The following is a 57671-nucleotide window of genomic DNA, read 5'->3' on the forward strand; positions in this document are numbered from 1 at the left end:
TTTTGAGCAACGGACGGAGTCGTTGGCGACATGAGCGAAGCGAATTTTTTATTAGTAAGTTATTTATATACAAAGACTTATAAATTCAGCTATAATAAATTAAATACTATTAAAATTGGGGGATTTTAAGATGGGGAAAGTCAAATTTATAAAGCCAGAAGAACGATATATTCGTTCATATTGGGAAAGTTTTGATAAAATAGCAAAAGAGAGAAAATACTTAGCTATGAACGAGGCATTTCCATTTGAAGGAACAGTTGAGTTTATAAAAGATGCTATAGATAAAGACTATCCACACTTATTTATAATTGATTTAGAAAATGATAGGTGTGTGGGTTGGTGTGATGCATCCCCTAAAAACAGTACCATTGGGTATTTAGGAATGGGTATACTTCCTGAGTATAGAGGTATAGGTCTTGGGAGTAGTGTTTTAAAGCAAGTTATTGAGTTATCAAAAGTATATGGATATAAAAAGATTGAACTTGATGTATTAAAAAGCAATTGCAGAGCTATTCATGTGTATAAATCTTTAGGATTTATACAAATAAATGTGGTAACAGGTGGATTTGTATGGAAAGAAAATCTTGTAAAAGAGGATGTTTTTCAAATGGAGCTTAAACTTACTTAACAAAGCTCATTCAACTCATAGCATTAACTTAGATGAGGATTATCAAGCAAGTAGAAATAATAAAGACTTAATTATATATGTAAAAGTAAATTCTATATAAATATATACAATAGGGGTAGAGAGAAAAAATGAGCATAAAGAGAAAAATATTAACTGTTATTATGGTGATATTAGCGATAATGGCTATAGTACTAGAAAATCAAGTAGTAAGTAGTATATCATTAGTTGGATTTACAATTTTAATTTTATCAATGAAAGTAAGTGATAATATTTTAAGAAGAAAGCTTATAAAGAGAATAGACAAAGAAAACATAGAATGTATTAAAGTAAAAGAAAATAATAAATTGGTTATTCCAATTATGGTAGTTTTGCTATTTAATATGTATAGTATGATTAAATCAAGGTATGCAGGTTTTAAGCATGGAAATAATTACACTATTACAAAACTATTAACATATACAAATAGTTTTGAGTGGGATGAAAAGGTGATTCTTTTAATGATTTCTGTAATTAGTATATTTTTTATTATTAATATAATACAAGTACTAGTAAATCCATGTATAGTATCTAAGGATAAAGTGATTTTCTATGATGGAACAGTATTTGATATTGATAAAATAGAAGAAATAGAATATAACAATCCGGTTCTTATAAAGAATAAAAAAATAATTAAAGTTTCAAAAGGTTTTATAGATAGAAAGATAATAATTGATATAGAAAACCTTGATAAAGTTAAAAAATTATTAGATGCTGAAAGTTAATTTGGAATATCAAAAATTAATAAGGTAGGGGCATTTGCTTCTACCTTATTATGCTAAACTAGCATGGGTACTTCAACAAACACTTGATATGCTATCATTAAGTTAATAATGCATTTTGATAAAAAGGAGTATAAGAGGATTATGAAAAGTATACTAGAAAATGGATATATTATTAAACCTATAACGAATGATAATCATAAGGAGATCAGACAACTATATGATTTATGTTCTGCTTATCACATGCTGGCTAGTGGCAGAAATGCAACTGATAACGATATCGATAATATCTTTAAGTACAATGAAAAAAAGACTTTAGAGGATTCTTTAACATTAGGAGTATACGATAATAGTGAAGTTCTAATTGGGATAGTAGATATATTTAAGGACTACCCAGATACTGGAACTTGGATGATAGGTTTACTTTTATTTTCGCCAAGCGAGAGAAATAAAAAATTAGGTAGAGCTGTTCATGAAGAAATAAAGAGATATGCATTAAGTGAAGGTGCTAGAGAATTGAGAATAGGAGTACTAGAAGATAATATTAATGGACGAAGATTCTGGGATTCACTAGAATACCAGTATGTAAAAACAACAGTCATGTATATTGAAAATAAAAATCATAACGTAGATATATTAAGTCTATTAATTATGGAGCAATAATATTATTGCTCTTTTTTTATGTTAAAAACATATATTTTAGAAATGAATTAAGCATAAATAATCTGATACAATTAAACTAGATTTTAACTAGGAGAGGAATTAGGTTGGTTAAATTTTTTAATTCTAAAGATTTAGATATATATACAGTAAAGAATTTTTATTGTAACTATGCAACTTGGAAAGTACCAAGTAAATATGAGTATTGGCAAAAAAATAGTAAAAAATCTTCGAGTATCATAACTTGCTGAGATAAAAATAATTTGATAGGAATGGCTAGATCTTTAAGTTATGAAATAAGATGGGCTACTATAATCGATGTATTTGTGCCTCCTGAATATAGAGGTAAAGGTATAGGGAGTAAGATAATTGAAAGCTTATTAGAGTAATCAGAGATGCAGGTAAGGACTATATATTTGGCGACACCTGATAAAGAAGATTTTTATAATAAGTTGGGGTTTAAAACAGTTAATAAACATTGTTGTTATATGATTAAAGTTCAAAAGGATACTGAAGATAATTATATACTACCTGTTAACTAGAAATACTTAAGTTTACAATATAACTAAGTTTTAAATAAGATAATTTATAAAATAATTTAAATTAAAACTTAGTTAAAATAAAGCTTACAATTAGTAATTAATTAGAAATCAAGTTGTAAGAATTATGCTTACAAGAAATATATACAATAGGATAAAAGGTGGAGCAAATAATGGTAGAAGAAAAATCGTTTGGAGAAAAAATACAGGGGATAGAGTAGGCGCGTATGGAGTAATTTTAAATGAAGATAATAAAGTTGCAGTTGTAAAAACTAAGAAAGGTTACTTCTTAATAGGAGGTAGAGTAGAGAATGATGAAACTCATGAAGAGTGTATTAAGAGGGAGTGCTCAGAAGAAGTTGGTATGGATGTAGTCGTAAAAAATTTTATTTGCAAAAGTGGAAAGTATGATTATATTGATAGTATAGGATACTTTTATGGAATAGGATATTTTTACTTTGCTGAATTTATAGATATAACATCAGAGCCTATAGAAAAAGATCATGAGTTGTTATGGGTAGATATACAAGATTGTTGCAAATATATACATTTAGAACATCAAAAGTGGGCAGTTCATCAGGCGCTCAATATACTGAATAATAAATATAAAAATTAAATGTAAAATTTATGTAAGCATATTAATTTAAAGTAATCTAATAAAAAGAGTTCATATATCATATGAGCTTTTTTGTAAAAAATGCAAAGAGATAGGTTGTATAAAAGTTAGTAAGTAAATTGCTTACATGAACCAAGGTTAAAAGAACTCAACAGATGATGAGTTCTTTTTTATGTTTAAGAAAATTTATATTTAAAATTATGATAAAATGTTAAATGTGTAGTTATTCCCTATACTACGGAAAGGAAAAATTAAAAATGATATACATAAGCACTTTTGAATTCGTTAATGAAGATAAGGAATATAGATTTATATTAAATGAAAAAAGAACTTGTTATGACTCGTTTTATCCATTTAAAATACTATCAAAAAATCAATTTGAAAGAATTGATTTTGAACCAATTACTATATTATATGGGGGCAATGGCTCTGGGAAATCAACAGCTTTAAATGTAATTGCAGAAAAAGCAAAGTTGGATAGAGATTCTATTTATAATAAGTCTAATTTTTATACTGATTATGTAGATATGTGCTATATGTATCTTTCAAATGAAATACCTCAAAACAGTAAGATTATAACTAGTGATGATGTATTTGATTATATGCTAAATATCAGAAATATAAATGAATGTATTGATGAAAAGAGATCTGATTTATTCGAAGAATATATAGATACTAAATTTTCAAGCTTTAGGATGACATCTTTAGATGACTATGATGAAATGAAAAGAATAAGTAGGGCTAAGAAAAAAACTCAATCTAAATTTATAAGAGATAACTTAAGAGACAACATTAGAGAATATTCAAACGGAGAAAGTGCATTTAAATATTTTCTAGAAAAGATAGGAGAAAATGGTCTATACATACTGGATGAGCCTGAAAATAGTCTTTCTCCACAAAGACAAATAGAATTGTCTAAATTTATAGAAGATGCATCAAGATTTTTTGGATGCCAATTTATAATATCAACGCACTCTCCATTTATGCTAGCGATGAAAGGTGCTAAAATCTATGACCTTGATGAAGATCCAGTAAGAGTTAAAAAATGGACTGAATTAGAAAATGTACGTAACTATTATGATTTTTTTAAAGAACATGAAAAAGAATTTTAGTATGTAAGTTAAAAAATATTAGTACTAGACTCTAACTTAGAAGGGATATATGTACTATAATAATTAATATGCATTATTAAGTTAATGTATAAATAGCATAAATAGGAGGCAAGTTGTAAATGACAGTAAATTCTATAGAAACAGAAATACTAGAAGTTAAAGATTTGAACTCGAATTACGAAAATATAAAAAAAGGAGCAGAATACCTAAAGAAAGGTGAAGTTGTTGCAATTCCTACAGAAACAGTTTATGGATTAGCGGCAGATGCTTTTAATGAAAATGCAATTAAAAAGGTATTTCAAGTAAAAGGTAGACCACAAGATAATCCATTATTAGTACATATATATAAATTAGAACAAGTTTATGATATATGCAAAGATATACCAGAAGAAGCGAAAAGAGTATTTGATGCTTTTTGGCCAGGGTCAGTAACATTAATTTTTAATAAAAAAGAGTGTATTTCAGATACAGTTACAGCAGGTATGGATACTGTGGCAGTTAGATTTCCTAAAAGTGAAATAGCTAGAGCTGTAATTAAAGAAAGTGGAACTCTATTAGTTGCTCCATCTGCAAATTTATCAGGGAAGCCATCAACTACAAGTGCAAAGCATTGCATTAACGACTTAAGTGGAAAAATTCCTTGTATTTTAGATGGAGGGTCATGTTCAATTGGTTTAGAATCAACAATAATAGACATGTCAACTCCAGATCCTGTACTCTTAAGACCAGGAGCTATAAGTATAGATGAGATATGTAATGTAATTCCTAATCTTATATATAAAAAGGATTTATTAAGTGTTGAAGAAAGTGAAGTACCAAAAGCTCCAGGAATGAAGTATAGACACTATGCACCAGATGTACCTGTAACATTGGTTGAAGGAGAGTATGCAAATACTTCTAAGTGGATTAAAGAAAATGCAAATAAGGATGATGCTATACTTTGTTTTGAAGAGTTTTTAGATGAATTCAGCAACTATAATTACATATATAGTTTAGGAAGTTTCAATACATTAAATACTGCAGCACAAAAAATATTTGATTTACTTAGAGAATGTGACAAGTTGGATATTGGCCATATTTACATACAAGCTCCTACTAACCATGGATTAGGAAATTCTATAATCAATCGATTAGAAAAAGCTAGTGCAGGAAATATTATTTATATATAAATAACATGATAGGTAGTTATAAGTGCAGGAAAAGTATATATATTTAATTGATAAAAAAATAACTATTTATTCAGATTACTATTGATTATAATATAAATTTTTTTAGGATTTGGAAATGAATTTTGAAAATCCTAAATGAATTGAGTTAAAACTAAGTTAAAAATTAGTTTTAAGGAAGTTAATTTATAGAATTAACAAATATAAAAATCAGTTTTTTAAAATTAAAATATATAGTTAAATTAAAATATGTAGTAAAATCAAGCTTTATATCCAAATACAACTATTAACAAACTTGTAAGCATTATGCTTACAATCAATAACATAAAAAAGAACTCAGAGAAAAATGGGTTCTTTTTTATAAGTAATATATAATCAAAATACATTTATATAAATAATATATTAGATAATGAAATCTAATATACTTTAATAGGAATCAAAACTATAATTAAATTAAAATACTTTTAAGTAGGGGAATGATGATGTATAAAAAATTACTAATAGGTTTTTTAATATTGTTACTAACGTTGATTTTAGCTTACACACAAATTAATAGAGATAGTAGTGATAACAAAGTTGAAGTTAGAGGGTTAACGTTAAAAGTTTCTTTGGTTACAGTAGCTTATGACGTTTATAGATCAAACTTTAAAAATACTGATGAATTTAATGAAGATCTATACAAAAATTGTGGAGAGTATGGGGTGGATTATTATAAATGGTTAAAAGAAACATATTCAACTATGGATCCTGAGATGAAACGCAGATTAATTAGAATATATGATAATTATGGTGATTGGACATATGTATCAGAAACAATATCTTTAGATGATGATGCTCGAGTTGAAGAAGTAGTAGAAAAAATTAATAATCAATCTAACTTAGAATTAAGTCAAAGGAGAAAGGAAGATATAGATATATTCTATAACTATTTTTATAAAGAGTACTTAAAAGAATTTATAGAAAGTAATAATTCTAAAATAGAATTAAACAGAAAAAAGGTTAGTACATACCTTGAAAAAGAAAATATAGATATATTTAAATTTATGGAAGATGAAAGTGGAATAAAATTTAATAAGGATTATACTGCACTATTTTATTATGATTTACCACCAATAGGAGCAATGGGATTTGAAAATGGAAATTATAAGATATCGACTATTCAACCATCCACAAATAAATATAACTTATTTGGAGCACCATTCCATGAATATTCACATGAGCTATTTAGAAACTTTACGGGAACGAAGGAGTTTATAAAAATTTCGAATGAATTAAAGAAAGATAAAGCTTTATTAGATAGCTATAATAGTTTTGGTAAAGACGCTTATGATTGGGTAGGATGGTGTGAAGAAAACTTAGTTGAGGGCTTTGCAAAATACCTAGAGCATAAGTATTATAACCGTAAAAAAACGAATACTACTTATGTATATGATTTGAAATTTTATAATTATTTAATAGACAATAAATTTAATCCAAAAGATACTAATTTAAAAGATATTAGCATAAAGTTTTACGAAGATATTTTAAGTGAAAATTCAAATTAAAAAATTTATACTAATTTTGTGATTAAGCATATATTACATAGTTTAAAATTGAATTAAATAAAGTTAAATAATAGATGAAACTTAGTTATAATTTAGTTTTATAAAATAAGAAAATAAATTTTTAGTTAGTTTTTATAATGTTTTAACTAAAAATATGTATAGATAAATTTAGAATTAAGTAAAAACAACGCTTACAGAGAGTAATAAAGATGTAAGCAACATGCTTACAGTTAATAACAAAAAAGGGGATTCTTAAAATGAGTTCTCCTTTTTAATATTATTCATAAGATTAATTAACTTCAAATTAATCTTATGAATAATATTTTTGAAAACTAATTACATTTATAGAATAATTATTATTTCAGATTTGAAGTATCCTTTAAATCTAGTTTTAAGGGATACTTCAATGAATAAGATAGCTATTGAACTTTATTTAAAAATCTAATATCTAACCATTGTCTAATCTTATTATATTCATTTTATATTTCAATTTTACTTTATATTTTATTTATATTAAAATAAAAACATAAATAAAACACCCCAAATAGTTGAATTAAATTTTGTATACTTTAAAGATTCATATTTATTATGGGTATTTTATTTACCCCCAAAACCAAAACTAAATATTTTGCGATAACAGAAAAAAAGACTTTTAAGTGAATACTTAAAGTCTTTTTTTTCTATGTATAAATTTATAATAACATTACAGTTTAAAATTTTTATAAAAATCAATATAAGACTCTAATATATAGTTTAGAAATTCTTGTTGATTTATACCCTTACCAGATAATTCGCTAGCTATAGATTCAAATTCACTAAGGATAGTTTCGTCAATTCTTAAACTTTTAACTTTATAATTTCTTTTCTCTTGCTTAAACTTATAAATATCGTTTACTATATCTTCTAAACTAGATACCTCATTGTTAGAAGGCTTATTTTTATTTCCTTCTATAAATTCTTTTAGTATATCTATGTTTTTAAGTAGGTAACTGAGGTTGTCTGAGTCAGATGAATTTAAAATAAGTCCATTATGATTAGCAGTTCTAGTTGATATAGTTTTGTTTATACTATTGAGATCGTTGTTTGAAAAGTTCGATTTGTTAATTTCTGATATCGTTTTGTTTTCGGATGTAAGCTGATTACTTACTGTAAGCTTACTGTAAGGTCGTCCGGTATCGATTTTGTTGTTTAAGACGTATTGATTAATTTCTTTATTAAAAACATATCCTTGTTTTAGAGCTCTTCCAGCAACTGTACTCCTTGCTATCCCAATGTTTTTGCATAATATGGTCAATGAGATTCCTTCGGTCAGGTTTGTATTCAAATAATCTATTTGATTGTCTATACCTAATTTATTAAATTCGTCCTTATTCAAACTGATCCCCCCTAATAAAAAATACATAAATCTTACAATGAGCTTACAAACATATTTTTATCTATTACTTGTTGTAATTACTTAAAAACATGCCTGTAAGATATATGTAATATAACTATAATATAATTGTAAGCGATATATAAGAATAAAGCTTACAAAAATTTATAAAAATGTTCGACAATAAAAAACATATCTAACTTACTTTTGAATTAACCTTATTCCACATATAGCGACTGATTATAGGTGGGACTTGTAGGTTAATTTTATTTTTTTCTATTTTTCCATCATACTTATATGTTCCTGTGTAAATAGGATTTGAAAGAATATAAGCTACTCTTTGTTTCGTAAAATTATATTTACGCCCAATTCTTTCATATGAAACACCTTTACTTCTAAGCTTGAATATTTCTTTTACTATTATTGCTTCATCCTGTTTGACTAGCAACATATCATTTTCAACCAATTTATACCCAAGTGGTACTCTGCCACCAGGGAATAGATTTTTCTTTCCTTTAGCAACTCTACCAGAGTGAGTTCTTTCAGATATTAGCTTTCGCTCAAACTCAGAGAAACTACCGATCATTTGAAGAAACAGCAATCCTTGAGCGGTGTTAGTGTTAAATTGCTCGGTAAGTGATATAAATCCTACCCCTATTTCTTGAAGGTAGTCAACCATGATCATTAGATTTTTAAGACTCCTATGAATTCTATCTGCTTTGTAGACTATAATTGTATCTACACTATTTTCTTTATCTGATACAAATTCAATCATTTTATTATAGGACGGTCTATCTGAGTCTTTTGCGGACCATCCTTCATCAACATACGTATTTACTAATTCTATATTATTTAATTTACAATAAAGCTCTATCTTTTCACGCTGCATTTCTATAGATGTGTTGTCAATTTGTGATGCGGTAGATATCCTAAGATATCCTACTACTTTTTTCATAGTTTAACGATTAAGCTCCTAAAATTATTGATTTTTAACCGACCTCTTAAATTCCCTTCTAAGGCTTTTGAAAAATGTTTTTGATATTTTACATCGCACAAATTTTGACGGTTTCTATATGAATAATCGCTATTAAAAGATTCTCTTTTTAAAGATAGATAATTTTTAAAATCAAATAATTTGAAAATACCTCTATTTTTATATTCTAGTAAAAATAATTCATCACTTACAAGCATGATATCTTCTGTTTTATTTGAATAATATAATAATCTAGGATTCATAATACTATATAAGGAATTTTTAGTATCCTTAGAGTTAAATATCATATCTATTAAGTTTTTACTCATTTTAATAAATCTCCTCCCTATTTGTGATAATAATTTAAATTAAGGCTATAAAAGTGCAGTCAAAAAAATTGAGATTTATTTGACTTTTATTTCTAATAATATCGTAAAAATTGTTGGAAAACAATGGATAGATAAGAATTTACATATGAAATTTTTAAAAATACTTATAATTACATGTGATAATTTATGTTGCAAATTAAAAAAAATTAAAAATTAGTATGTTTTAGCAAACTAAATACATTTTAATGATTAAAATTAAATTATTTAAGTAGATTTTAAAAAGTATATATTTTTAAGTGAAAAACTTTGTTTATATATAGTAAATGATTAAATTAAAACAGTAATAAAACTATAAATTAACTAAGTTAATTTATAGTTTTATTACTGTTTTAATTTTGTTTCAAAATAGTTTAATTTATGATATTATATAAGTAGAACTTATAAAAATCTTGGAGGAAAACTAATGCAAACTAAGTTAATAACTTATTTTAATATAAAAGGCGGTATTTACAAGACTTCTATGTCTATAATAACTGCTTATGAATTAGCAAAAGATAAAAATACAAATATACTATTATGGGACTTAGATTTACAAGAAAACTTAACTCAATATGTATATAAAGTTAACCATGAAGACAAAACAACTATAGATATAGTTGATGGATTAAGTGCAGAAGAAGTGATAGTTAAATGTCCAAATCCAAATTACCCTAATATAGACATAATACCTTCTGATATAGGACTAGCTATGTTAGATGAAAAAATAAGCTTACAACCGGCTAGAGAAAAAGTTCTTGCAAGATGGTATATGCAAAATATTGATGTACTTGAAAAGTATGATTACATAATTTGTGACTTGTCACCTAGTTACAATTTAACAGCTAAGAACATACTTTATTTAGCCGACTCTATAATAGTGCCTATAATGGATAAAAATATATCTTCTTTAAGAGGGGCAGCATTATTTAAAGAACTATGGACTAGAGATAAGTACTATTTAGAAAAAGATGATAATGATATAAAAGCTACTGTATTAGTTGGATATGAAAAGCAGAGAACACAAGTATCTGATTTATTCGATCAGTATCTTCAAAAGTTTGAAGAATTAAAAAATATGATGCTAAATTCATTTATAAGAAGAAATACTTTCGTTGAAAAAGCATTACTAAGCAAATTAAGTATAAGTGATTATTTAAAGAAAAATGGACAAACTCATTTCAGTAAAGAAGAAGTTGAAAATATGATAAAAGAATTAAAAGAAAAGGATGTGCTGTAGATGCCTAAAATAGATATTAACTTATTAAATGAAGAAGTTCCTACAACTAGAAAATCAACTATTGTTAATGAGGTAAATGAAACAAAATCTTCACTATCTATATATGATATAGTTAAAAAAGAAAAGAAAAAATCTAAAGAACAAGTTGGAGTTACTTTAGATAAAGATATAGTAGACAAGTTAAAAACAGTAGTTATAGATTCTAATATAACTATGTCTAAATTATTTGAAAATCTACTTACTCCATTACTTGAAGATGTTGAAATAAGCAAGAAAAACGTAGATACATACAATAATAAAAACAAATTAAAAGGTAGAAGAAAATCAGAATAGTTTTTTAATAAAATTAAAGCGACTGTGATTAATAAATAATTTCAGTCGCTTTTGATTTATAGTCAATATGGTATACAAAAATACATAATTATATATTTTTATACCATACTGAATCGATAATTTGTTCTAGTCCAATAACAATCTACATTTGATACGCAAGTTTCAAATAATCTTACATCAGGTCTATTTTTTATTTGCTTAACCTCATATCCTGCAACAATAGGGTCTTGTAATGATGTCCACGTATCATACCAAGGTGGTGTATATCCAGTTGTATATTGTGGGGTATTTCCATCGATATATATATTAGTATTTCCAATTGCATTATCAATTTGATTAACAAGAGTAGTTGTAAGACCTATAAATCCTTTTCTTTTACTATTCGTAAATGTATTATTACAAGCACTTATAAATGCAAAATTGCTTAAGCCAGGACTATTTTGCAGGTTTGGTAACAACACTGGAGAAGTGTTATCTGCATTTAAAGTATTGTTATTGACATACAGTTGTAATCCACTTCCATTTAATTCATCAAATAAAATTAATTCTCTAAATGACGATGGATATATAGTACTTGGGTCTGTTGTTGGAGTAGGGGGTGGAACTAGTGGCTCGGGTTGAGATGTGTTACTTATTAAAAGAGCTCCAGTAAGAGTACCACCACCAAGATTAGATACTCTTATAAAGCCTTGTCGTCTATCTCCTCCTATTCCATAAATAGTATTGCTATCTGTAATACAAGTACCTGATATATTATGCAAAAATAAGCAATACCTTGTATTAGTAGAATTTCTATTGTAATTAAATGTACATTTTGTAACTTGGAACTCACCTGTTTTTAGCTCTATTGCATTTTTTAAATAATCAAATATACAATTATTTATATAAATTGAATTAAATGATACACCGCTTGAGTATATAAGTGATGGGTAGTTAAGAGGCACAGGTGTTAATCCAGGTGATTCAATAAATGATATACTATCAATCACTACATTACTACTTCCTATTACTATTATAGGCTCATATGGAGCTGGAGGACTATATGTTATTATTGAAGTTGGAGCTCCATTTGAATCTACTGATCCTTGTAAATATAAAGGATATGAAATTGTTATATTATCATTGAGAATATAATTACCTGCTGCAAGCTTTATAGCTGGCTTTTGTGCAGAAATTGCATTTTCTAATTCTAAGACAGTGCTTACAATAGTAAATGTTCCTGGCGTAGGTAAATTTCTTGGAGTTGGGGTTGGAGGAGTTTTATTTTTCAAATATACATATCCAGTTGAAAAATCAACATAGTAGGTTTCTCCTGGATTACAAGATGCAGGAGCTCCAGCGCCTCCTAACACTCCAGGACCTGGAGGCCCTTCTGGACCTATATTTCCTTGGGGGCCTTGAGTCCCCTGTGGACCTATATCACCTTGAGGACCTGGAGGTCCTTTTAACTTATTAATAAGGTTACAAAAAAGCCAGTAATCATTATAATCGCAGTTACAATAATAATCATCTCCATTAGATGTACAATTATTGCTCATGTTTAAACACTCCTTTCTAAGTTCAAACAGCGTTTACTGTGTTATATATATATTTTATGAGTATGAGTTGAATTAAGTTACACTTAGTCAAAATAAGTTATGTTTTGAGAGAAGATTTTTTCAAAAAAAGTATGTTTTTGATAGATAATATGATTTTGAAACGAAATAATATATGAGAATAGAATTTCAAGTTACGATATCGGAGGAAAATGAATGAAAATTACAGAAGAAAATTTTATTCTAAAGCTTAAGCAAAAAGATGAACGGGCATTAGAATATGTAATTGATAATTATGGGTGGGTTATAAAATCCATAGTGAAAAAAAGTATGTATAACTTAGAATCATATCACGATGAGTGTTTAAACGATATTTTGATAGGTGTATGGAATAATATAGATAGATTTGACAAAAACAAATGTTCTTTTAAAAATTGGGTTGTGAAATTACAATAGATTTAAATAAATAAAATAATTACAATTTACAATCAGTTAGATCAAAACATATAGAATTTAATTTCATTGTATGAAACTGATGAAGATGCGAAAAAAGATAGGTCGCTTGCAATATCAATGGATTAAAAATAAACTAGGAAGTAACAAAAAGAAAAGCTATAAGGCATATTAATAATGCTTTATAGTTTTTCTTTTTATGCTAAAGCAAACTTTTTAGAAATAATAAATTATATCTAATTTAAGGAATATCTATTTCTATTTTTTCATCTTCAAAATACTTAGTCTCTGTATTAGGGATAAAAAGACCAGGGGTTATTATGATTTTCTTTTCTGTACCTTTAAGGTTAAAGTGGTAATACATATCATTTTTGCTACAACTTCCACTATTACCACCTAATAAGCTATTGCCACGTTCATCTTCTATAGAAAAATCTGTGGCATATTGTAAACGCGTTATCTCAGACTGATCTCCTTCTAATTGTGTTTTAATATTAACTGAAATAGGAGATATTTTTATTTCATCAATTTTCAACTTAACTTTGTCGTTTATATTTATATATTTATTAACATTAAAAACCTTTAAATCACTAGATATAGTAGAAGTATTTATAAGCGTATTAAACTCCCAGTTCCCAAAAGTTTTAAATAGTAGTCTTCCTTTTTCAGTTTTTGATTCGCCTATATCAAAATCTTTAAATTGAATTTTTAAGTTGTAATCTTTATCTTTTTCTAAACTATCAAGTAAATCAATATCTGTATCTCCAATACCATCTCCATCAGTATCTTTACTATTTAAATTAATAGTATATAAAAATTCTTTTTTATTTTCATTTTTAACATCTCTTGGGATTATTCCTCCACCTTGACCAGGGAAAGAAATATCTCCTATGGTTATTATAGGTATATCAGGCATGAAATCTTTTTTATTAACTCCATGTTTTTTAAAATCAAAATTAGTATAATCCATACTTAAACTTATAATTAATTGTCCATCATCTAACATTACATCTCCTAAATTAAGAACTAATCCGTTATCGGTTATTGATTGATCTCCTTCAAATTTATACTTATCAAACTCACTATAATCTCTATCTAAGAAGGACTCAATACGACCTGCTAAAAGATTTATATATGCCCATGTAGTTTCATTCGTTAGAGCTACTGTTCCAAGTATAAGAACTGCTGAGACACTTGCTGCAAGTAGTTTTTTAGTTGTTTGCTTTCTTGATTTTAACTTAGATTTCATTATATTTTTCATTTTAGTATTATCAGTTTTTACTTCATTATATTTATCAAATTGAATTTTTTCGTTGTTTAATACTTTATATTTATCTATCAATTTATTTTCCTCCTTCATTTAATAAAGATTTTCTTATTTTGGCCTTTCCCCTAGATAATTTGCTATGTACACTTGAAATAGCTAACTTTTTATCATTTGCTATATCTATTACACTTTCATCATTTAGGTAATATCGTCTAAATATTTCTTTATCTTCTTCGGATAAGAATTTTAATGTTTCATTTAATTCCTCTTGAATTTCAATTTTTAGTAAATTTTTATCTATGTAATAGTTTTGTTCGTCTAAATCTGAAATTTCTATTTTATTTAAATACTTTCTTTTGTAATCAATTGCTTTATATTTAGCTATTGCACATATCCAGTTTTTAAAAGTATTTTTATCTTGGTCAAAGCCTTCTACATTATCCCAAATAGCTAATAAAGTATCACTAACACACTCTTCTTCATAATTAATAAGAGATCCTAGATGGTATCTAATTACAGAAGTAATAAGAGCATTATACTGATCTATTAGAATTTCCATTCCTTTTTGATTTTTCTTTTTTATATATTTAATCATTAACTTGTCTTTCAAGTTGTTTCCTCCTCACTATAAAAGCTTTTACATTACTTAATTCGTAAACTAACACAAAAAACTTGCATATTTAAATATCTTTTTATTAATCTTTCTTGTTAATAAGGTAATTAACAAGGAATAAGTACGCATTGTAATGAAATTTTTGTTTTTAATTTCTTTATAGATATATGATTAATTATTTTATTAATTAGCTAAATAACAAGATATAATAGAAAGTATAGTCACAGTAAAAAAGCCTCTAGATTAAACCAAATAGTTAAATCTAGAGACTTTAATTACATTATTTATTTTTAAGTTCAACTGGTATTACTTTAAATCAATATCAAAGTCCGACCCAACTTTCTTCCACTTATTATTAGAAGAATCTGATGCATATAAAGAAAGATTTAATTTACTAGAATCTTTTTTTATACTTTTATAGGAATTATCAAGTTTAAAAATTCCTTTTCCATTATTACTATAGTCACAATAAAACTCAACTTTATTTCCAAGATTATCATTTCCAGCAAGTTTCATAAGATACTCTGTTCCATCAGTAGGTAAACTAAATTCAATTTTTGTGCCTAAGCTATTACTAATATATTTACTTAGCTTAATTGTTTTTCCATCTTCTAATTTAAACTTTTTATTTAAATTTACAGTCAATGTATCCTTAACTAAAGCATCAGCATTAGTATTAAAGTTAAAACTCCAGTCACCCTTTATTGTCTCAGAACCTGTATCGTCTAGCATTTGTATACCTGGATATTCAACTCTAACATTAACCTCTCCACTTAATTCTTTATCTAAAAAGTAAGTAGTGACTTTATTCATAGTGGAGTCATTGAGCATTTCAGAGTTACCATTAGAATCTGAGTTTATACGAGTTCCATTTATAAATACTGACTCTAACATCTCTGGATATCCATTAAATCCACCATTATCAGATTTTACAGTAGAAGATATCGTTAGCTCGTTTTTGTCCAGAATAACTTTATTTAGAGTTATTGTATAACCATTATTTTTTATAGGCTTATTTATCGCTTTTTTATACTCATTTAAATCAGAGTCTAATCCAAAGTTACTAGCTATACTACCAAATATATCTTTCACTTGAGATGAACCCTCATCATTAAAAATCAATAATCCTCCGATAAGAACTAAAGATAGTGAAGATGTAATTACAATAATTTTAATTCTTTTTTTTGTTTTATTCACAATTTCCACCCCTAATTTATATATACAACTACATAGATATTACAAATGTTTAAAAAGTTTCACTTTTTATTATATTTAAGATTAACTAGTGTTTTAAGCTATTGTAGTTTTGTTTATCTACATCATCGAAAAACTTATTATTATCCACTATTTCGTTAATCAGTTCTATATTTAAACTTTTAGCAATACAATTTTTTTCCCCTGATTTTTCTGAAACTATATTATGTAGCTTTATAATATCCTCATCAATTAATCCATAGTTAACTTTATCTACCAAGTATCCTATGTCTGTATACGTATCTATATCCCCTTTCATATAAATCTCATTTTCACATAGAGTAACGCCTAAATTCCTAGCGTATTTAGTTGGAGAAATTACTTTAACATCTTTTCTATTAGTTTTAACAAAAGAATGTGTGAGTTCATGAATATATTCATAAACTTCTAGATTATTATTTTTACTTGTTATATATGTTGCATTTTTTAAGACTGGTATGCTATTTTCATGTTCTTTAGAAAACAAAATAGTCACTATGCTAAATAGTAGTATAACTATTATAAATACCACTCCTATCCCACAATAAGGTAATAAATTTTTCATAGATACTCCTTTTTTAATACTATATCAATCTTATAATTCACCACTTTTACTTAGAATAATTTATACTATATCTTATTTACTTAGTTCTGAATGTAAATTAAATTGCTCAGTTAAACTTTTATTAGATATTTTATCCGTAGAGAGTTCTTCACATACTTCATTTGACATTCCTAGATTTACTGAGCTAAATATCTTTGAATTTTTTAACATTAGCAAGATTCTCATGCCACTGCCATTTACAACTATTTCAGATGATATCTTATCTTGATTATCATTTGACTCATCGTTATTGTCTGAATCTTCATTTCCTTTACCTGCAATATTTTTATTGTAATTATAATCTTTAGATTTTGATTTATCTGCCTTTTGCTCATCATTTTCAAATTTGAATATTTCTGATTCTTTAGCATATATATTTTTGTATTGTGTCGTATTTACATTTTGTACTTTCATTATATTTCTCCCTTTATTCAAATTAATTACATTATTTTCCATATTAATTCTAGCATAGATTTAACTAATTAATTATATAAAGTTTAAGTTTTATTTTTTTCGACTTAATTCGTCATTTTGATTTAACTTCTGACTAAAATTTAAGACAAATAATTACAACGCTATGAATTTTATTGGGACATCTTAATTTTAATGGTAATATTTAACAGTAAATAAGTATAATAAAGTTCAGTGGATTTATAAGAGAGAATTTTAGTGCATATGTATATAGAATAATGGTATTAATTTTATAAATAGATTAACCAGATTAGATTATAAAATTTATTAAATCTAAGATAAAAAAGAATTAAATTTTAGGAGGAGTTAAAATGTGTAATGATATTAGAGTTACAAAACAAGAAGTAAGGAACTTCTTATTAATTAATTTTGGATTGATTATTTTTATATCCATATTTATATTTATTAGCTTTTCTAAACCAAATAGTGATGATTTCCTATATAACTTTGCTATAACATTCATGTATATTCCAGCCTTTTCAGTGATGGTGGTGCTTAAAAAAAGTTCTAATTATGAATTTAATAATGTTGTAAACAAGTTTTTTAACTTTTTTATAATAGCAACAATATTAAGAATTATTTTTTCTATAGTCGAACCTTTTTTAATAAAGAATGTGATTATTTCTTCTTTAATAGATCCAATTTTATCTTTGTATATTTTATATAGTGTATTTGTAAATTCTTCTGACTTTGAAATTTTCAATTTATCACTAAATAAAAACTTTAAAAAGGTATTGTTCTGTATAGGCATATATTTAGTTATATTTACAGTTGGATGTAGTCCTGACCTTATACATATGCACTTTAGTGTAGCGGATTTTATTGATGCATTACTACAAATTTCAGTTGGGATTGTTATGAATATAATATTGGGCATTAGCTTGTTTTTTGGAGAAGAGTTTGGGTGGAGATATTTCCTACAACCTAGACTTCAAAAGATATACGGGAAAAGATTAGGAGTGATAATACTAGGACCTATATGGGGTATTTGGCACTTACCTCTTTGTATGACTCTTTACAGCCCTCAAACTCCGGTTTATTGCATTATAAGTCATGTATTATTCTGTACAACACTTGGAGTATTTTTAGGGTATGCTTATATGAAAACAGAAAATCTGTGGACTCCAATGCTAATTCATTTAATCGGAAACTTAATTGCACTTTCAAATGGCGGTGGGCTAGATACTATAATTACATTAAACGACCTTTTAATAGCTATTTTATTTGAGTCTGTACTATATTTACCATTTTTATTTGCAAAAGTATATAGACCTAACAAAGATGGCATAGGGGTATCTATTGATAATTAGAAAATTACAAAAAGGGTTGTATAAAATATATACACCCCTTTTTTAAGGCCTTAAAATAATAAAACTAATGAATAAATCTTTCTTATTCAACACTATTATTACTTTAATAAGCTAATTTTAATAATTTTCTGCTCTAACTTCAAAAAATCTTTGAGAGTACACAGTACATATAAATAATTCTGAAAATTCTCCTTCATCTATATAAAATTATAACATTTGATAATTTAGCTTTTATTTAATCGTAAAATGCTAATAATATGTTATATAATAATTCGCATTTATAATAATTTGAGAGGTGAATAATATACATATGATTATTTTTATAAATATACTTTTAGTATTTTTTCTTGTCTTTTTAAATGGTTTTTTCGTTGCTACAGAATTTGCTATGGTAAAAGTTAGAAAATCTAGGATAGAAACATTAATAATTCAAGGTAATAAACGTGCTAAGCGTACTTTAATAGTTGTTAAAGATTTAAACTCATACTTATCAGCTTGTCAGCTTGGAATAACTTTAGCATCTTTAGGATTAGGATGGGTAGGAGAGCCTGCTATTTTACGTTTGTTAATGCCCATATTTAATCTATTTAATTTGCCTTCAAGTATAGAACATTCAATTGCATTTATTATTGCATTTTCAATTATAACTGGATGTCATATTGTATTTGGAGAATTGGTTCCTAAATCACTAGCAATTATAAGTCCGGAAAAAATAGCTTTAAGTACAGCTTTTCCACTTATACTTTTTTACAAATTAACATATCCTGTTATGTGGATATTCAATCATAGTACAAATTGGATATTAAAGGTATTTGGACTTTCTCAAGTTGATGAAAATGAATCAGTTCATACTGATGAGGAAATAAAACTATTAGTTGAAGAAAGTTATAATCATGGCTTAGTTGATAAAACTGAATTAACTCTTGTAGATAATATATTCGATTTTTCTGATAAAACAGTAAAAGATATAATGGTACCACGTACTGATATTACAAATATTTTCATAGAAGATTCTTTTGATGATATAGTAGCCTATACGTTAGAAGAACAGCTTACTAGATATCCTGTATGTAAAGAAAATAAAGATAATGTAATTGGATTTATCCATATCAAGGATTTATACAAACAAAAAATTGAGGGCAATAATCAAGATATAAGACATATCATTAGAGAAATTAAACTTGTCCCAGAATCTATGCTAATAAGTGAACTTCTTAAAATATTTAAAAAAGAAAAAGTACAAGTGGCTTTAGTTATTGATGAGTATGGCGGAACTGCTGGATTAGTAACGATAGAAGATATTTTAGAAGAAATTGTGGGCGAAATTCAAGATGAGTTTGACGAGGAAGAAGATGCTATTATTAAGTGTGAAGATAATAGCTATATAGTAGACGGAAAGGTTCTAATTGAAGATATAACTCAGTTTTTATATATAGATATTGAAGATGAGCATATTGATACTATTGGAGGTTGGGCATATACTCATCTGGATTCCTACCCTAAAGATAATGATAAATTTACTTATAAAAACTATGAATTTACTATATTAAAATGCAATAGAAAAAGAATAAACAAATTGTTAATTAAAAATTTATCTGATAAATAATTAAGAACCCTTTAGCTATTAATGAACGTAGTTAAGGGGTATTTATATATTTTGCAACTTTTTAATTTAATTAGAATATTAATATTATATATAAATATTGATAAAAGTTAATTCATAGATTATAATGTACTTTAAATAAAAAATTACTAAATGCTATTTAATAAATTTCTATTTTAAACTTTATTTACAAAATAGGATTATTAGCAATATCTTCAGGAATATATTAATTAGTTTTTAAAAATGTTTCTGATGGTTTTTTATTTATTATTTTAAGGAGGAAGAAATGAATAATTTAGATTCAGACCCCGGGGCCTTTATGCCTCAAATAATTTTAATAGTATTACTTACTGCTATTAACGCGTTTTTCGCATCAGCAGAAATGGCTATAGTTTCTGTAAATAAATCAAAAATCAAACAATTAAGTGCAAGCGGAAACAAGAAAGCTCAATTGCTTGAAAGGCTTATGGAAGACCCAAGCAATTTCTTATCAACTATTCAAATTGGAATAACTTTAGCTGGATTTTTCTCAAGTGCATCTGCTGCTACAGGAATATCTACGCACCTTTCAAAGATATTAGCTCCACTTAGTATACCTTATTCTAATGAATTATGTATGTTTTTAGTAACAATAATACTTTCATATTTTACATTAGTATTTGGAGAATTAGTACCTAAAAGAATTGCTTTGAAAAAAGCGGAGAAGATATCTTTATTTTCAGTAAAATCAATTTACATTATATCTAAAATTGCAAAACCATTTATAAAACTTTTATCATTTTCAGCTAGTCTGGTTTTAAAAATAACAAGAAATAATGATATGGATATTGAAGAAAGAATTTCTGAAGAAGAAATTAGAACTTTAATATCACAATCTCAAGAAGATGGATGTATTGAAAATGAAGAAAAACAGATGATATATAGCATATTTGAATTTAATGATAAGACTGCTAAGGAAATTATGACATCTAGACATGATATGTTTGCGGTAAACATAGACGATGATTTGGATGAAATACTAGAAGGAGTAATAACATCAGGATACTCTAGAATACCTGTATATGAAGATAATAAGGATAATATACTCGGGATATTATATGTAAAAGACTTATTAGTAAAAGCTAAGAAGGTTGGATTTAAAAATATAAATTTAAAAACAATGCTTCATGACCCATATTTTGTTTCAAAGTCTATTAGAACAAATGAATTATTTAAACTTCTAAAGGATAAAAAGGTCCACTTAGCGTTATTAATTGATGAATATGGTGGAATAGAAGGTCTAGTAACTATGGAAGATTTAATTGAAGAAATTATGGGAGATATTGAGGATGAATACGATAAAACTAAATCTACTATAACACAAATTGATGATAGTAATTTTATTGTAAAAGGATATTTGACAATAAGTGAATTTAACAATAAATTTGATATAGATATAGAGCAAGGTGATTACGACACTTTAAATGGATACATACTTACATTGTTAGGTGATTTCCCAGAAGAAGGTCGAGAAATTGAATTAGACAATTTTACATTTTTAATTGAGAATGTAAATAAAAGAAGAATTGAAGATATAAAAGTAAGTATAAAAAACAGATGTGCTCAAATATCATAATAAATTTTTATACACTTAAATCTAAACAAAAATGAGTAAATCCTTTAAGATAGGGATTTACTCATTTTTTATATTATACAGCACTTAAACTAAAGTTATGAGTTAATAAGTGTTTTGCAAATTCATCTAGTTTGCTTATTGTTTGTTTTATATCATTTTCTGTTGTTTCATGATTAATAGCACACATTCTTAAAACAACTTTACCATTTAAAACTGTTGTAAATATTCCTGCATAGTTTTCTTGAAGTGCTAAATGTGAAATATTATTATTAAGTGCATCTATATCTTGTTCAGACATTCCAGATGGAGCATATCTAAAATTGATAATTGCTAATTTAGGATCAGATATTATTTCCCAATTCTCAAATCCTAATAATGCATTCTTAATATATTCTGCAAGATGAATACCGTATTCAATTCTTCTGCTCATTTCACTAGTTCCTAGAGTTTGTAATGTAAACCAAAGTTTAAGACCCCTAGTCGGTCTTGTTAATTCAATACCTATGTTTCCATAGTTTATTTCATCGTCATTTATATCTAAGTCTCTTAAATACTCTGGATTTTCACTAAAACTTCTTGCTAAATCATTTTTATCTTTTACAAGAACCATTGCACAACTATATGTTTGGAATAACCATTTATGAGCATCCCAACTTAAACTATCAGCATTTTCTATTCCTTTTAATAAATGATTGTAGTTTTCAGATAATAATATTGATGCTCCATAAGCTCCATCAACATGCATCCATAAACTATATTTTGAACATATATCAGATATTTCTGGTATTGGATCAATGCTTCCAGTATTTGTAGTACCTGCACTCGCTATAACAACAAATGGATGTAGACCATTTGTTATATCATTTCTTATTGCTTTTTCTAATTCATCTATTTTCATTCTGTAATTAGAATCTGAAGGTATTTTTCTGATATTTTTAGGAGATATTCCTGATATTTTAAGTGCCTTTTTTATTGAACTATGAGTTTGGTCAGATACATACGCCGTTCCCACATGTAATTTATCAAATGAAAGTTTATTATCTCTTGCAGCTACCATTGCTGTAAGATTTGCCATAGATCCTCCTGAAACAAATAGTCCGCTCGATTGTTCTGTGTTATATCCAGCTTTTTCAGATAACCACTTAATTAATGTTTTTTCAATGAAACTAGCAGCTGATGTTGTCATCCAGCATCCAGCATGCAAGTTGTAAGCACTGGACATTACATCTCCAATCCAAGAGTTCAAATCTGCTGGCCCAGGTATAAATCCAAAAAATCTTGGATGGTTTACCCTTGCTCCATACTCATAAACCTCTTTCATCATTTCTTCCATAACTTCTTGTACCTGTCTCCCCTGACTAGGTATATTTATGTTTCTAAGTTTATTTATTTGATTAGAATCAGCTACTTTTACTACTTCATTAGATTCTAACGATTCAAGTCCTTTAAAGTATTGATCAATAAAATAATTTAAAGAATCTTTAAGTTCTAAATTGTTCATGTTGCTTTACCCCCATTTCTACGCAATTGTCCTTATCTTTTTTAAGCCACGTTCATGATATCATCAAAATATATATTAATCAAACTACGGTTTCTGTATTATAATTAAATTTCGCGCTTGCAAATCGTAAAATTTAAGCTTATATAACCAAAATTTGGAATAAATCAATTAAAATTAAATTTAGCAATTGCATAAACAGTTCAAAAGATTAAGAAAATAATAAAAAAATAGTTAAAAAATAAAGTAACTGTATGTTTATTTCGATAAATAATTTAATTTACTTTAGATTATTTGAACTTACATATATGTGCTAAAAGGATATATAATTTGAAATAAGTACATTTTTTAAGGGAGGGTTATATGAATAGAATAGAAAAGGAAAAAAAGACGGTACAGTTAATGATATATATATACTGTAAGAAGAAGCATAAATGTACAAATGAATTATGTGAAGAATGTAATGAAATTTTAAACTATGCTCATAAAAGGTTAGATGCATGTAAGTTTGGTGATGAAAAAAGTTTTTGTAGCAAATGTCATGTACACTGTTATAAAAATGATATGCAAGTTAAAATTAAAGAAGTTATGAAATTCTCAGGTCCAAGACTTATCATATATAGTCCTGTGCAATTTATAAAGCATATTTTTGAATAGCTTAATTAATTTGAATATAAATTCAAAAGTGTAACATATGTTACAGTGCATTTGCTATATTTTAGGTATAATTTTTATTGTTCTAATCAGAAAAATGTAAGAACAAATAAAACTTAATTTACAATCTGTATAATTATAAAACATTAACTTTAAACAATTTTAATATATAAATATATAGATTTTAGTAAGGGGACACCTATGGATAAAATTAAAAAGAACCGTGAATTTTTTAAAGCTGACTTCGAAGTATTAAAACAAGTAAAAACCGATAAACAAAAAGGTATTTTACCCTTACCTTTTCAAAAAGAATATGATAAAAATTCTGAATTGATAGATTTACCATCTATAAATAAAAGTATTTTAGTCAAATCTAATGTATTAGACTGTATACAAGATAGAAGAAGTATTCGTAAATATAGTAATGAAAAAATAACTTTATATGAGCTTTCATATCTACTTTGGGCTACTCAAGGCATCCAAAGTGTAAAAAATAATTTCACTGCATTAAGAACAGTGCCTTCTGCCGGATGTACTCATCCTTTTGAGACATACTTAATAATCAATAATGTTAATGATTTAAATCCTGGAATTTATAGATACTTACCATTAGAACATAAGCTTTTGTTTGTAAAAAAATTAAATAATATAATTAATGAAATAAATAAGGCTACTCCAAATCAACCTTTTGTACAAGACTTTGTATCTAAAAGTGCTGTTGTTTTCGCTTGGAGTTGTATTCCATATAGAAGTGAGCATAGATTTAGTATAACTGCTCATAAAAAAATACTTATAGATATTGGTCATGTTTGTCAAAATCTTTATATAGCATCAGAATCTCTTAATTGTGGTACTTGTGCTATTGGAATTTATGATCAAAATATCATTGATGATATGCTAGATTTGGATGGAGAAGATGAATTTATAATTTATATGGCTTCTCTGGGGAAAAAGCTTTAGCATTATTAAAATCTAATTAACTCGTTCACAATAATCTAATTATATATAAAGGTCACTCTTATTGCCATTTGAGTGATCTTTTTTCATAAAATAAACAAATACAATGGTTAATATATTTTTGATGTAGTAAAATAAATTATAAAGATTAAAATTAACTAAAAATTAAGTATATAAGGATTTGTAAAATATGATAAAAATAAATAGTATACCAATATTTAATAATATAAAACCAGAAAGTAAGGAACAGTTGGAAAATATAATGACAAGTTTTCAAGCACAAAGAAGAGAAACTTTATTCTTAGAAAAAGAATTTATTGATAATTTGTATTTTATAGAAAAAGGAAAAGTATCTATATACAAAATAAATGAAAATGGTGAGCGAAAAGTAATATTTATATTTAAAAACGGTGATGTAATAAATGATCTTTCATTAGATCAAGAGAAAAACACTATTTTTGCTTGTGAAGTATTTGAAAAGTCAACTATATTGAAGTGCCCTGCGTCTGAATTCATAAAAATAATGGAAAATGACTTTAATTTAATGAAAAATATATTGGTCCATACTCAAAATATTAATAGAAGGCTGTACAGACAATTAAAAAACTCTGCTTCAATAAATATAGATAAAAAACTTGCAGCAAAACTATATAGAATGGGAAAAGAGTTTGGAGTAGAACAGGGAGAATGGACACTTATTAAAGCAAATATAAGCATTACTTATATAGCAGAAATGCTTGGGTGCAAAAGGGAAAGCTTATCAAGGACAATGAAACAATTGCAAGACTATGGATTGGTGAAAATAGTAAATAAAAATATTTATATAAAAAAAGAAGGTTTGTCTAAATACTTTAAAGGTAATTAATAGAAAGTACACATAACATTTTAATTAGTGTTATGTGTATTTTTTTATTAATTCGATAAAAATATATCAATATTGTTATATATATCACAGACATGTAAAAAATCGTATGCTACTATATCTTTAATAAAATATAGGAGGAGAGATTATGAAGATAAAATTGAATAGAGCAAACTTCGATAAAGGCCTTAAATTATTGAAATCGGAATATAAAATTTTTGCACCTGTAACGACCCCTTTTAAAGGAGTTTACTCTGATACAGATTTAACTAAATATGAGGAAATAAGTAGTATAGAGGATATAGAGTTTAATAAAAAATCTAACTTTTCACCAAAAGAAGTTATACTACCTATAACTCAAACATTATTTTATTTTACAGAAAAAGAATATAAAACTAGTGATATAGGTGATAAAAAATTGATTATATTTTTAAGAGCTTGTGATATAAATGGAATAAAAAGATTAGATGAGATTTACCTTAATAACGGTATTGAAAAAGATTATTTTTATGAAAGATTAAGAGAAAAAGTAAAGTTTGTTTTAATTGGATGTAAAGAAAGTTTTAGAAATTGTTTTTGTGTAAGTATGGGGTCTAACAAAACTGATAATTACTCAATGGCATTAAATTTAGATAATGATGAAGTTTACTTAGATATAAAAGATTATGATCTAAATGTATTTATAGGGGAAGATACTGAGTTTGAAGTTAATTACGCAAAGGAAAACCTTATCTCTTTGGAATTACCTAAAAATATAAATCCCATAGAACTCTCAAAACATGAAATGTGGAATGATTATGATTCTAGATGTATAGGATGTGGACGATGTAATTTTGTCTGTCCAACTTGTACTTGCTTTACTATGCAAGATATATACTACAAAGAAAATGAAAATGTAGGAGAAAGAAGAAGAGTATGGGCATCTTGTCAGGTAGATGGATACACAGATATGGCAGGTGGTCATTCTTTTAGAAAAAAACAAGGTGAAAGAATGAGATTTAAAGTGATGCATAAGATATACGACTTTGATAAAAGATTTGGATACCAAATGTGCGTAGGATGTGGAAGATGCGATGATGCCTGTCCACAATATATATCTTTTTCACAATGTGTAGAAAAAATAAAAGGCATAGTAGATATAAATGAGGAGGTAAAGTAGATGAATCCATACATACCAGTTAATTCAAAAATTATAGATATAATTAAACATACAGATATAGAATGGACGTTTAGAGTTTCTAGTAAAACTGAAGGAGTCTTGCCAGGAAAGTTTTATGAAATTTCAATTCCTAAATTCGGAGAAAGTCCAATATCAGTATCAGGATACGGAAAAGATTATATAGATTTTACTATAAGAAATGTAGGTAAGGTAACTAGTGAATTATTTAATTTTACAGTTGGAGATAGCTTTTTTATAAGAGGCCCTTATGGAAATGGATTTGATGTAAGTTTATACGAAGGAAGAGAAATTGTTATTGTAGCAGGAGGAAGTGGTCTAGCTCCTGTACGAGGCATCGTAGAGCATTTTTACAACAATCCTGATAGATGTACAAGCTTTAAGTTAATAGTTGGATTTAAAAGTTCTCAAGATATATTATTCAAAGATGATTTAAATAAATGGAGTGAAAAACTAGATATATTGCTAACAGTAGATAATGCTGATAGTAATTATGATGGAAATATAGGATTAGTGACAAAGTATATTCCAGAGTTGAAAATAGATGATATAAATAACATGTCTGCAGTAGTTGTTGGACCTCCTATGATGATGAAATTTACAGTGTCAGAGTTTTTAAAAAGAAATCTATCCGAGCACAACATATGGGTATCTTACGAAAGAAAAATGTGCTGTGGTGTAGGTAAATGTGGACACTGCAAAATGGATGATACTTATATTTGTATAGATGGACCTGTATTTGATTATTCTTACGCAAAGAATTTAATAGATTAGGAGGTATAACTATGATAAGAGATTTAAATACTAAGAAGGTAATGAAAAATGCTTTTAGAATAACTAAAACTAAATATGAAACTTCTCTTAGAGTGAGAATACCAGGTGGAAGTGTAGATCCAGAAAGTTTGATGATAGTCTCTAAGATAGCTACAGAGTATGGAAATGGTGAAATACACATTACCACTAGACAAGGTTTTGAAATACTGGGTATAAAGATGGAAGATATGGAAGCAGTAAATAAACTCATACAACCAGTAATTGAAAAGATGGATATAAATCAGGCAGAAAAAGAAGAAGGCTATCCAGCTGCAGGTACTAGAAATATATCCTCATGTATAGGAAACAAAATCTGTCCAAAAGCTCAATATCACACAACAAACTTTGCAAAGAGAATAGAAAAAGCTATATATCCAAATGATTTACACTTTAAGGTAGCACTAACTGGCTGTCCAAATGACTGTATAAAGGCGAGAACCCATGACTTTGGAATAATAGGCATGACACGTCCTTTATATGAAAAAGAGCGATGTATATCATGTGGAGCTTGTGTTAAAAAATGTGAAAAACTATCCACTAAAGCTTTACGAATGGAAAACTATAAAATCGTAAGAGATCACGATAAGTGTATAGGATGTGGAGAGTGTACTTTAAACTGTCCTACTTCAGCATGGACTAGAGATGAAAAGAAATACTACAGACTAGCAATCATGGGTAGAACAGGTAAGAAAAACCCAAGACTAGCAGAAGATTTCTTATTGTGGGCAGATGAAGAATCTATAATAAAAATAATACTTAATACTTATAAATATGTAGAGCAATATATAGCTAAAGATGCTCCAGGAGGAAAAGAACATATAGGATATATAGTTGATAGAACAGGATTTATGGAATTTAAAAAGTGGGCATTAGAAGGTGTAAATTTAGGTGATATAGTAAAATTAAATGAAAATATTTACTGGAGCGGAATAAAATATTAACTTAAACTAGGGGGTAATTATGCATAACGAAACACTTGAAAAACTGACAGTCGCTGCTAAAAACAAAGTTAATTTATTAAATAGTAGTAGATTAAAATACATTGTATCATCAGCTTTTGCAGGCCTTTATGTTGGAATAGGAATATTATTAATTTTTACAATAGGTGGACTTTTAACATCAGCTAATTCTCCTATGACAAAAATTATGATGGGTGTATCATTTGCCATAGCATTAAGTTTAGTTGTAATGACTGGTAGTGAACTATTTACAGGTAACAACATGGTAATGACAGCTGGTACGTTAAACAAAGGCACTAGTACTAAAGACTTGCTTAGAGTATGGGGTTACAGTTATGTAGGTAATTTACTTGGATCGCTTTTGGTAGCGGGGTTATTTGTAGGTACAGGGCTTGTTAACAAGGGAGCTGTAATGGAATTTTTCGCTACAACATCTTTAGCCAAAGCATCACTTCCATTTATGGACCTTTTCTTTAGAGGAGTACTTTGTAACATACTAGTATGCGTGGCTGTAATGTGCTCATTTAGAACAAATGATGATACTGCAAAATTAATAATAATATTTATGTGTCTATTTGCTTTCATAACTAGTGGATTTGAACATAGTGTAGCTAATATGACTATATTTGGAGTAGCTTTATTTTCAAGTGCTATAAAGGGAGCTACACTTATAGGCGCAGTATATAATTTGTTTATAGTTACATTAGGAAACATAGTAGGTGGAGCACTAGTAATGGGTGCTGGTACATATATATTGGGTAAAAAGGATTAAGCAATGAATAGGTTTTAGTAAGGTGTATTGGGTTAAAATAAAATTAGTAATGCAATTTTTAAAAAGAGTATCTATTGAAATTGTTAACTTTCAATAGATACTCTTTTTATTTTAAGTATATTGTTATATATCTAATTAACAACATATTTATCTATATAAAATCTTATTGTTGATTTGCAACTTCTAACTCATCACTTAATAATGCAGCTCCTACTGCTAGTATAAATGGAGCTATTATTAAACTTCCTAATAGTATTGTCATGTATAACTCCTCCTTTTTCTTATCTTTATTTGATAAGTCTATTATACATGTACAACTTTAAAATAGCCTGACGTAAAGCTTAACTAAATCTTACATTTTTGATAGTTAATATTACATATATATAAATTTTGAGGATAGTTATATTTTAGTCCCTAATTTATAGATTTCAGTCCATTTTTAAATTAAAAGTTATGATTTGTGGTAATCTAAAATAAATTAATTTTTAAATTTAAGCTCAGGAGGATTACATATGTTAAATTATTCAGAAAATCAGGCTAGTGTAAACAAGTATGTATTAAAAACTTTAAAAGTTTTTAATACATTTGATAGTCCAAAGTTTACATTGGGATTATCAAATATATCTAAAGTTTTTAGAAATATTCTTTGGGCATTATTAGGATTTGTGGAACTTCCTGTTAACCATAAATACAACATATAAAATTATTAATCACAAAAAATATGAACGCAATAAATACATCAATTTATTTAATAAATATATTTATTGCGTTCTGTAGCTATATGTATATGATAAATGATGACAAACCCCTTATGAAGAGGAGTGTTAATTAAGGGATTCTAACATGTATATATATACATGTTAGGTACAAATATATTATAACATCTGTTTCTACTATGTTTTAATTTAAATGTTTAATAGCACTTATTAAATATTTAAATTAAAATATTATCTTCACAAATATGTATTATTCTAAAATAAATCAAATGTAAATACTAAAAATTATTTGTATTTCTTATGATAATAATTCATTTTTATCATAGTTATGTATAGTATCAATTTAACACTTACATATCAAATATTTTAATTAATATTAAAATATTCAAACTCATTGCTATCCCTATGTCTGAGGAATTCCAAAATTTCAATTGTAAAATAAATCACATTTTTTTATATAACCTTATTCCTTACTAATATAAATTCTTACAAAATTGTACGATAACAATACTAATGAAAATGATATTATAAATACAAATATCAGCTATAAACAAAAGATAAATACAATATGGCTCAAAGAGGAATAATTAGAAAACTAGATGAAATAGGTCCATTAGTTCTGCCAAAAGATTTTAGGAATATTTAAAAAATCAAATAAGGGTGTCTAACTGAACTATTTTTGGAAGATGGTTATATAAAAACAAAAAAATATAATGCTAATGAATGTTTATTGTGTGGATCCCAAGAAAATCTAACTAAAGTTAATTCAAATTTAATATGTAATGAATGTATAAATGAAATCAAAAAAGTAAAATTAAATTTGTAGGTTCTTTTACATGTTTAAGTATTATTATATAAATCATCATTAATAATTCAATATAATAACAATTGAAATTTTAACTAAACATAATAAATTTAAGTATTTAGTAAAAAAATACTATCCATTTCACATTTCGACAAATTTCAACAGCATATATATATTATACTATTTTATGTAATTATACTATTTTTAAATAAAAGGAGATTTAAGTGAATGGCAAAACTAATAAAATGTAAATCTTGCTCTAATGAAATAGCATCTAATGCTAAATTTTGTCCAGGGTGCGGAGCAAAGAATAAAAAACCAATATATAAAAGGCCTTGGTTTGTGATAATCGCATTTTTTGTAATAATTGTAGTAATAGGTGGATCATCTGGTGGAGATTCTACTAAAACAAATAGTACAACAACTGGAGCCGAACAAGAGGTTAGTCAGACTCAGCAACTAGAATCAGATGTTAAAGCAGAAAAAGATGTTCCAACAGAATATAAATCTGCATTAAAAAAATCAAAAATGTATAGCGATACTATGAGTATGTCTAAGGCTGGATTATATTATCAATTGACATCAGAGTATGGTGAAAAGTTTTCAGAAGAAGCAGCACAATATGCTATAGATAATGTAAACGCAGATTGGAAAGAAAATGCATTAAAGAAGGCAAAAACTTATCAAAACGACATGGCAATGTCTCCAAGTGCAATCCATGACCAATTAATATCAGAACATGGCGAGCAGTTTACGGAAGAAGAAGCACAATATGCTATAGATAATCTAGAGTAATTTTTTGTATTTCCAATATAATAAAAACACACTTTTAAAATTAAAATAATAAATAATTAATTTGATTTTTTATCAAATTAATTGTATTATTAAAACCTAAATAAAATTTTAGACTTTTAATAAAATACCGATTAAAAATGCCTCCAAACTATAAATTTAGTTATGGAGGTATTTTTATATATTTATTGTAATTTTTTTTATTTAAACTGTGCTATACTTTTATCATAAAATTTTAAAACTTGGGGGATTAAAATGTGTATTGATATTAAGGTTATAAAAAAAGAGGTAAGGGACTTCTTGATAATTAACTTTAGCTTAATTACTTTTATATCTATTTTCATATTTATTCGCGCTGCAAAACCAAACAGCATTTCATTTTTATCAAGCTTTGCAGGATTATTTATGTACATTCCCGCATTTTCAGCAATTAAAGTTTTAAATAGAAGTTCTTATTATGCTTTTCCCTCGTCAATATATAGATTTTTTAATATCTTTTCTATTGCCACAATTACAAAGATAATTTTATGTATAATTGAATCTTTATTTATAAACAACCTAAGTATATCTTTTTTAGTAGATGTTCTAGTATCTTGTTATCTTATAACTAGCATTTTCATGAATGCATCTGATTTTGAAATTTTAAATTTATCATTTAATAAAAACTTCAAAAAAGTTGTGTTTGTAATATTGCTTTCTTTAGCAATAACTACAATTAGCAATTTCTCACAATTGGCATCTATGCAAATTAATCCTATAAATATTTTAGATTCAATTATGAGAGTTTTATTTATAGTAGGTTTAAATGTAGTCTTTGGATGTAACCTATTCTTTGGAGAAGAGTTTGGATGGAGATACTTCTTACAGCCTCGCTTACAATATCTTTATGGAAAAAGATTAGGAGTGTTAATATTAGGCCCTATATGGGGTATTTGGCACTTCCCTCTTTGTATAACTTTGTATAGCCCTGAAAGCCCAATTTACTGTATTATTACTCATATAATTGCCTGTACTACCCTTGGAGTATTTTTAGGATATACTTACATGAAAACCGAAAACATCTGGGCCCCTATGCTAATACATTTATTAAATAACTCGATTGCACCTATAATTGGTAATTCATACGGTAAAATTTATACACTAAAAACTCTTTCGTATGAGATTTTATTATATTCTATAGTATTTTTACCATTTTTATTTACAAAAGAGTATCGATCTAACAAAAAATCATATATTGATAATTAACAATATATATTGAAATTTATAAAATAACACCCAACTCTAATTCTTAGATCTGGGTGTTATTTTAGCTCTATTATAATTAATTTCTATAACTGTTCTTTCTTTAGTTTTAGATATTCTATTCTTTCTAACTTGTGTTTAGTATCTTTTAAAACTGTTTTTTCTACTAAAGGGTCTTTTTTCATATACTCATAAATGGCTTTAACAATAACTGTATTTAGATTATCTCCATCTCGTTCTGCCTTTAAATCAAGCTCTTTTTTTAAATCCATACTTACCGTTACCATAGTTCTTGTATTCGCTTTACTTACTGCCATTTTTACCTCCTAAAATCAATTTTTAAATAGTGTTATCACTTTAATAAGTAAATTTTATCATATGTTTATTATATCAATCAATTTAAATATTAATATATATAGCTAAATTTAGTTATTTACATAATTATCTTTAATACTTAAAAATCTAAAACTTACTATTTAATACAAAAGTGCAATCACTTTTTTTATAAAACAGGTTGAAAATAGAACGTATGTTCTATATAATATTGCTATAGAATCTAATTTTGGAGGGGTTCAATGAAACAACTTTCTACTGATGAAAAACTAATTATATTAGGGTATATAGAGGAGATGCTAGATATATTTGATACTGTTTTAATTGAAGAATTTGAAGATGGGGAGGAAGCAAATATCATTTGTAATGGTAGCAAATTTTTAAAAAGAGATTTTGAATCTCTAAAAATAAAAATTCAAAATTTATAGCATTGAAAAACAGATATTTTATGAAAGGTAGTGATTTATATTGATCAGCGAAATTATCAATATTGTTGGGAAAGAAGGTTCTTGGGCTTTACTTTCATTTGGATTGATACTTTACATACTAAAAGCTCAAGAAAAAAGGGATATTTTACAAGAACAAAGAGAAGAAAAATATCAAGAAATAATAGAAACTATGACATGTAAATTAAATATGTTGACTAGTCTTTCAGATGACATAACTGACATTAAAAGTAAGTTAGAAAACACAGTACACTAGTTGTTTACATATAAAAAAGGATTGCTATTATAATATTAATATAATAGCAATCCTTTTTCACTCACTCAATATTTCATATATTCCCATAAACCCTTCAGCAACAACTAAATTTCTATAGTTGCCTTTTTTTAAATCAAATCCTCTACCCATCTGTTCCACTGTATATCCATCGGATTCCATATACTCTGTAAAATCATTGTAAGACCTACTTATATACCTTAATGGTTCATCTGAAATTTTTTCTACTTTATCATTACTCAAAGTTATCTTAACAATTCCACTTAACCCAATAAATGGATTCAATATTTTAGAAGAATAAGATACAAGCCCTAAAAACAAAGCAATACAGATTGTACTTAAACTCAATATAATTACTTTTTTATTCAATATAGTTCCCCCATTTTAAGTTAATTAGATATAACCCTACTTAAACTAGTATAATTCTACATTCTTCTTATTTAAATATAAATTTAAGAAAATCTTAAGATTTATAATCCTAAAATAATGTTAGTATTTATATTAGTTAACAAATTTAATTTTGAAGGGAGAAGTTTTAAAGTTATGTATATGATTTACCCACTTCTTTGTATGATAATACCTTGTTTTATATATCAAATAATTACTATGAAATCTAGAAAAATTAAAGATAAAGTAAACTTAATACCACATTTAATAAAAGTTTATATTTTCTTACTTTATGTTTCTTTAGCAATTATCGTAGCTGGAATAGGAAGTATATGGGATATAGGTCAGTTTGGAAATATAATCCGAATAGAAGAAATAAACTTAATTCCATTTAGCTCATCAGGGGCTACTACATATATCTTAAATATTATAATGTTTATGCCTCTAGGTTTTTTACTTCCTTTTATTTGGAGTAAGTTTAGGAATCTTAGTAAAGTGTTTTGTGTTGGACTATGTTTTTCGTTAGCAATTGAATTTTGTCAACTATTTAATCATAGGGTTTCAGATATTGATGATTTAATGATGAACTCATTGGGAGCTGTTTTTGGATATTTAATATGGTTATGTGTAACTAAATTATTTAAGTACATAATTAAGTTACCTATATTTTTATCTGTATCTAATACAGATAATCAAAATAAATTTAGCTTATATATAAGTAAAAAGTCTATATCTAAAAATGAAGCCGTTATGTACCTTTCATTAGCTATTTTAGGAGAATTCCTATTTTATAACTGGTCTTTTTTATACATATAATATTAGAAATTTATTTATTTTAGATATTATCCTTTAATCACAATCAGAAATCCTAATTAAGTATTACCTATTGTTTATTTGGTAAGCATAAGGGTATTTATTATTTAAATTGAAACTAGTAATAATCACGTTTATTTATATATGATACAACTTAATTAGGAGGATAAAAGATGAAATATTTTATGGTTGAAGGAATACTAAAAAATCCAAATAAAATTGATGATACTATTATGAAAGAGCATATGGATTACACTCAAAAAGCAATGGACAAAGGATTGATCTTAATGTCTGCACTTAAATCAGATATAAGTGGAGGTCTATTTGTTATGAAATCAGAGTCTATTGAAAGATTGAATGAGTATTTATCAAATGAACCTTTTAAAACTTATGATATACAAGATTATAAAATAGTAGAATTTGATGCTCATTATTTCAATCAATCACCTAGTGAATGGTTTGAATAATTGTAGTCTATAAATTACATTTTAATATTTCACTCCAAATTAAAGCTATTTTATTCCTGGTTTGGAATCATTTATATCTTAAATGTTAAAATAACTTTAAACATATTAAATTCATAAGGGGTGAATGGAATGCAAAAGAAAAAGTTTATAATATTAAGCTCACTTATACCAATTCTAATGCTACTCAATATAACGGTTTTTAAAGGCATTTTAATAGCTAATATACTAATAGCTTTAATTTTAGTACTTATTTCTGGAAAACTAGTATCTGAGTTTATAAAGTTAAGAAATAGAAAAATCTAGATTATATAATACTATGGTATAATTTAGATGATTAATTTTTAATATTTAATTTTTGGAAGGTAAAATATATACTATGAAAATAGCAAATATAACAAATGGAGAGGTTTTTAATAAATACTTTGAAATAACATTTTATACAAAAGGAATTCCTTTTAATGAAGCAATTATGGTAGGAAATTCTACATCAAATGTATTTTCTAATGAATTTTGTATAAATCGCGCATCTCAACTTAATATTTCTATAGAAGAATACTATAAAAAGTTACATGCTTTTTTTAAGTTTATAAAAGAATTAGAACAATATGAAGAAATTATTTTATGGTTCGGATCAGATACATTCTGCCAATTGAATTTATTAACTATTCTTTGCTTTCTAGAAACTCAAAATTATAAAGGCAATGTATTTACAGTTATAATTGACGATGAAAGTTTTAATATCGTTCGAGAAAAAACATATATCGCTCTTGGGAGTTATCAAGCATTATATGAAAAAATCTTATTGCATAAAGAATACGTGCAAGGTAATGATTCCATTATGGATAAAGCTATATCATTGTATTTTGATTATTTATCAGATAAAGGAAAACTTGCTATAATTATAAAAAATAATAATACATTATCTGAAAATCAACTAATTGAAAAGCTATTACTTGAAGGTACGGATTACGGTATTAGTAATTTACAAGCCTATCATTTAATAAAAAAGTACTTACTGAAATAGTAAGTACTTTTTAGGTTTTAATTCTTCAATTTAAACTTTATATACCTATTTAAAAATTAATTGATATCATAACAAAAATAACATACCATTAATTTTAAAAAGGAGTAATGCTATGCTAAAAAATTTAGAGTTAAAACCACCAAATATGATTTATATGAATAGCTTTCTAGAAAATATAAACGACTACAAAACAGATGGTGATTCAGAATATTTTAATATGTATAAAGCAGCAATACATAACTTCGAACAATACGTAACTAAATTAAATAATAATGCTAAAGGCTTTGATTTACCTAAAGGTTATATTCCTTCATCAACTTTTTGGCTGGTAAATGAGGCTAACAAGGTCTTAGGTGTAGTTCGAATTAGGCATCAAGCAATTCCTTTACATGGTCATATTGGATATGACATAGCCCCACAATATAGAGGTAATGGCTATGGTAATAAAATATTAGAACTTGCATTGCCTTTAGCAAATCAACTCGGTATTAATCAAGTTATATTAAATTGTGAATCTAACAATATACGTTCCCAAAAAGTTATACAATCAAATAATGGTGTATTGTTTAAAACTATAGTAGAAGATGGTAGAGTTTATAATCAATTCATTATTGAAATATAAGTATCTTACTCCAAAATATCTATATATTAATCCAAATATAAAAATTATAAATAACTCTATGGTAAAATTCATTTAAAATTGTATCTCTGTTTTAATTAAATGATACAAATTGATTTTTAATAAGATATGAATTGATAAAACTTAAAAAAGGAGACAGCTTTGAAAAAAATTTTTAAATATAGTATTCCTATTCTATTAGTTTTAGCTACATTATTGTAGTTATTTTGTACTCCTATTGGATCTTTAAGATTAGCTGTATTAAAACATGGATATCCTATAAATGCTTTAAATATGTCAGTATCAATTGCTTCATATAAACAACCTAATGATATCAAAAAAAATCAGACTATGTACACTATAAATAACCCTCCATTCGAATCATCAACTCAAACATCTTTAGAAAATTGGATTATATCAAAGTATGGTCCATTATACATTGGAGAATATTTTGGATATTAAAATTAAATAACCTTAAAATTCAAGGCTGCAGAATCTAATATATAGATACTATAGCCTTTTTAATCATTTAAAAAATAATATTTGTTAATTATATTTTTTATTTCAAACTTAAATAACTCTATATCTTTTTATCTATTAAAACATTTAATAATAAAATTTTCCATTACAAAATTATATAAATTCCCCCTCGTATCTAGCTGTTATAACTGTAGTTAATTAGCTTGTTAACAATACATAATACTAATTTAATACGTTTAAATAAATAGTAATCAAAAATATTTTTAAATTTTTTGTAGAAGGAAATCGGAAAACTTTATCAAATACTTATATTGCAGGAATTCTTGCATTCATATATTTCTCAACCTATTCATTTATCCTGCTTATTTGATTTCAAGAACTTTCAAATATACAATTCTAAAAAATTCACACAAACATTTGTTGTTATAATAACAACAAACGTGAATACAATTATACCAAAGGAGATGTTTAAGATGAAAAGCAATAACTTAGATCCATTAAATTCTAAACCTAACTTTAAGGGTATTTTGGGTGTTGCTTCAGTTTGGTTTGCCGCTCATGTCGGCGGGGGCTTTGCTACAGGTAATCAGACAATGAATTTCTTTGTTGAAGATGGATGGTACACATTTTGGATACCAATCCTAATTATCGGTATTATATCTTTAGTTTATAGGGAAACAATGATTATGGCTAAAAATCATCAAGCTTATGACTACAGAACAATAGCTAAAAAACTTTATGAACCATATGATAAGGTACTACCTATCATATTTGAGATTTGTTATTTAATAATAGTGTTACTTGCTACAGGAGGTTCTATTGCTGGCGCAGCTGCATTATTTGCTGAATTTGGACTTAGCTACAATCTAGGTGTAGTAGCAACAGGATTAGTATTATTTATACTAACAATATTTGGTGCTAACCTAATTAGAAGTGCCTCTTCATTTATGACTATCATAATAGTCGTTTGTCTTACTTTAATATGTTATATAGGAATATCTGCAAACTCTGATAATTTTGTTCAATTAGCAACAACAGGATATGCAACTTCATCAGTTTGGGAGGCCTTATGGTCAGGGCTACAATATGCTGGATTCCAGGCTATAGTATGGTCAATAGTTGTAAGTGTCTGTCAACCTCTTAAAACGGATAAGGAAATCAATTTAACAACTATAATAGGTTTTGTATTAAACAGCGTAATGATCGTACTTAGTTGTATGATGTTATTTGCATGGCTTCCAGGAAATTCTGGAGAAACACTTCCTATTCTTTATATCTGTAAGCAAATAGGTAAAGGATGGCTTATAGTATTGTACTCAATTGTACTTTTACTTGCATTCATATCTACTGGTATAGGATGTGTATTTGGTGCAATTGCAAGATTTGAAAATATTATTAAAGTTCCAGCAAATATAACAGTTAGAAGAGGAGCTCTTTCTCTATGCTGTATGGTGCTATCTATGGCTATATCTCTTTTCGGTCTTACAAACATAGTTAAGATTGGATACGGATATACTGGTATAATTGGTATTTTCGTTGTAATAATTCCAGTACTTACTGTTGGTCATATTAAAAATAAAAAATTCAAATTAAATCAACAAGCTCAAAATTCACAAGAAAATGTAATTGTAGAAGAGTAGAGTTAATTATAAATTATTTTGCAAGTTCATAGCTAATTGCTAAAAATAAATAAAAGGACTTAGAATGTTAATAAATTAGATTCTAAGTCCTTTTTTACGCTTAAGGAAATTATATTCCACTAATATTTGTGGATAACTTATAAACCGTAGTAATACCAATATTTTGAGTAACAGGACACTCGTGTCCGTTGACTACATAAAATTTGAGCGACATGAAGTGGTTGGCAGACGTAGCCGCTAAAGCGAAGCGAATTTTTTATTTTAAAATATAGAAAGTATTTTTACATAGTTTTCTTCTATATGATTTTTAAGGCATTTATTATCTATACTCATTTTTTCTAGAATTTCTTCAATGCTGTAAACATCTGGTAAAAAGTATTCATTTTTTACTATATGTTTTTGGTTATTTATATCTTTTAAAACATATATATCATCTTGATACATAAATTCTATATCACATTCTGTGTTTATAAAATCCATCCAAATATTTAATTCACTCATATATACAGCCCCTTATATAGAATTATTTTAATATTCCCCTTAGATTCATAACTTCTTGAATTCTTTTTATAGACTTCATGTAAGTAGCAGTTCTCATGTCAACTGAATATTGTTTCATTGTATCCCATATCTCTTCAAATGCTGTTATCATTGTTTCTTTTTGTTTTAATTGAACTTTGTCAAAACTCCAAATTACTCTTTCTAAATTTTGTACCCATTCAAAGTAAGAAACTGTGACACCCCCACTATTAGCAAGTATATCTGGTATAACTACAACATCTTTTTCATATAAAATTTTGTCTGCTTCAGGAGTAGTTGGTCCGTTTCCTCCTTCACATATAATTTTAGCTTTTACTTCATTGGAATTTTCTTGTGTAATTTGCTTTTCTAACGCACAAGGGAAAAGTATATCTATATCCATTGTTATTACACTTTGAGATACTTGTATAGCTCCTGGGAATCCTTTAATGCATCTGTTTTCAATATTATATTTAATAAGTTCTTTTACATTGATGCCATCTTTATTATATATACATCCTGTATGATCTTCTACAGCTATAATTTTTGCTCCAACTTCATCCATATATCTGGCAGTATAGCTACCTACATTCCCAAATCCTTGTATTCCTACAGTAGCACTATTTAAGTCCATATGTTTTTTCTTAGCGGCTTCAATAGCCATATTAGCTACTCCAAATCCTGTGGCCTCTGTTCTTGCTAATGATCCATAAAACTCTGCTGGTTTACCTGTATACGCACCTGGTGAAAATTTGCCTGTTGCCTTTGTATGTTCATCTAGCATCCATACCATAATTTCTCCATTTGTATTAAGATCTGGAGCAGGAATATCTTCATACTCCCCAACTATAGGTGCTATAGATTTAGCAAACCCCCTTGATATTTTTTCTAACTCTGACTTTGAGTAATCTCTAGGATCGATATTAATTCCACCTTTTCCCCCTCCATAAGGTAATCCTACTACACTACATTTAAATGTCATCCAAGTAGATAAAGCTTTTACCTCATCTAAGCATACTGCAGGATGGAATCTTAGGCCTCCTTTGAAAGGACCACAAGCATTATTATGTTGAGCCCTGTAACCTGTAAATAATCTTATGCTTCCATCATCCATTGTTACTGGAAATGATACCTCTAAAACTCTCATAGGACTTTTTAAAACTTCATAAACAGATGAATCTAATTCTAACTTATCGCATGCGTTTTTAATTTGTGTTCTTGCTATTTCTAATAATCCAAAATTCTTAGTTTACATAATAAAACCCCCTCGAAATATTAGAAAACGTTTTCTATTTACTTATATATTACCATCTAATTCCATAGTTGGCTAATTGCAATTATAAATGAATATAATTAGATTTTTTTATAGTTACAATAGATCCAAGATACTTGATATGTCTATATTGTATAGATTATTCACAAGTTTTTATTTAATGAAAAAAAGACATACTTAAGTATGTCTTTTTCTAAAATTTATTTTCTAATTTCTCTATCTGATTCAACTACATTGTGTTTATTAATTGGCTTAACATTAAAGTTTGATCTATATTCAGTTTCCGCCCAGAATATATTCTCAGCCACTAAAACCTCAGGGTTTAACTCTACACCATCTAAAATTATCTCTTTAAACTTATGATATCCTGCTCTATCAATTAAATGTCCACCATGTAAATACTGTGGCTTATAATCTAGAGCCCATGCAGAGAACTTTTGCCAGTTTCCAAATATCCCTAACACAACTTCTTCAGTTGCAAAGTTTATGAAAGTTTTACCCATTCTAGGAGTTTGTTTCCCTGATCTTCCTCCTATAACTATTCTATAAAACTTCTCAGGCTTTCTTGTCCACGCACTTGCAGGGCAAGCCAATACGCATTCTCCACATCCAACGCAGCAGCATATATCTTTATCTACTAACCCTTTGTTATTTAAGCTTAGAACCCTTGTGGCATGGTGCTCACAAGCTTTAACACAAGCTCCGCACCCTATACATCTTTCAGGATGATATTCCATTCTGGCTTGACCGATAACTCCAAAATCTTGAAAATGTCCTTTAGCACAATCATTTGGACATCCTGCTACAGATACCTTTATATGATAATGAGAAGGGAATACTAATTTTTCAATTTTATTAGCCATATCCTTTGTATTAACATTTCCTTTTATACAATGAGTATTACCTATACAAGCCATTACATTTCTAGCCCCTATTGTAGGGTATCCATTTTCTGTAATCTCCATATCACAGTTGCACTCATCAACTTCAACTTCTTTTAAATAATCTTTTATAAATTCATTAACTTCATCAATATTTTCATATTTTATTCCAGGTATATTAAATGTTTGTCTCATTCCCATATGGAATGTTCCATTTCCCCATCTTTGAGCAATTTCCTGCACATCGCATAGATATTTAGCATTTACAGTTCCACCTGGTATACGCATTTGAAGCATAAATTCACCTGGAACTTTTGATTGACGAAAACAATTTAATCTAACTTTTTTTATATCTATATCATGATTCATAGTTAACCCCTCCTAGTCTAATAATGTTTTAGCCTTTGTATAGTTAAATACTGGTCCTTCAAGGCATACATAAGTTTCGTTTATTCTACAATGTCCACATTTACCTACTGCACAAGACATTTTTCTTTCAAAAGAAACCCATATTTTTTCCTCGGGAACACCTAGTTTTAAGAACTCTAAGGCTGTAAAATGCATCATCACTGGTGGTCCAACTATTATAACTTCATAATTCTCTTCAAATTTTTCTAAAGGTAATTTATTTAAATGAGTAGTTACAAGCCCTTTTTCCCATCCACACTTTGTATCATTATCTAAAGTATATATGGTATTAAATTTTTCACTCCATCTTTCTAAATCATTTTTAAAAAGTATTCCTTCTGAATTTTTAAACCCAAACACAAGATTTACACTTTTAGCAAATTCAGGTTCATTGTAGAATTTATTGATTAAACTTCTTACTGGGGCAACACCTGTTCCTCCGGCTACTATAATTAAATTCTTTCCTTTAAATTGGTCTACTGGCCATCCTTTACCATATGCACCTCTAAGAGCTATTTTATCTTCAGGGCTTAATTTAAATATTTCATCCGTTACTTTTCCTACTGCTCTTATCGTAAATTCTAAATATCCATTATCAAATCCACTTACTGATATAGGTGCTTCTCCAACTTTTGGAAGAGATAATTGTAAAAACTGACCATGTTCAGGCACAATATCACTTGCTATTCTAAATGTCCATTCTTTATCAGTTTCTTTAAATAGGTCTATTATTTCACATGACTTAGGCGTTAAAATATTTTCTCCCATTTACTTCTCCTCCTTTAGTTCTTTAACAACTTTTGAAACCTTGTTTATAGTAGCTGTAATAGATATATTCTCTGGACATCGATCTGTACATCTACCACATCCTACACACATATGTTCATTTCCAAATTCAGCTTTGTAATCGTGTATTTTATGCATTACTTTATATCTCATTTTATCTCCAGCTGTTTTTCTAAATCTATGCCCGCCTGCCATTTCATCAAATCCATCTACATGGCAAGATGCTTGAATTCTTTTCCTTTCACCAATATTGCTTTCTGCGTCATGAACTATGTCTGTTGTTGTAAAGCATGTACATGTACTACACGCTATAGTACAACTTCCACATTGAATACATCTTTTATTGTACTCATCCCACATTTTATGAGTTTTTAATTTATTTAAAATTTCTACGTTATCTATTTCAGGAATTTCTACTTTTGTTTTATTCTCTTTGATAAATTGAAGTTCAAATTCACTTTTATTTTTATCTTCAAAATACTTACTAAAGGACTCGTCTTTAACATTAAATAACAAGCTATCATTATTAAATCTTACTGCTAAACTGTAATCATCTACTGTATTGCTATTCATTGATACACAAAAGCAAGTATCCCATCCTTCAGTACACTCCATACATATAAACTTAACTTTATCTCTTACTCTTTTATAGAATATATCTTCAAAATTTCCATTTTTAAGATATATGTTGTCTTGTCTTTTTTGAGCATTTATATCACATGGTCTTGCAAAAATTAATATTTGCTTTTGACTTTTCATAGTACTTTCTCTAAATTCATTTTCTATAAAATAATATAGAGTTTGTGATATAGGAGTAATAACTTCCTTTGCAGGATAGGTTGATTTTTCTTTAAAGACAATTTCTTCAACAGAATTTATTTCATCATACTTAATTATATCTGTATCAGAGTATCTACCTTGCTTCTCAAATCTTTTTGGAGCATAAATTATGTACTCTTTTTTTAATTCATTAAATAAATCATTAACTTCTTGTAATTTTAATTTGTAGCTCATATTAATTTCCTCCAAGTATTAAAATAACTTATGATTGAAAATCTCATAAATTTTTGGATACTTCTCGTCTATATTGGTAAATAGTTTTCTAATTCAATTTAAAATTTCGAAAGCGCTTTCTGTTTATAAATATACTATCATCAAATTCTACATATTAAAAATTGCAATTCTCAATACATATAATTAAATTTCTTAATAGTTAGTTAGATTTTTATCAATATATATTTTACGGAATAGTATTTGAGTAGTTAATAATATAATTATCTAAGGGGTGGAAATATGGATTTTAGTTTCTTAGATTTTTTAATTTATTCAATCATATATATTTTATCAATGCCAATTTTAGTTTTATTTCATGAGTTAGGTCATGCAATTTCCGCGTTAATACTTACGGATGATGTTGTAAGTATTTACATAGGAACAGCTAGTTTAAATAAAAAGTTTAGATTTGGTAGATTAACTATTTATTTTAATGGTTATTCATCCTTAATTGATATATCGTATGGTTGTGTAAATTGGAATCCAATGTATAATAATTTAAAATCAATTTTAATGACTTCCTCTGGACCCCTTGTATCTTTATTAATTGCTTTTCGATTTTTTATAATTTTAGATAATTATCATCTATCGTACTTTTTAATGAAGGTTTATAATGGGATATTTATTTTTAGTTTTAGCCAATTTTTATTTACAATTTTTCCAATTAAATACACTTATAGACCCTATGTCGGGTTTTCAAGTGATGGGTATAAAATCTTGCAACACTTAAAAATACTACATTAGATCATTTGACTTTAATTAATCTAATTACAAAAACAAGAAAATATTATATTTTTGTCGTTAATTTTAAATTTGTGTAACATTTTGTTTCCTTTACTTGTACTTAGATTTAAAATAAAATATATAATTATATATTTTATTGAGGTGGTAAAGTGAGTGCAAAACAATTAATCTTATTAGTTTTCGCTATTTTGTTAAGTATTTATAATGTATATACCCTTTATCAAAAGGATAGATAATTTAATGTACATTTGCTTAGGTTTTAAATTTATAGTTTGACTATCTAAAAAAGAGTATATATATCTAAATTAATAAATCAATTTAGATATATATACTCTTTTTTAATTTACTAATCAATTTTACTTAAGTAAATTTATAAAATTCTCAAATTTTAGGAATCAATAATATAATTAATATGTTAATATGTATAACTAAGGTTTATTTATATGTAACTTAGTTATACATTATATTTAGTCCAGTACTTTTACTCTCATTTGTGCTTGATTATTTTTTATGCTGTTTATAGCTCTCCATAATCTATATATTCTTGGCTACATACATACTTAAGCATACAAACTCTTTCTAAATTTCTATTTGCACACTCTAGTGTTTGATTTAAGCATATAGATGCCCTATAGTGCTTTCTAGCCAACCCTAAATTACCTTGTAATTCATAGTAAATGCCAAATAAATTATGTGGTTCAGCAGCATTAAAATTTTCCATAATAGCTGAAAGTATATGTTCCTTTGCATTGTTAAAATCATTATTTTGTAGACTATTTACCGCATTTCTTATATTTGATTTAAATAAGTCTAACCTAGTTTCTTTGGATAACATATTGATATCCCCCCTTTATATTTTATTTAATAATATTTTATTAAAATCCATATAAATTTGTTGTTAAGATATATACTTTTATATAAAAACACTATTAAGATTTCTTAATATATTTACTAATTTTTTCTTATTTAAAATTGCTATAATCATTGTATATACTATTTTAAAATAGTAATCTAATTTTGAAAAATTTTAATGTACAAAGGGGGAGGAGTTAGAGTGTTTTGCAGTTCTTTATCTATGGCAGGAATCTTTTTTATAATATCATTTATATTTTTTATTTTTAAAGATAAAGCATGTATTTTAATTGGTGGATATAATTTAATTTCTAAAGATAAAAGAAAAGATTATGATGAAGTAAAATTAAGTAAAGATTTTAGAAATACGTTTTTTAACTATGGTCTAATATTTTTAATAGGCGGTATTTGTTGCTTGATTATATCTAATTTATGCTTTTGGATAGCATTTTTGATTTGGTTAATTTACTTTTCTAAAAATGTTAGTTTTAGTAATAATATATTTGATAAATATAAGACTAAATATAAAAATACATAGTAATTCATATTTAATTTGACTTAATTTTCCTCCTATGTTAAAATGCCATATCACTTTAATAGATAATCTAGGAGGAAATATGGAAATTTTAAAATCTCTAAAAAAAATACCAGGAGGACTACTTATAGTTCCAATGATTATAACATCTATAATTAATACATTTTATCCAATAATATTCAATGTTGGAGGAATAACCCCATCAATTTTAACTAAGGAAGGCACTATGACACTAATAATTATATTGTTATTCATATCAGGTACACAGTTTAAAATATCTCAGGTAAAGCCTATGCTAAAAATAGGGGGAACGCTAATTCTTTTCAAACTATTCTTGGTGTATTTAATTAGTATGTTTTTTGTAAATGTATTTGGAATGCAAAGTATACTTGGCATATCAATACTATCTATAACATCAGTGTTTATAAGCAACAATCCAGGATTATATCTAGCACTCAACGATTCTTTTGGAGATGAGATTGATGCCTCTGTATTTGGATTACTAAATTTAATAATTGTTCCATCTATACCTGTTATGATACTTAGTTCAGTTAATGGTCAAAGCATAGACTTTATATCTTTATTTAGAACTATATCACCATTTATTTTAGGAGTTATATTTGGTAATCTAGATAAAAATATTAGGTTTACCTACCAGTCAGCTACAAATTTACTACTTCCTTTCTTGGGCATAAGCTTTGGTGGGAGCATAAATATTTTAAATGCTATAAATTCAGGACTTACAGGAGTCATATTAACACTATCATTCTATATATTAATTACACTTCCAATGTTTATTTTTGAAAAAAAGATATTAAAAAGAACTGGATTTATTTCTATAGCGTCTACATCTGTTGCAGGTACCTCTTTAGCTGCACCTGTATTGGCAGCACAAATAAACACCTCTTATGAGTCTTTTGTATCAACTTCAATATCTCAAATTGCATTAGTAATGATTATAACTACAATTATAACTCCTGTATTAACAAAAAAACTAATTTCCAAAAAAGCATTATAGTCTAAAGTTTTAAATATATATAACTTTGATATATCTTTTAAATACACTGAAAAGACATTAAAAATTTCAAGATTAAACTAATTTTAATGTCTTTTTATTTTTTAATATACTTTTAGACTTATCTTAATTTCATTGAGTAAATAACTCTAACTTTGTTTTTATCCTTATCATCACTTGATAATTCTTTAAAATTAAATCCTAATTTTTCTGCTAGTTTTATGGATGCTATATTTTGGGGATATATGTGTGCTTCAATTGTTTGAATAGGTGTACTTTCACTTACATGATTAATTAATAATGGAGCAACTTCACTCATGATTCCTTTATTCCAATAAGATTTTTTTAACATATATCCAATTTGAACTTTATTTTCATTTTCATCAAAATGGTGTAGAGCAACATCTCCTAAATATTTATTAGTACTTTTTTCAATTACTCCCCATCTTATAAACCACTTTTTCTCAAACCCCTTATCTATAATATCAATAAGCTTTATAATATCTTCTATATAACTAATTTTTTGACCTGAATTAAACTTCATAACATCCTCATCTGAGTACATTTCTAAAACATCTCTTGAATCTGAATATGTAATCTTTCTCAGAATATACTTATTAGACTCTATTTCTGTAAATTCATTAAATAAACTATACATATACCATCACCCCAACCTTTTATAAAATTATATTAGTATACTTTACTACTCTATATTTCTATAAATAATCAAAACTCCTTCTCATACTATCTAATTTATATTTTTCTATTTAGCTTAATTTATAACTTCGCTATTTTACTCATATATTCATTTATTTCATTTCAACTTCAAGACCTTTTTTATCGTATTTCAGCATTTTTAATAGAAATACTATGATTATATGTAACTCTCCTATCAAAATTTGCAACAAAACTCAAATCAGTAGATAATTAAGCTTTTTGATAGTATATTTAAATCAAGAAAGGAGTTAACAATGAAAATTAATATTTTGATAGATAAAATTTTAAGTAAGGACGAAGTAGAGATTAAAGTTTGTCCTGAAAATGCAAATCTTGGTCAGGATTTAAAAAACTACATAAGACAAATGCCAAAACTAACAGTTATAAATACTAGAAATGATAGTAAAATCAAAGTAAATATCAACGATATATTAGAATTTCAATCAGAAGGCAATATGTGTTGTGTAAAAATGAAATCTAAAGAACTTTATTTGATAAATAAACGTCTAAAAGAAGTAGAAGGTCTAAATCATAAGAATTTTGTAAAGATCAACAATCAAACAATTATTAATCTAAATGAAGTTAAAGAGTTTTCATCTGCCCCAAATGCAAGATTAGAAGTAATACTTAGTGATGGCTCATTTCACTTTGTAAATAGACATTATGTAAAAATAATAAAGGAGAGACTATTATGATTAAACAGTTTAAATCATCTTTTTTTCAAACATTTTCACTAACATTTATATGGGTGTTATTATTAATTTCTATATTTTTAGGAGATGTATCATTATCCGTTAAGTATACTTGGAATTTAGTTTGTATAGGTGCTATTTCTGCAATTATATTTGGAGTAATGTATCCTGCTTTATGGAATTTTTCCTCCCTTAAGGCTATTAATAAAATAGCTATATCATCTATTATAAATACACTTGGAGGAATTATAGCTGTCTGGCTATTTTCATCAGATATGTTTATCTTTATAAAACCATGGATATTAGCTGTGTTTATACTTACAGTAATAGGTCATGTTATCGGTTTTTATTTTTACTCAAAGTGGGATAACACAAAAACATCTAAAGAACTAAATAATTTATTAAAAAAATAATTATAACTTAAAAAATCCTAAATTCTTTAAAAGTTAATTGCAATTTTAAATATAAACATGCACTATTAATTAAAAAGGGGATTCTTTACTATGAACGAGTTAATTTTACATGTTCCATCATTTGAAGACCTTAAGTACAGACAACTCATTTTATCTCAGGAAGGTACTATGTCTTACAATAAAGGTTATAACCTTGAAATTGAAAACTATAATAACGAAACAGGTTGCATTGATTTTTCTAGAAAATATTGGAGTGAATGGTATTCTAAGTGAGTATCTGAAAGAGTAGATAGATACTATGCGTATATCGTAAACAGTAGAACTGGTGAATTTGTAGGCGATGTATGCTTTTATTATGATGCTCAAAATGATTTGCACCGTATAGGTATAGTTATCGAAAGCAAGCATAGATCCAAAAGATATTGTTCAAAAGGACTATTAAAACTTGCCGAAACAGCATTTAATAACCTTAACGTGCAAGTTTTAAGAAATGTGATTCCTTTAGATAGAATAAGTGCTATAAAAGGACATAAAAGTGCTGGTTTTAAAGAAGTTGATGTTGATAGTAATTTAATTACGCTAGATTTATTAAAATCAGAATATTTATCTAAGTAGTATATAATAAAAAATTTTATTTGAATAATACCATATAAAAATAGTTAAGAAGTATTTAGTTACAAATGCTCCTTAACTATTTTTTAATTTAATGAGGTTACAATATAGAACAAAATTTTAAGGTTTATCTATAGTATTCTTTATATTTTCAAATTTATGTATAAATAAGTTTTAGTTCTAGTAAATGTGTATAAAAAACACATGTAATAATAATTTCATCAATACTTCATGGATTATATTTAAAAGTTATAAATTCATAAAAATTTAAATTATATATCAAATATTTTTGATTTTATAGTTTACAAATCATTTTTTTTAGAATATCATATGATTATAAGTGAATATGTTAATATGAAAAGGAGTTATTATGGAACTTATACAACTATTAAAAGCTTTAAGCGATGAAACTAGATTAAGAATACTTAATATTTTAAGAGATGGACCTTTATGTGTTTGTGAAATAGAAGCAATACTTGAAATATCACAGTCTAATGCATCTAGACATTTAAGTAAACTTACTAATGCTAATTTAGTTACTTATTATAAAGAAGCAAAGTTTATTTACTATAAATTAGATAGTGAAACTTTAAATCAATATAATTTTATTCAAAATATTTTAGACAATGAGTTGGATAAAGATACACAGCTAAGATATGATTATGAAATTTTAAAAGCATACAAAAAAGCTAATTTAAATTGTGATACTGTTTCACAGGTTAAAAATGTAATCTCACAGATAACAAAATAAATCAAATTTAGGAGGTAACGTACATGAAAATAGCAGTAATATCGGATATACATAGCAACATATATGCACTAGATTCAGTATTAGCTGACATTGAAACTAAAGATGTAGATATGATAGTATGCACAGGTGATTTAGTCGGTTATGGAACAAGACCAAATGAAGTTATTGAAACTTTAAAGAAAAATAAGATACCTACTATAATGGGAAATTATGATGATGCTATCGGAAACTTAAAAATAGTTTGTGGATGTGATTACCCAGACCCTAAAGATGCAGAAAAAGCAGGACTTTCAATGCATTTTACAGGTCAAACCACAACCAAAGAAAACAAAGAGTATCTAAAAAATTTACCAAAAGAATTGATTTTTACATTTGATAATAAAACTATAAGATTTGTTCATGGAAGTACAAGACTGATAAATGAGTATTTAAAGGAAAACTCAAAAGAAGCAGATGAGGTTATGAGTGAGTTAGTGGAAAATATATTAGTTTGTGGGCACACGCATATTCCATATGCCAAGTATTATGGAGAAAAGCTACTTATTAATGCTGGAAGTGTTGGTAAGCCTAAAACAGGTAACCCGAATGCAAACTATGTAATTATAGATATAAAAAATGAAGATGAAATAACTAAAACTCCATCAAAAGTTGAAGTAGAAATTATAGAAGTAAAATATGATTTTGAAAAAATGGCAAAAGAAATAGAAGAAAATGAAATACTTCCAAATGACTTTGCAAGATTGATACGAGAAGGTTGTTCTAAGTAATAAAATTTTAATTATTAAACTTTAAAAAGGTGGTGCTTGTAGTATGAAGGATATTACTAATGGAGAGATCAAAAATATAGTTAGAGATAGTTATAAAAAAATCGTAACAAATGAATCTAATCTAAGCTGTTGCGGAGAAGATATATCTAAAAGTATAGGCTATTCTAATGAAGATATGGATATAGTTCCAAAGGATTCTAACTTAGGCTTAGGGTGTGGAAATCCTCACTTAATTGCAGATATACAAGAAGGTGAAACTGTACTTGACTTAGGTAGTGGAGCTGGATTTGATTGTTTCTTAGCATCTAAAAAAGTTGGAGATAAAGGGCTAGTTATAGGAGTAGATATGACCCCAGAAATGTTAAGTCAAGCAAGAAACAATTCATTAAGTAACAATTATAAAAATGTAGACTTTAGACTAGGTGAAATTGAAAACCTACCTGTAGCAAATGATTTAGTTGATGTTATAATATCAAATTGTGTTATAAATCTGTCTCCTAACAAACAAAGGGTATATGATGAGGCTTATCGTGTTCTTAAAAATGGCGGTAGATTATCTATATCAGACATAGTTCTTATGAAAGATTTAACTCAAGAAATGAAACAAGATGAAAAACTATATTGTGGCTGAGTCACAGGAGCCTCTTCAGTTGAAGAGTTAGAAGTTTACTTAGAAAATTCAGGATTTAAGAATATAAAAATAGATATAAAGCCAGTTTCTAAAGAATATGAAGAGAAATGGGGCCATAATTTAAATGTAGGTGAATACATTATGTCTGCTTCAGTTACGGCTATTAAATAGAAAAAGTCACTAAAAAAAGTATATCCTTTTGGATATACTTTTTTATTTATATATTAATAAGCTAATTTAATTCTAAAACTAATTCACTCTCAGCATAAAATTTACATTTTGAATTTAAACATTCTTTATTTAAACTATTGAAATTGCACTTTAAATCTAAAGTTTTGTCTAAATTCACATGTAAATGTTCTTTAGTAAAATCTATTGCTGTTTCTATCGCTGTAAAAGAGTCTCTTTTGCAACATCGTGGCCCACCATACTTGCTTATATTTTCAAGTGCCTTTGATGTCATTAAGTTGCAAAGTCCCCATTCTTCCTTATTCATAGGCCCTGACTCTTGTATTAAGCTAGTATAAATTCCACAACCTACACCAGCTCCGCATGCTCCGTAAAATCCGCAGAATCCCCCTAATACATTCTTAGCTCTTTTTTGGCATTCATTTAATAAACTCTCTAACTTTGTTTTTTCATTAGTTTTGTTTAAAAATGCAGTGCTTAATACAGCTGGAACCAAATAATGATGCTCTGGTCCATGCATCTTAATTGCTGGATGCTTCATTAAATCTACTGCCATTTCCAATGGATTTACGCTTTCACTATTTAAACAATAGTTAGTTATAGCTGTAAATGCATCACTACTATGACATTCATCACATACATAGTGTCTATTTTTACATACTATAGCTGATTCATAAGTTTCTTTACAGAAATAACATACTCTTTCTTTACTTTCATTTTCATAAATTACTTCCTCATTACAAATTAAACAATTAAACTTATTCACTTTTTATTCCCCCATTAATCTATAAAACTATATACTAGTATTCCCAATTATAATTATACATTTTAGAAATTCATACTAATAGTACTTTTTAGAAATCTTTTTAATATAACGTTTTTCTAAGTAATGAGAGTAAACATATTTTTACTAAAATTTAATTTATAAATTTTGTATATAAATATTTTGAGTAATAAAGACTTTAAATTTTAACATGTTGCTAGTAAATAGTGATTATAAGTTTATTGTTTGAACTGAAATTAATTACTAAATTTAAATAATAATAGAACTGTTAATTTAGAAATGTATGAAGATACTGTATATGAATTTTCAAATCCTATGTTATATGTTAATTTAGATACTCAATATCTAAATGATAATATTGAAAAGATTAATTTATATATATTTTTCTATTAGTAGAGTTATCTTTTTTTCAATATAACAGATTAATTTATATCCAATAAATAAAACTCCAACTAAAAAAAATGTATTTAATGTTTTTAAAATTAATTCGTTTGTAAAATTAATCATTAAGTTCACCACCTAATAGATTATATATTGTATAATCTAAAAATTTTTATAAAAAAAAGACACTTTTTGTGTCTTTTTAATTAACATGAATATATATATTATAATATAGTTATGTTTTCTGCTTGAAGACCTCTAGCACCTTTAACTATATTAAAGCTTACTTTTTGACCTTCTTCTAATGATTTAAACCCATCAGTTTGTATAGCTGAGAAATGAGCGAATACATCTTCTCCTCCATCTACTGTTATGAAACCAAATCCTTTTTCATTGTTAAACCATTTTACTATTCCATTTTCCATTAAAATGTACTCCTATTAACCATATCAAGACCTAATCTTGATTTACTTTTGTATCTCTACAAATATTATTATAACATATATATTTAGTAATAGATAGTCTTTTCTGTCAATTTTAATTAAATTCATTTATTATTAACTCTACTTTATAGTAAAGTGCTCTAATTCTTCAACAGTAATTGGCTTAGAATAGAAAAATCCTTGTATATAAATTTTTTCATAATCTATATTCTTTATAATCTCTAACTGCTCATCATTTTCTACACCTTCACATACAATTGATTTATTATATAATTTTTCTTAACTTTAATAAAGTACCTAAGTTTATAATATTGGTATAACTCATATGTACACCCTACGCTTATACTTTATACCATTTTCCTATACAACTTACACTTTAAATAAACTTAAAACTTTGATTATAATCACATTTTTATTTTAAGGATTCAAATATAATGTACCTATAAAATAAATACATTAAAAGGAGATTATGATATGAGTGAATTAATAAAGAACATTGTAAAAGGACAAAGCATAGATTTTGATAGTTTAGTAAGTTGTAAAGATGGTCAAATAGAAACAGTTACTATGGCTCAGAAAAAAGGTGTAGGCATAACTGTTCTAGCATTTGGAAAAGGTGAGGGGGTTGGTCCTCATGCAGCAAAAGGCGATGCTTTAATTTATATACATGAAGGGGTTGCAACTGTAAAAATAGGAGATGACTCAATGGAAGCCACTAAGGGTCAATTTGTGGTAATGCCAGCAAATATACCTCATCAAGTAACAGCAAAAGAAGATATGAAGATGCTTTTAGTCGTAGTTAAGGAGGATTAGTATATGAAATACTTAAGAAATATTGAATCTTTTAAAAAAATAGCCCTAAATGAAATGATAAGTCACACGGGAAACAAAATTGCTAGCAAAGCTTTAATAGATAACGATAATACAGAAATAAGATTCTTCTCATTTGCAAAAGGTGAAAGCATAGATAAAGAATATTATGAAATGGAAACTTTATTTGTAATGATAGAAGGTAGTTGTAAAATTTTATACAACGAAGATGAAGAAGTAATATTAAATGAAGGAGATATCGTTGCAATGGAATCAGATATAAATTACGGAGTACAGGCTCTAAGTGATGTAAAATTATTTAATATTCTAGTAAAATCATAGATATATATAAAAGCTATAGTTAAACCACTATAGCTTTTTTATTAGTAAATAAATTCTTTCAACTGATTTAAATTTTTTATTATTATAGTTTTATTTCCTTTTAATTTTATAGCCCCTATATCTTCAAACATAGGAAGTTTTCTACTTATAGTTTCTCGTGTAATACCACAGTAATTCCCCATACCTTCTCTACTTATAGGCATCCTAACTATAATACCTTCATTGGATTTAACTCCGTATTTCTTACTAAAATCTAAAAGCATGTTTGCGATCCTTGAATGAACATCATTTGTAGCTAAATTTAAGGCTATATTCTCCGTCTCTACTAATCTTTTACTAAGCTGGTTTATTATCTTAAAAGCTATATTTGGGTTCTTGCTTAAAACCTCTTCAAAGTTATCTTTAGACATTATACATACGTTAGTTTTTTCTAAAATAGTTGCTGTAAAGTTACTAATAGCTCTACTTTCAAATAGGTTAGATTCTCCAAAGAATTCACCCTCCTTTAGAATATGTACTATTTGTTCTTTACCTTCATTAGTAAACTTTGAAAGTTTTACCGATCCACTACTTAATATAAACAACTTATATGATTCTTCGCCTTCTGTGCAAAGTATATCTCCCTTATTAAAGGTAAGGTGATCCATATTAGTAGCTATTTTATTCATCTCATCTTTTTCTAAGGAAGAAAAGATTGGAACTTCTCTTGCATATAATTTACTTTTGCAACTTTCACATGTAAATTTCTTCAAGAAATCATCTCCTTTATAGGATGTTTAATCCAAAATATCTTAATTGTTAATAATATTATATACTACCCAAAATTTATAAAAAATAAATTAAACTTAAATTGTTATAATTCAATTACTTAAAAAATATTTTTAGTACTTTACATATACACAATTTCACATAATAATTAAATTACTATACATTTTTTAGGAGGAACCATAAGTGAATCTTGATTATCTTACAAAGGAACGTAACATAGGAAATGATGAAATTTTAAAATTATTAAAAGATAAAAATAACTTAACTTGCTATATTAAACTTGAAATGCACGATTAAGTTTAATTTCAAAACTAAAAACCTTAAAATCTGAGCTACTAGATTTTAAGGTTTTTTCTATTTGTATATCTACACAAATGCTTGTAAAATATTGTTTGTTATGTGATATGATTTAACTATATATAATTTAAAAAACGTTGAAATTTAGCCATGTAAAATATTTTTGACATTGTAAAATACACTATGTAAAGGTATTTTGATAGACGAATTTAATTAAATATGACAAGATTTTGATAGAAGGAGAAACATTATGGAAATTGGAAATAAATTAAAAAAATCACGACTAGAATCTAAGTTAACTCAAGAAAAAGTAGCAGAAGAAATACAAGTTTCTAGACAGACTATATCAAATTGGGAAAATGAAAAATCTTATCCTGATATCATAAGTGTAATTAAACTAAGTGATTTATATAATGTCAGTTTAGATGAATTACTAAAAGGAGATTCTGAAATGATAAAACATTTGGAGGAAAGCACAAATATTGTTAGTAGCAATAAAAAACTTTTAATAGCCTTTGGGGTAAACATCATTCTATTTATTTTATTTATCTTTTTTAATGGTGTAATTTCAAAAAACAACTATCTAATAATAGGTACAGCCTCAATTGGAATTTTAAGTATAACGGCATTATTTTACCAAATAATCAAGAAATTTTAAGGAGAGTTTATATGAGATGGTATTTAATTGTATTGATTTTTATTTCAATTTTAGGAGCATCAACTCTAGCTTATCAAGTTTTTAAAATGACAGAGCTTGATGCAAAAAGTAGAGGATTTAAACATCCAAAGGCTTGGGGGTTTTTTGCAATAGGGGGAAATAACAGTAGTGGTTTATTACTGTATTTGATAGGAAGAAAGAAGTATTTGTCTCACATGAGTGATCTAGATAAACAAATAATTGAATCTAGAAAAAAGAAAGCTGGAGTTTCTTTAATATTTTTTGCAATATCAACAATAATTCTATTCGCAGTCTTTGTTTTAGAATTTTAAAGGTTGTGTGTTAATGAAAATAGATTCTAAAAATTATTATTGACTTTTTTTATTTATTAGACTATTATCTTTATAAATTATTTTTTAGGAGGATTATTATGAATACACTTATTAGATTAAATTTAATACATCACCATTTCTAGAGACTTGGTCTGTTTAAGCAGATACAAGTCTGTTCGCGTAGGCTTGTATCTCTAGGAATGATAAATTAAGTGTATTTGTAATTTATTAAGCCATGTGGGATATATGCCTACATGGCTTTTTTAATATTAAAAATA

Annotated in this window: 69 protein-coding genes; 46 read left to right on the top strand and 23 right to left on the bottom strand. The window is 26.6% G+C overall.

Annotated elements, in window-relative coordinates:
* The first annotated feature begins 130 nt into the window (after positions 1–130).
* The 8 genes from ACRDDE_RS10950 (at position 131) to ACRDDE_RS10985 (ending at position 7023) form a co-directional block, all read left to right on the top strand.
* Positions 131–628 carry a GNAT family N-acetyltransferase gene (locus ACRDDE_RS10950; protein ID WP_438627244.1) on the top strand — a complete coding sequence of 166 codons (498 nt, stop codon included), beginning with the start codon at positions 131–133 and terminating at the stop codon, positions 626–628.
* 128 nt (positions 629–756) lie between these two features.
* Positions 757–1389 (top strand): hypothetical protein, encoded by a 633-nt coding sequence (locus tag ACRDDE_RS10955; RefSeq protein ID WP_438627245.1) that lies wholly within the window; start codon positions 757–759, stop codon positions 1387–1389.
* Positions 1390–1530: 141 nt separating this feature from the next.
* A complete protein-coding gene (locus ACRDDE_RS10960) occupies positions 1531–2049 on the top strand; it encodes a GNAT family N-acetyltransferase (protein WP_438627246.1) in 519 nt (172 codons plus the stop codon).
* Positions 2050–2309: 260 nt separating this feature from the next.
* On the top strand, positions 2310–2435 hold the full coding sequence (locus tag ACRDDE_RS10965) for a GNAT family N-acetyltransferase (protein WP_438627247.1): 126 nt from the start codon (positions 2310–2312) through the stop codon (positions 2433–2435).
* Positions 2436–2712: 277 nt separating this feature from the next.
* Entirely contained in the window at positions 2713–3201 is a 489-nt protein-coding gene (locus ACRDDE_RS10970) for an NUDIX domain-containing protein (protein ID WP_438627248.1), read from the top strand.
* Positions 3202–3458: 257 nt separating this feature from the next.
* Positions 3459–4313 carry an AAA family ATPase gene (locus tag ACRDDE_RS10975; RefSeq protein WP_438627249.1) on the top strand — a complete coding sequence of 285 codons (855 nt, stop codon included), beginning with the start codon at positions 3459–3461 and terminating at the stop codon, positions 4311–4313.
* Positions 4314–4432: 119 nt separating this feature from the next.
* The gene (locus ACRDDE_RS10980; protein ID WP_438627250.1) at positions 4433–5482 is read left to right on the top strand and encodes an L-threonylcarbamoyladenylate synthase; all 1050 of its coding nucleotides are present in this window, start codon (positions 4433–4435) and stop codon (positions 5480–5482) included.
* Positions 5483–5961: 479 nt separating this feature from the next.
* Entirely contained in the window at positions 5962–7023 is a 1062-nt protein-coding gene (locus tag ACRDDE_RS10985) for a hypothetical protein (protein ID WP_438627251.1), read from the top strand.
* 703 nt (positions 7024–7726) lie between these two features.
* Here ACRDDE_RS10985 and ACRDDE_RS10990 read toward each other — a convergent pair.
* From ACRDDE_RS10990 to ACRDDE_RS11000, 3 genes are all read right to left on the bottom strand, one after another.
* Positions 7727–8398 (bottom strand): hypothetical protein, encoded by a 672-nt coding sequence (locus ACRDDE_RS10990; RefSeq protein WP_438627252.1) that lies wholly within the window; start codon positions 8396–8398, stop codon positions 7727–7729.
* 193 nt (positions 8399–8591) lie between these two features.
* Positions 8592–9350: a recombinase family protein gene (locus ACRDDE_RS10995; protein ID WP_438627254.1), complete on the bottom strand. Its 759-nt coding sequence runs from the start codon at positions 9348–9350 to the stop codon at positions 8592–8594.
* The gene (locus ACRDDE_RS11000; RefSeq protein WP_438627256.1) at positions 9347–9697 is read right to left on the bottom strand and encodes a hypothetical protein; all 351 of its coding nucleotides are present in this window, start codon (positions 9695–9697) and stop codon (positions 9347–9349) included. Before ACRDDE_RS11000 ends, ACRDDE_RS10995 begins: the two co-directional genes overlap by 4 nt.
* A 463-nt stretch (positions 9698–10160) precedes the next feature.
* Here ACRDDE_RS11000 and ACRDDE_RS11005 point away from each other — a divergent pair, with 463 nt between their 5' ends.
* Together ACRDDE_RS11005 and ACRDDE_RS11010 are read left to right on the top strand one after the other, a co-directional pair.
* Entirely contained in the window at positions 10161–10973 is an 813-nt protein-coding gene (locus tag ACRDDE_RS11005; RefSeq protein WP_438627258.1) for a ParA family protein, read from the top strand.
* Positions 10974–11306: a hypothetical protein gene (locus ACRDDE_RS11010; protein ID WP_438627260.1), complete on the top strand. Its 333-nt coding sequence runs from the start codon at positions 10974–10976 to the stop codon at positions 11304–11306.
* A 98-nt stretch (positions 11307–11404) separates the two neighbouring features.
* Here the strand turns inward: ACRDDE_RS11010 and ACRDDE_RS11015 are convergent, their stop codons facing one another.
* A complete protein-coding gene (locus ACRDDE_RS11015; protein ID WP_438627262.1) occupies positions 11405–12844 on the bottom strand; it encodes a hypothetical protein in 1440 nt (479 codons plus the stop codon).
* A gap of 213 nt (positions 12845–13057) precedes the next feature.
* On the opposite strand from ACRDDE_RS11015, the gene ACRDDE_RS11020 reads away from it, so the two are divergent.
* Positions 13058–13297: a sigma factor gene (locus tag ACRDDE_RS11020; RefSeq protein ID WP_438627264.1), complete on the top strand. Its 240-nt coding sequence runs from the start codon at positions 13058–13060 to the stop codon at positions 13295–13297.
* Positions 13298–13535: 238 nt separating this feature from the next.
* Here the strand turns inward: ACRDDE_RS11020 and ACRDDE_RS11025 are convergent, their stop codons facing one another.
* The 5 genes from ACRDDE_RS11025 to ACRDDE_RS11045 all read right to left on the bottom strand — a co-directional run bounded on the left by ACRDDE_RS11025 (position 13536) and on the right by ACRDDE_RS11045 (position 17425).
* Positions 13536–14636, bottom strand: a complete 1101-nt coding sequence (locus ACRDDE_RS11025) for a DUF4179 domain-containing protein (protein ID WP_438627266.1) — start codon at positions 14634–14636, stop codon at positions 13536–13538.
* Position 14637: 1 nt separating this feature from the next.
* Positions 14638–15171, bottom strand: a complete 534-nt coding sequence (locus ACRDDE_RS11030) for a sigma-70 family RNA polymerase sigma factor (protein ID WP_438627268.1) — start codon at positions 15169–15171, stop codon at positions 14638–14640.
* 309 nt (positions 15172–15480) lie between these two features.
* Positions 15481–16371, bottom strand: coding sequence for a DUF4179 domain-containing protein (locus ACRDDE_RS11035; protein WP_438627270.1), 891 nt, complete (start codon positions 16369–16371; stop codon positions 15481–15483).
* A gap of 85 nt (positions 16372–16456) precedes the next feature.
* Entirely contained in the window at positions 16457–16972 is a 516-nt protein-coding gene (locus ACRDDE_RS11040; RefSeq protein ID WP_438627272.1) for a hypothetical protein, read from the bottom strand.
* A gap of 72 nt (positions 16973–17044) precedes the next feature.
* A complete protein-coding gene (locus tag ACRDDE_RS11045) occupies positions 17045–17425 on the bottom strand; it encodes a hypothetical protein (RefSeq protein WP_438627274.1) in 381 nt (126 codons plus the stop codon).
* Positions 17426–17793: 368 nt separating this feature from the next.
* Here ACRDDE_RS11045 and ACRDDE_RS11050 point away from each other — a divergent pair, with 368 nt between their 5' ends.
* The 3 genes from ACRDDE_RS11050 (at position 17794) to ACRDDE_RS11060 (ending at position 22010) form a co-directional block, all read left to right on the top strand.
* Positions 17794–18792 carry a CPBP family intramembrane glutamic endopeptidase gene (locus ACRDDE_RS11050; RefSeq protein ID WP_438627276.1) on the top strand — a complete coding sequence of 333 codons (999 nt, stop codon included), beginning with the start codon at positions 17794–17796 and terminating at the stop codon, positions 18790–18792.
* A gap of 310 nt (positions 18793–19102) precedes the next feature.
* Positions 19103–20398, top strand: coding sequence for a hemolysin family protein (locus ACRDDE_RS11055; protein ID WP_438627278.1), 1296 nt, complete (start codon positions 19103–19105; stop codon positions 20396–20398).
* A gap of 283 nt (positions 20399–20681) precedes the next feature.
* Positions 20682–22010 (top strand): hemolysin family protein, encoded by a 1329-nt coding sequence (locus ACRDDE_RS11060; protein ID WP_438627280.1) that lies wholly within the window; start codon positions 20682–20684, stop codon positions 22008–22010.
* A 73-nt stretch (positions 22011–22083) separates the two neighbouring features.
* On the opposite strand, the gene ACRDDE_RS11065 is transcribed toward ACRDDE_RS11060, so the two are convergent.
* Positions 22084–23511: a pyridoxal phosphate-dependent decarboxylase family protein gene (locus ACRDDE_RS11065; protein ID WP_438627282.1), complete on the bottom strand. Its 1428-nt coding sequence runs from the start codon at positions 23509–23511 to the stop codon at positions 22084–22086.
* Between the two features lie 360 nt (positions 23512–23871).
* On the opposite strand from ACRDDE_RS11065, the gene ACRDDE_RS11070 reads away from it, so the two are divergent.
* The 10 genes from ACRDDE_RS11070 to ACRDDE_RS11115 all read left to right on the top strand — a co-directional run bounded on the left by ACRDDE_RS11070 (position 23872) and on the right by ACRDDE_RS11115 (position 33260).
* Positions 23872–24165 carry a nitrous oxide-stimulated promoter family protein gene (locus ACRDDE_RS11070; protein WP_438627284.1) on the top strand — a complete coding sequence of 98 codons (294 nt, stop codon included), beginning with the start codon at positions 23872–23874 and terminating at the stop codon, positions 24163–24165.
* Between the two features lie 198 nt (positions 24166–24363).
* Positions 24364–25122: a SagB/ThcOx family dehydrogenase gene (locus tag ACRDDE_RS11075; protein WP_438627286.1), complete on the top strand. Its 759-nt coding sequence runs from the start codon at positions 24364–24366 to the stop codon at positions 25120–25122.
* Positions 25123–25309: 187 nt separating this feature from the next.
* The gene (locus tag ACRDDE_RS11080; RefSeq protein ID WP_438627288.1) at positions 25310–25984 is read left to right on the top strand and encodes a Crp/Fnr family transcriptional regulator; all 675 of its coding nucleotides are present in this window, start codon (positions 25310–25312) and stop codon (positions 25982–25984) included.
* A gap of 145 nt (positions 25985–26129) precedes the next feature.
* Positions 26130–27140, top strand: coding sequence for an anaerobic sulfite reductase subunit AsrA (gene asrA, locus ACRDDE_RS11085; RefSeq protein ID WP_438627290.1), 1011 nt, complete (start codon positions 26130–26132; stop codon positions 27138–27140).
* Entirely contained in the window at positions 27141–27932 is a 792-nt protein-coding gene (gene asrB / locus ACRDDE_RS11090) for an anaerobic sulfite reductase subunit AsrB (protein WP_438627292.1), read from the top strand.
* An 11-nt stretch (positions 27933–27943) separates the two neighbouring features.
* Positions 27944–28912 carry a sulfite reductase subunit C gene (asrC, locus tag ACRDDE_RS11095; RefSeq protein ID WP_438627294.1) on the top strand — a complete coding sequence of 323 codons (969 nt, stop codon included), beginning with the start codon at positions 27944–27946 and terminating at the stop codon, positions 28910–28912.
* Positions 28913–28931: 19 nt separating this feature from the next.
* Positions 28932–29702 (top strand): formate/nitrite transporter family protein, encoded by a 771-nt coding sequence (locus ACRDDE_RS11100; RefSeq protein ID WP_438627296.1) that lies wholly within the window; start codon positions 28932–28934, stop codon positions 29700–29702.
* A gap of 512 nt (positions 29703–30214) precedes the next feature.
* Positions 30215–30403: a hypothetical protein gene (locus ACRDDE_RS11105; protein ID WP_438627298.1), complete on the top strand. Its 189-nt coding sequence runs from the start codon at positions 30215–30217 to the stop codon at positions 30401–30403.
* 1048 nt (positions 30404–31451) lie between these two features.
* On the top strand, positions 31452–32018 hold the full coding sequence (locus ACRDDE_RS11110; protein ID WP_438627300.1) for an Ltp family lipoprotein: 567 nt from the start codon (positions 31452–31454) through the stop codon (positions 32016–32018).
* Positions 32019–32270: 252 nt separating this feature from the next.
* Positions 32271–33260, top strand: coding sequence for a CPBP family intramembrane glutamic endopeptidase (locus ACRDDE_RS11115; protein ID WP_438627302.1), 990 nt, complete (start codon positions 32271–32273; stop codon positions 33258–33260).
* Between the two features lie 83 nt (positions 33261–33343).
* Here the strand turns inward: ACRDDE_RS11115 and ACRDDE_RS11120 are convergent, their stop codons facing one another.
* A complete protein-coding gene (locus ACRDDE_RS11120; RefSeq protein ID WP_438627304.1) occupies positions 33344–33574 on the bottom strand; it encodes a hypothetical protein in 231 nt (76 codons plus the stop codon).
* Between the two features lie 258 nt (positions 33575–33832).
* Between ACRDDE_RS11120 and ACRDDE_RS11125 the strand changes: the two genes are divergently transcribed.
* On the top strand, positions 33833–34018 hold the full coding sequence (locus tag ACRDDE_RS11125) for a hypothetical protein (RefSeq protein WP_438627306.1): 186 nt from the start codon (positions 33833–33835) through the stop codon (positions 34016–34018).
* A gap of 40 nt (positions 34019–34058) precedes the next feature.
* Complete coding sequence (locus tag ACRDDE_RS11130; RefSeq protein WP_438627308.1) at positions 34059–34292, top strand: BhlA/UviB family holin-like peptide; 234 nt, start codon at positions 34059–34061, stop codon at positions 34290–34292.
* A 57-nt stretch (positions 34293–34349) separates the two neighbouring features.
* On the opposite strand, the gene ACRDDE_RS11135 is transcribed toward ACRDDE_RS11130, so the two are convergent.
* On the bottom strand, positions 34350–34679 hold the full coding sequence (locus ACRDDE_RS11135; RefSeq protein ID WP_438627310.1) for a hypothetical protein: 330 nt from the start codon (positions 34677–34679) through the stop codon (positions 34350–34352).
* Positions 34680–34853: 174 nt separating this feature from the next.
* On the opposite strand from ACRDDE_RS11135, the gene ACRDDE_RS11140 reads away from it, so the two are divergent.
* The 7 genes from ACRDDE_RS11140 to ACRDDE_RS11170 all read left to right on the top strand — a co-directional run bounded on the left by ACRDDE_RS11140 (position 34854) and on the right by ACRDDE_RS11170 (position 39740).
* Positions 34854–35513: a VanZ family protein gene (locus tag ACRDDE_RS11140; protein WP_438627312.1), complete on the top strand. Its 660-nt coding sequence runs from the start codon at positions 34854–34856 to the stop codon at positions 35511–35513.
* A 170-nt stretch (positions 35514–35683) separates the two neighbouring features.
* Complete coding sequence (locus ACRDDE_RS11145) at positions 35684–35977, top strand: YciI family protein (RefSeq protein WP_438627314.1); 294 nt, start codon at positions 35684–35686, stop codon at positions 35975–35977.
* Positions 35978–36106: 129 nt separating this feature from the next.
* The gene (locus tag ACRDDE_RS11150; RefSeq protein ID WP_438627316.1) at positions 36107–36280 is read left to right on the top strand and encodes a hypothetical protein; all 174 of its coding nucleotides are present in this window, start codon (positions 36107–36109) and stop codon (positions 36278–36280) included.
* A 73-nt stretch (positions 36281–36353) separates the two neighbouring features.
* On the top strand, positions 36354–37001 hold the full coding sequence (locus tag ACRDDE_RS11155; protein WP_438627318.1) for a hypothetical protein: 648 nt from the start codon (positions 36354–36356) through the stop codon (positions 36999–37001).
* Between the two features lie 154 nt (positions 37002–37155).
* A complete protein-coding gene (locus ACRDDE_RS11160; protein WP_438627320.1) occupies positions 37156–37623 on the top strand; it encodes a GNAT family N-acetyltransferase in 468 nt (155 codons plus the stop codon).
* Positions 37624–37914: 291 nt separating this feature from the next.
* Positions 37915–38082 (top strand): hypothetical protein, encoded by a 168-nt coding sequence (locus tag ACRDDE_RS11165; protein ID WP_438627322.1) that lies wholly within the window; start codon positions 37915–37917, stop codon positions 38080–38082.
* A 491-nt stretch (positions 38083–38573) separates the two neighbouring features.
* Positions 38574–39740, top strand: a complete 1167-nt coding sequence (locus tag ACRDDE_RS11170; RefSeq protein WP_438627324.1) for a YkvI family membrane protein — start codon at positions 38574–38576, stop codon at positions 39738–39740.
* Positions 39741–40001: 261 nt separating this feature from the next.
* Here ACRDDE_RS11170 and ACRDDE_RS11175 read toward each other — a convergent pair whose 3' ends face one another.
* From ACRDDE_RS11175 to ACRDDE_RS11200, 6 genes are all read right to left on the bottom strand, one after another.
* Entirely contained in the window at positions 40002–40241 is a 240-nt protein-coding gene (locus ACRDDE_RS11175; protein WP_438627326.1) for a hypothetical protein, read from the bottom strand.
* A 22-nt stretch (positions 40242–40263) separates the two neighbouring features.
* A complete protein-coding gene (locus ACRDDE_RS11180) occupies positions 40264–41406 on the bottom strand; it encodes a Glu/Leu/Phe/Val family dehydrogenase (protein WP_438627328.1) in 1143 nt (380 codons plus the stop codon).
* A gap of 326 nt (positions 41407–41732) precedes the next feature.
* Positions 41733–42782, bottom strand: coding sequence for a sulfite reductase subunit C (asrC, locus tag ACRDDE_RS11185; RefSeq protein WP_438627330.1), 1050 nt, complete (start codon positions 42780–42782; stop codon positions 41733–41735).
* 12 nt (positions 42783–42794) lie between these two features.
* Entirely contained in the window at positions 42795–43589 is a 795-nt protein-coding gene (gene asrB, locus ACRDDE_RS11190; protein ID WP_438627332.1) for an anaerobic sulfite reductase subunit AsrB, read from the bottom strand.
* On the bottom strand, positions 43590–44621 hold the full coding sequence (gene asrA / locus ACRDDE_RS11195) for an anaerobic sulfite reductase subunit AsrA (RefSeq protein WP_438627334.1): 1032 nt from the start codon (positions 44619–44621) through the stop codon (positions 43590–43592). It lies immediately after the preceding gene.
* A gap of 1300 nt (positions 44622–45921) precedes the next feature.
* Entirely contained in the window at positions 45922–46239 is a 318-nt protein-coding gene (locus ACRDDE_RS11200) for a hypothetical protein (protein ID WP_438627336.1), read from the bottom strand.
* 219 nt (positions 46240–46458) lie between these two features.
* Between ACRDDE_RS11200 and ACRDDE_RS11205 the strand changes: the two genes are divergently transcribed.
* A complete protein-coding gene (locus ACRDDE_RS11205) occupies positions 46459–46794 on the top strand; it encodes a DUF3784 domain-containing protein (RefSeq protein WP_438627338.1) in 336 nt (111 codons plus the stop codon).
* A gap of 79 nt (positions 46795–46873) precedes the next feature.
* Entirely contained in the window at positions 46874–47809 is a 936-nt protein-coding gene (locus ACRDDE_RS11210) for a 2-keto-3-deoxygluconate permease (protein ID WP_438627340.1), read from the top strand.
* Between the two features lie 118 nt (positions 47810–47927).
* Here the strand turns inward: ACRDDE_RS11210 and ACRDDE_RS11215 are convergent, their stop codons facing one another.
* The gene (locus ACRDDE_RS11215) at positions 47928–48464 is read right to left on the bottom strand and encodes a GNAT family N-acetyltransferase (protein WP_438627342.1); all 537 of its coding nucleotides are present in this window, start codon (positions 48462–48464) and stop codon (positions 47928–47930) included.
* A gap of 313 nt (positions 48465–48777) precedes the next feature.
* Here ACRDDE_RS11215 and ACRDDE_RS11220 point away from each other — a divergent pair, with 313 nt between their 5' ends.
* The 7 genes from ACRDDE_RS11220 (at position 48778) to arsM (ending at position 52560) form a co-directional block, all read left to right on the top strand.
* On the top strand, positions 48778–49218 hold the full coding sequence (locus ACRDDE_RS11220) for a LytTR family DNA-binding domain-containing protein (RefSeq protein ID WP_438627344.1): 441 nt from the start codon (positions 48778–48780) through the stop codon (positions 49216–49218).
* A complete protein-coding gene (locus ACRDDE_RS11225; protein WP_438627346.1) occupies positions 49215–49628 on the top strand; it encodes a hypothetical protein in 414 nt (137 codons plus the stop codon). Before ACRDDE_RS11220 ends, ACRDDE_RS11225 begins: the two co-directional genes overlap by 4 nt.
* A gap of 90 nt (positions 49629–49718) precedes the next feature.
* A complete protein-coding gene (locus ACRDDE_RS11230; RefSeq protein ID WP_438627348.1) occupies positions 49719–49901 on the top strand; it encodes a hypothetical protein in 183 nt (60 codons plus the stop codon).
* 99 nt (positions 49902–50000) lie between these two features.
* A complete protein-coding gene (locus tag ACRDDE_RS11235) occupies positions 50001–50243 on the top strand; it encodes a hypothetical protein (protein WP_438627350.1) in 243 nt (80 codons plus the stop codon).
* A gap of 367 nt (positions 50244–50610) precedes the next feature.
* Positions 50611–50991 carry an ArsR/SmtB family transcription factor gene (locus ACRDDE_RS11240; protein ID WP_438627352.1) on the top strand — a complete coding sequence of 127 codons (381 nt, stop codon included), beginning with the start codon at positions 50611–50613 and terminating at the stop codon, positions 50989–50991.
* Positions 50992–51014: 23 nt separating this feature from the next.
* Positions 51015–51758: a metallophosphoesterase family protein gene (locus ACRDDE_RS11245; RefSeq protein ID WP_438627354.1), complete on the top strand. Its 744-nt coding sequence runs from the start codon at positions 51015–51017 to the stop codon at positions 51756–51758.
* A 43-nt stretch (positions 51759–51801) separates the two neighbouring features.
* Positions 51802–52560 (top strand): arsenite methyltransferase, encoded by a 759-nt coding sequence (gene arsM / locus ACRDDE_RS11250; RefSeq protein ID WP_438627356.1) that lies wholly within the window; start codon positions 51802–51804, stop codon positions 52558–52560.
* 61 nt (positions 52561–52621) lie between these two features.
* Here the strand turns inward: arsM and ACRDDE_RS11255 are convergent, their stop codons facing one another.
* From ACRDDE_RS11255 to ACRDDE_RS11265, 3 genes are all read right to left on the bottom strand, one after another.
* Entirely contained in the window at positions 52622–53344 is a 723-nt protein-coding gene (locus ACRDDE_RS11255; protein WP_438627358.1) for a DUF5714 domain-containing protein, read from the bottom strand.
* Positions 53345–53734: 390 nt separating this feature from the next.
* Positions 53735–53869 carry a hypothetical protein gene (locus ACRDDE_RS11260; protein WP_438627360.1) on the bottom strand — a complete coding sequence of 45 codons (135 nt, stop codon included), beginning with the start codon at positions 53867–53869 and terminating at the stop codon, positions 53735–53737.
* Between the two features lie 98 nt (positions 53870–53967).
* Positions 53968–54168 (bottom strand): cold-shock protein, encoded by a 201-nt coding sequence (locus tag ACRDDE_RS11265; RefSeq protein ID WP_021428710.1) that lies wholly within the window; start codon positions 54166–54168, stop codon positions 53968–53970.
* Positions 54169–54660: 492 nt separating this feature from the next.
* On the opposite strand from ACRDDE_RS11265, the gene ACRDDE_RS11270 reads away from it, so the two are divergent.
* Positions 54661–54999, top strand: coding sequence for a cupin domain-containing protein (locus ACRDDE_RS11270; RefSeq protein WP_438627362.1), 339 nt, complete (start codon positions 54661–54663; stop codon positions 54997–54999).
* A gap of 3 nt (positions 55000–55002) precedes the next feature.
* Complete coding sequence (locus ACRDDE_RS11275) at positions 55003–55338, top strand: hypothetical protein (RefSeq protein ID WP_438627364.1); 336 nt, start codon at positions 55003–55005, stop codon at positions 55336–55338.
* A gap of 41 nt (positions 55339–55379) precedes the next feature.
* Here ACRDDE_RS11275 and ACRDDE_RS11280 read toward each other — a convergent pair whose 3' ends face one another.
* A complete protein-coding gene (locus tag ACRDDE_RS11280; RefSeq protein ID WP_438627366.1) occupies positions 55380–56090 on the bottom strand; it encodes a Crp/Fnr family transcriptional regulator in 711 nt (236 codons plus the stop codon).
* A 563-nt stretch (positions 56091–56653) separates the two neighbouring features.
* Between ACRDDE_RS11280 and ACRDDE_RS11285 the strand changes: the two genes are divergently transcribed.
* Positions 56654–57061, top strand: coding sequence for a helix-turn-helix domain-containing protein (locus ACRDDE_RS11285; protein WP_438627368.1), 408 nt, complete (start codon positions 56654–56656; stop codon positions 57059–57061).
* 11 nt (positions 57062–57072) lie between these two features.
* Positions 57073–57393 (top strand): hypothetical protein, encoded by a 321-nt coding sequence (locus ACRDDE_RS11290; RefSeq protein ID WP_438627370.1) that lies wholly within the window; start codon positions 57073–57075, stop codon positions 57391–57393.
* Positions 57394–57671 lie beyond the last annotated feature (278 nt).

The sequence above is a fragment of the Paraclostridium sp. genome, from assembly GCF_051656405.1.
Taxonomy (GTDB): domain Bacteria; phylum Bacillota; class Clostridia; order Peptostreptococcales; family Peptostreptococcaceae; genus Paraclostridium.

Excerpts from the sequence above, each read along its gene's own strand:
- ACRDDE_RS10950 (WP_438627244.1), top strand. The coding sequence starts at position 131 with ATGGGGAAAGTCAAATTTATAAAGCCAGAAGAACGATATATTCGTTCA.
- ACRDDE_RS10955 (WP_438627245.1), top strand. The coding sequence starts at position 757 with ATGAGCATAAAGAGAAAAATATTAACTGTTATTATGGTGATATTAGCG.
- ACRDDE_RS10960 (WP_438627246.1), top strand. The coding sequence starts at position 1,531 with ATGAAAAGTATACTAGAAAATGGATATATTATTAAACCTATAACGAAT.
- ACRDDE_RS10970 (WP_438627248.1), top strand. The coding sequence starts at position 2,713 with ATGCTTACAAGAAATATATACAATAGGATAAAAGGTGGAGCAAATAAT.
- ACRDDE_RS10975 (WP_438627249.1), top strand. The coding sequence starts at position 3,459 with ATGATATACATAAGCACTTTTGAATTCGTTAATGAAGATAAGGAATAT.
- ACRDDE_RS10980 (WP_438627250.1), top strand. The coding sequence starts at position 4,433 with ATGACAGTAAATTCTATAGAAACAGAAATACTAGAAGTTAAAGATTTG.
- ACRDDE_RS10985 (WP_438627251.1), top strand. The coding sequence starts at position 5,962 with ATGTATAAAAAATTACTAATAGGTTTTTTAATATTGTTACTAACGTTG.
- ACRDDE_RS10995 (WP_438627254.1), bottom strand. The coding sequence starts at position 9,350 with ATGAAAAAAGTAGTAGGATATCTTAGGATATCTACCGCATCACAAATT.
- ACRDDE_RS11000 (WP_438627256.1), bottom strand. The coding sequence starts at position 9,697 with ATGAGTAAAAACTTAATAGATATGATATTTAACTCTAAGGATACTAAA.
- ACRDDE_RS11005 (WP_438627258.1), top strand. The coding sequence starts at position 10,161 with ATGCAAACTAAGTTAATAACTTATTTTAATATAAAAGGCGGTATTTAC.
- ACRDDE_RS11010 (WP_438627260.1), top strand. The coding sequence starts at position 10,974 with ATGCCTAAAATAGATATTAACTTATTAAATGAAGAAGTTCCTACAACT.
- ACRDDE_RS11015 (WP_438627262.1), bottom strand. The coding sequence starts at position 12,844 with ATGAGCAATAATTGTACATCTAATGGAGATGATTATTATTGTAACTGC.
- ACRDDE_RS11020 (WP_438627264.1), top strand. The coding sequence starts at position 13,058 with ATGAAAATTACAGAAGAAAATTTTATTCTAAAGCTTAAGCAAAAAGAT.
- ACRDDE_RS11040 (WP_438627272.1), bottom strand. The coding sequence starts at position 16,972 with ATGAAAAATTTATTACCTTATTGTGGGATAGGAGTGGTATTTATAATA.
- ACRDDE_RS11045 (WP_438627274.1), bottom strand. The coding sequence starts at position 17,425 with ATGAAAGTACAAAATGTAAATACGACACAATACAAAAATATATATGCT.
- ACRDDE_RS11050 (WP_438627276.1), top strand. The coding sequence starts at position 17,794 with ATGTGTAATGATATTAGAGTTACAAAACAAGAAGTAAGGAACTTCTTA.
- ACRDDE_RS11055 (WP_438627278.1), top strand. The coding sequence starts at position 19,103 with ATGATTATTTTTATAAATATACTTTTAGTATTTTTTCTTGTCTTTTTA.
- ACRDDE_RS11060 (WP_438627280.1), top strand. The coding sequence starts at position 20,682 with ATGAATAATTTAGATTCAGACCCCGGGGCCTTTATGCCTCAAATAATT.
- ACRDDE_RS11065 (WP_438627282.1), bottom strand. The coding sequence starts at position 23,511 with ATGAACAATTTAGAACTTAAAGATTCTTTAAATTATTTTATTGATCAA.
- ACRDDE_RS11070 (WP_438627284.1), top strand. The coding sequence starts at position 23,872 with ATGAATAGAATAGAAAAGGAAAAAAAGACGGTACAGTTAATGATATAT.
- ACRDDE_RS11075 (WP_438627286.1), top strand. The coding sequence starts at position 24,364 with ATGGATAAAATTAAAAAGAACCGTGAATTTTTTAAAGCTGACTTCGAA.
- ACRDDE_RS11080 (WP_438627288.1), top strand. The coding sequence starts at position 25,310 with ATGATAAAAATAAATAGTATACCAATATTTAATAATATAAAACCAGAA.
- asrA (WP_438627290.1), top strand. The coding sequence starts at position 26,130 with ATGAAGATAAAATTGAATAGAGCAAACTTCGATAAAGGCCTTAAATTA.
- asrB (WP_438627292.1), top strand. The coding sequence starts at position 27,141 with ATGAATCCATACATACCAGTTAATTCAAAAATTATAGATATAATTAAA.
- asrC (WP_438627294.1), top strand. The coding sequence starts at position 27,944 with ATGATAAGAGATTTAAATACTAAGAAGGTAATGAAAAATGCTTTTAGA.
- ACRDDE_RS11100 (WP_438627296.1), top strand. The coding sequence starts at position 28,932 with ATGCATAACGAAACACTTGAAAAACTGACAGTCGCTGCTAAAAACAAA.
- ACRDDE_RS11105 (WP_438627298.1), top strand. The coding sequence starts at position 30,215 with ATGTTAAATTATTCAGAAAATCAGGCTAGTGTAAACAAGTATGTATTA.
- ACRDDE_RS11110 (WP_438627300.1), top strand. The coding sequence starts at position 31,452 with ATGGCAAAACTAATAAAATGTAAATCTTGCTCTAATGAAATAGCATCT.
- ACRDDE_RS11115 (WP_438627302.1), top strand. The coding sequence starts at position 32,271 with ATGTGTATTGATATTAAGGTTATAAAAAAAGAGGTAAGGGACTTCTTG.
- ACRDDE_RS11120 (WP_438627304.1), bottom strand. The coding sequence starts at position 33,574 with ATGGCAGTAAGTAAAGCGAATACAAGAACTATGGTAACGGTAAGTATG.
- ACRDDE_RS11125 (WP_438627306.1), top strand. The coding sequence starts at position 33,833 with ATGAAACAACTTTCTACTGATGAAAAACTAATTATATTAGGGTATATA.
- ACRDDE_RS11140 (WP_438627312.1), top strand. The coding sequence starts at position 34,854 with ATGTATATGATTTACCCACTTCTTTGTATGATAATACCTTGTTTTATA.
- ACRDDE_RS11145 (WP_438627314.1), top strand. The coding sequence starts at position 35,684 with ATGAAATATTTTATGGTTGAAGGAATACTAAAAAATCCAAATAAAATT.
- ACRDDE_RS11150 (WP_438627316.1), top strand. The coding sequence starts at position 36,107 with ATGCAAAAGAAAAAGTTTATAATATTAAGCTCACTTATACCAATTCTA.
- ACRDDE_RS11155 (WP_438627318.1), top strand. The coding sequence starts at position 36,354 with ATGAAAATAGCAAATATAACAAATGGAGAGGTTTTTAATAAATACTTT.
- ACRDDE_RS11160 (WP_438627320.1), top strand. The coding sequence starts at position 37,156 with ATGAATAGCTTTCTAGAAAATATAAACGACTACAAAACAGATGGTGAT.
- ACRDDE_RS11165 (WP_438627322.1), top strand. The coding sequence starts at position 37,915 with ATGTCAGTATCAATTGCTTCATATAAACAACCTAATGATATCAAAAAA.
- ACRDDE_RS11170 (WP_438627324.1), top strand. The coding sequence starts at position 38,574 with ATGAAAAGCAATAACTTAGATCCATTAAATTCTAAACCTAACTTTAAG.
- ACRDDE_RS11175 (WP_438627326.1), bottom strand. The coding sequence starts at position 40,241 with ATGAGTGAATTAAATATTTGGATGGATTTTATAAACACAGAATGTGAT.
- ACRDDE_RS11180 (WP_438627328.1), bottom strand. The coding sequence starts at position 41,406 with ATGAGAGTTTTAGAGGTATCATTTCCAGTAACAATGGATGATGGAAGC.
- asrC (WP_438627330.1), bottom strand. The coding sequence starts at position 42,782 with ATGAATCATGATATAGATATAAAAAAAGTTAGATTAAATTGTTTTCGT.
- asrB (WP_438627332.1), bottom strand. The coding sequence starts at position 43,589 with ATGGGAGAAAATATTTTAACGCCTAAGTCATGTGAAATAATAGACCTA.
- asrA (WP_438627334.1), bottom strand. The coding sequence starts at position 44,621 with ATGAGCTACAAATTAAAATTACAAGAAGTTAATGATTTATTTAATGAA.
- ACRDDE_RS11200 (WP_438627336.1), bottom strand. The coding sequence starts at position 46,239 with ATGTTATCCAAAGAAACTAGGTTAGACTTATTTAAATCAAATATAAGA.
- ACRDDE_RS11210 (WP_438627340.1), top strand. The coding sequence starts at position 46,874 with ATGGAAATTTTAAAATCTCTAAAAAAAATACCAGGAGGACTACTTATA.
- ACRDDE_RS11215 (WP_438627342.1), bottom strand. The coding sequence starts at position 48,464 with ATGTATAGTTTATTTAATGAATTTACAGAAATAGAGTCTAATAAGTAT.
- ACRDDE_RS11220 (WP_438627344.1), top strand. The coding sequence starts at position 48,778 with ATGAAAATTAATATTTTGATAGATAAAATTTTAAGTAAGGACGAAGTA.
- ACRDDE_RS11225 (WP_438627346.1), top strand. The coding sequence starts at position 49,215 with ATGATTAAACAGTTTAAATCATCTTTTTTTCAAACATTTTCACTAACA.
- ACRDDE_RS11230 (WP_438627348.1), top strand. The coding sequence starts at position 49,719 with ATGAACGAGTTAATTTTACATGTTCCATCATTTGAAGACCTTAAGTAC.
- ACRDDE_RS11240 (WP_438627352.1), top strand. The coding sequence starts at position 50,611 with ATGGAACTTATACAACTATTAAAAGCTTTAAGCGATGAAACTAGATTA.
- ACRDDE_RS11245 (WP_438627354.1), top strand. The coding sequence starts at position 51,015 with ATGAAAATAGCAGTAATATCGGATATACATAGCAACATATATGCACTA.
- ACRDDE_RS11260 (WP_438627360.1), bottom strand. The coding sequence starts at position 53,869 with ATGATTAATTTTACAAACGAATTAATTTTAAAAACATTAAATACATTT.
- ACRDDE_RS11265 (WP_021428710.1), bottom strand. The coding sequence starts at position 54,168 with ATGGAAAATGGAATAGTAAAATGGTTTAACAATGAAAAAGGATTTGGT.
- ACRDDE_RS11270 (WP_438627362.1), top strand. The coding sequence starts at position 54,661 with ATGAGTGAATTAATAAAGAACATTGTAAAAGGACAAAGCATAGATTTT.
- ACRDDE_RS11275 (WP_438627364.1), top strand. The coding sequence starts at position 55,003 with ATGAAATACTTAAGAAATATTGAATCTTTTAAAAAAATAGCCCTAAAT.
- ACRDDE_RS11285 (WP_438627368.1), top strand. The coding sequence starts at position 56,654 with ATGGAAATTGGAAATAAATTAAAAAAATCACGACTAGAATCTAAGTTA.
- ACRDDE_RS11290 (WP_438627370.1), top strand. The coding sequence starts at position 57,073 with ATGAGATGGTATTTAATTGTATTGATTTTTATTTCAATTTTAGGAGCA.